The sequence below is a fragment of the Oligella sp. HMSC05A10 genome, from assembly GCF_001808335.1.
In the GTDB taxonomy this organism is placed as follows: domain Bacteria; phylum Pseudomonadota; class Gammaproteobacteria; order Burkholderiales; family Burkholderiaceae_B; genus Oligella; species Oligella urethralis.
In genome coordinates, this window is record NZ_KV792952.1 from 1 (window position 1) to 53,440 (window position 53,440).

At 47.8% G+C, this 53,440-nt stretch carries 55 protein-coding genes, 1 tRNA gene and 1 riboswitch; of the genes, 19 read left to right on the top strand and 37 right to left on the bottom strand.

The window, feature by feature from the left end:
• Positions 1–199: 199 nt before the first annotated feature.
• The 6 genes from HMPREF3144_RS09435 to petA form a co-directional block, all read right to left on the bottom strand.
• A tRNA-Thr gene (locus HMPREF3144_RS09435) sits at positions 200–275 on the bottom strand.
• Positions 276–377: 102 nt separating this feature from the next.
• Positions 378–782, bottom strand: a complete 405-nt coding sequence (locus HMPREF3144_RS09440; RefSeq protein WP_036561152.1) for a ClpXP protease specificity-enhancing factor — start codon at positions 780–782, stop codon at positions 378–380.
• 81 nt (positions 783–863) lie between these two features.
• Positions 864–1,475, bottom strand: coding sequence for a glutathione S-transferase N-terminal domain-containing protein (locus HMPREF3144_RS09445; RefSeq protein WP_048767903.1), 612 nt, complete (start codon positions 1,473–1,475; stop codon positions 864–866).
• Positions 1,476–1,577: 102 nt separating this feature from the next.
• Positions 1,578–2,429: a cytochrome c1 gene (locus HMPREF3144_RS09450; protein WP_070477615.1), complete on the bottom strand. Its 852-nt coding sequence runs from the start codon at positions 2,427–2,429 to the stop codon at positions 1,578–1,580.
• A gap of 15 nt (positions 2,430–2,444) precedes the next feature.
• On the bottom strand, positions 2,445–3,830 hold the full coding sequence (locus HMPREF3144_RS09455; RefSeq protein ID WP_018027108.1) for a cytochrome b: 1,386 nt from the start codon (positions 3,828–3,830) through the stop codon (positions 2,445–2,447).
• Positions 3,831–3,888: 58 nt separating this feature from the next.
• Positions 3,889–4,533 (bottom strand): ubiquinol-cytochrome c reductase iron-sulfur subunit, encoded by a 645-nt coding sequence (petA, locus tag HMPREF3144_RS09460; RefSeq protein WP_048767899.1) that lies wholly within the window; start codon positions 4,531–4,533, stop codon positions 3,889–3,891.
• Positions 4,534–4,708: 175 nt separating this feature from the next.
• Here petA and mscL point away from each other — a divergent pair, with 175 nt between their 5' ends.
• The gene (gene mscL, locus HMPREF3144_RS09465; RefSeq protein ID WP_018027110.1) at positions 4,709–5,203 is read left to right on the top strand and encodes a large conductance mechanosensitive channel protein MscL; all 495 of its coding nucleotides are present in this window, start codon (positions 4,709–4,711) and stop codon (positions 5,201–5,203) included.
• 75 nt (positions 5,204–5,278) lie between these two features.
• Here the strand turns inward: mscL and HMPREF3144_RS09470 are convergent, their stop codons facing one another.
• Positions 5,279–6,058 carry a Nif3-like dinuclear metal center hexameric protein gene (locus HMPREF3144_RS09470; protein ID WP_018027111.1) on the bottom strand — a complete coding sequence of 260 codons (780 nt, stop codon included), beginning with the start codon at positions 6,056–6,058 and terminating at the stop codon, positions 5,279–5,281.
• Between the two features lie 20 nt (positions 6,059–6,078).
• Between HMPREF3144_RS09470 and HMPREF3144_RS09475 the strand changes: the two genes are divergently transcribed.
• Complete coding sequence (locus HMPREF3144_RS09475) at positions 6,079–7,284, top strand: S1C family serine protease (protein WP_026156919.1); 1,206 nt, start codon at positions 6,079–6,081, stop codon at positions 7,282–7,284.
• A 6-nt stretch (positions 7,285–7,290) separates the two neighbouring features.
• Here HMPREF3144_RS09475 and tatC read toward each other — a convergent pair whose 3' ends face one another.
• From tatC to HMPREF3144_RS09570, 19 genes are all read right to left on the bottom strand, one after another.
• Positions 7,291–8,070, bottom strand: coding sequence for a twin-arginine translocase subunit TatC (gene tatC / locus HMPREF3144_RS09480; RefSeq protein WP_036559179.1), 780 nt, complete (start codon positions 8,068–8,070; stop codon positions 7,291–7,293).
• Complete coding sequence (gene tatB, locus HMPREF3144_RS09485; protein WP_070477617.1) at positions 8,063–9,079, bottom strand: Sec-independent protein translocase protein TatB; 1,017 nt, start codon at positions 9,077–9,079, stop codon at positions 8,063–8,065. The genes tatC and tatB overlap by 8 nt, the downstream gene beginning before the upstream one ends.
• Before the next feature lie 33 nt (positions 9,080–9,112).
• Complete coding sequence (gene tatA, locus HMPREF3144_RS09490) at positions 9,113–9,370, bottom strand: Sec-independent protein translocase subunit TatA (protein WP_070477618.1); 258 nt, start codon at positions 9,368–9,370, stop codon at positions 9,113–9,115.
• A 77-nt stretch (positions 9,371–9,447) separates the two neighbouring features.
• The gene (locus HMPREF3144_RS09495; RefSeq protein ID WP_018027116.1) at positions 9,448–9,798 is read right to left on the bottom strand and encodes a phosphoribosyl-ATP diphosphatase; all 351 of its coding nucleotides are present in this window, start codon (positions 9,796–9,798) and stop codon (positions 9,448–9,450) included.
• 16 nt (positions 9,799–9,814) lie between these two features.
• Positions 9,815–10,216 (bottom strand): phosphoribosyl-AMP cyclohydrolase, encoded by a 402-nt coding sequence (gene hisI / locus HMPREF3144_RS09500; protein WP_018027117.1) that lies wholly within the window; start codon positions 10,214–10,216, stop codon positions 9,815–9,817.
• Positions 10,217–11,020: an imidazole glycerol phosphate synthase subunit HisF gene (hisF, locus tag HMPREF3144_RS09505; protein WP_070477621.1), complete on the bottom strand. Its 804-nt coding sequence runs from the start codon at positions 11,018–11,020 to the stop codon at positions 10,217–10,219. It lies immediately after the preceding gene.
• Positions 11,020–11,772, bottom strand: a complete 753-nt coding sequence (hisA, locus tag HMPREF3144_RS09510; protein ID WP_018027119.1) for a 1-(5-phosphoribosyl)-5-[(5-phosphoribosylamino)methylideneamino]imidazole-4-carboxamide isomerase — start codon at positions 11,770–11,772, stop codon at positions 11,020–11,022. The genes hisF and hisA overlap by 1 nt, the downstream gene beginning before the upstream one ends.
• 198 nt (positions 11,773–11,970) lie before the next feature.
• A complete protein-coding gene (gene hisB, locus HMPREF3144_RS09515; RefSeq protein ID WP_018027120.1) occupies positions 11,971–12,558 on the bottom strand; it encodes an imidazoleglycerol-phosphate dehydratase HisB in 588 nt (195 codons plus the stop codon).
• A 20-nt stretch (positions 12,559–12,578) separates the two neighbouring features.
• A complete protein-coding gene (gene hisD / locus HMPREF3144_RS09520; protein WP_070477625.1) occupies positions 12,579–13,880 on the bottom strand; it encodes a histidinol dehydrogenase in 1,302 nt (433 codons plus the stop codon).
• A gap of 2 nt (positions 13,881–13,882) precedes the next feature.
• On the bottom strand, positions 13,883–14,536 hold the full coding sequence (hisG, locus tag HMPREF3144_RS09525; protein ID WP_018027122.1) for an ATP phosphoribosyltransferase: 654 nt from the start codon (positions 14,534–14,536) through the stop codon (positions 13,883–13,885).
• A gap of 2 nt (positions 14,537–14,538) precedes the next feature.
• Complete coding sequence (gene murA / locus HMPREF3144_RS09530; protein WP_018027123.1) at positions 14,539–15,798, bottom strand: UDP-N-acetylglucosamine 1-carboxyvinyltransferase; 1,260 nt, start codon at positions 15,796–15,798, stop codon at positions 14,539–14,541.
• Positions 15,791–16,033: a BolA family protein gene (locus tag HMPREF3144_RS09535; RefSeq protein WP_036559167.1), complete on the bottom strand. Its 243-nt coding sequence runs from the start codon at positions 16,031–16,033 to the stop codon at positions 15,791–15,793. Before HMPREF3144_RS09535 ends, murA begins: the two co-directional genes overlap by 8 nt.
• Before the next feature lie 21 nt (positions 16,034–16,054).
• A complete protein-coding gene (locus HMPREF3144_RS09540; protein ID WP_018027125.1) occupies positions 16,055–16,918 on the bottom strand; it encodes an ABC transporter permease in 864 nt (287 codons plus the stop codon).
• Positions 16,911–17,705: an ABC transporter ATP-binding protein gene (locus HMPREF3144_RS09545; protein WP_070477628.1), complete on the bottom strand. Its 795-nt coding sequence runs from the start codon at positions 17,703–17,705 to the stop codon at positions 16,911–16,913. The genes HMPREF3144_RS09540 and HMPREF3144_RS09545 overlap by 8 nt, the downstream gene beginning before the upstream one ends.
• Before the next feature lie 150 nt (positions 17,706–17,855).
• Entirely contained in the window at positions 17,856–18,467 is a 612-nt protein-coding gene (locus HMPREF3144_RS09550) for an MlaC/ttg2D family ABC transporter substrate-binding protein (protein ID WP_018027127.1), read from the bottom strand.
• A gap of 142 nt (positions 18,468–18,609) precedes the next feature.
• On the bottom strand, positions 18,610–19,593 hold the full coding sequence (locus HMPREF3144_RS09555) for an MlaA family lipoprotein (RefSeq protein WP_246823942.1): 984 nt from the start codon (positions 19,591–19,593) through the stop codon (positions 18,610–18,612).
• A 39-nt stretch (positions 19,594–19,632) separates the two neighbouring features.
• Positions 19,633–20,100 carry an outer membrane lipid asymmetry maintenance protein MlaD gene (gene mlaD, locus HMPREF3144_RS09560; RefSeq protein WP_018027129.1) on the bottom strand — a complete coding sequence of 156 codons (468 nt, stop codon included), beginning with the start codon at positions 20,098–20,100 and terminating at the stop codon, positions 19,633–19,635.
• Positions 20,101–20,115: 15 nt separating this feature from the next.
• Positions 20,116–20,889 carry a lipid asymmetry maintenance ABC transporter permease subunit MlaE gene (gene mlaE / locus HMPREF3144_RS09565; protein WP_018027130.1) on the bottom strand — a complete coding sequence of 258 codons (774 nt, stop codon included), beginning with the start codon at positions 20,887–20,889 and terminating at the stop codon, positions 20,116–20,118.
• Between the two features lie 2 nt (positions 20,890–20,891).
• Positions 20,892–21,824: an ABC transporter ATP-binding protein gene (locus HMPREF3144_RS09570; RefSeq protein ID WP_036559162.1), complete on the bottom strand. Its 933-nt coding sequence runs from the start codon at positions 21,822–21,824 to the stop codon at positions 20,892–20,894.
• A 134-nt stretch (positions 21,825–21,958) separates the two neighbouring features.
• Between HMPREF3144_RS09570 and dbpA the strand changes: the two genes are divergently transcribed.
• Positions 21,959–23,362: an ATP-dependent RNA helicase DbpA gene (dbpA, locus tag HMPREF3144_RS09575; RefSeq protein WP_070477630.1), complete on the top strand. Its 1,404-nt coding sequence runs from the start codon at positions 21,959–21,961 to the stop codon at positions 23,360–23,362.
• Between the two features lie 149 nt (positions 23,363–23,511).
• A complete protein-coding gene (rpoH, locus tag HMPREF3144_RS09580) occupies positions 23,512–24,405 on the top strand; it encodes an RNA polymerase sigma factor RpoH (protein WP_036559157.1) in 894 nt (297 codons plus the stop codon).
• Positions 24,406–24,647: 242 nt separating this feature from the next.
• On the opposite strand, the gene HMPREF3144_RS09585 is transcribed toward rpoH, so the two are convergent.
• Positions 24,648–25,391 (bottom strand): SCO family protein, encoded by a 744-nt coding sequence (locus tag HMPREF3144_RS09585; protein WP_070477631.1) that lies wholly within the window; start codon positions 25,389–25,391, stop codon positions 24,648–24,650.
• 38 nt (positions 25,392–25,429) lie between these two features.
• Between HMPREF3144_RS09585 and HMPREF3144_RS09590 the strand changes: the two genes are divergently transcribed.
• The 9 genes from HMPREF3144_RS09590 to HMPREF3144_RS09630 are packed head-to-tail and all read left to right on the top strand — an operon-like array spanning position 25,430 to position 34,818.
• Entirely contained in the window at positions 25,430–26,245 is an 816-nt protein-coding gene (locus tag HMPREF3144_RS09590; protein ID WP_048767878.1) for an NUDIX hydrolase, read from the top strand.
• Positions 26,246–26,281: 36 nt separating this feature from the next.
• Positions 26,282–27,121: a PhaM family polyhydroxyalkanoate granule multifunctional regulatory protein gene (locus HMPREF3144_RS11735; protein ID WP_070477633.1), complete on the top strand. Its 840-nt coding sequence runs from the start codon at positions 26,282–26,284 to the stop codon at positions 27,119–27,121.
• Positions 27,122–27,164: 43 nt separating this feature from the next.
• Complete coding sequence (glmU, locus tag HMPREF3144_RS09600; RefSeq protein ID WP_070477635.1) at positions 27,165–28,541, top strand: bifunctional UDP-N-acetylglucosamine diphosphorylase/glucosamine-1-phosphate N-acetyltransferase GlmU; 1,377 nt, start codon at positions 27,165–27,167, stop codon at positions 28,539–28,541.
• Positions 28,542–28,547: 6 nt separating this feature from the next.
• Complete coding sequence (locus tag HMPREF3144_RS09605) at positions 28,548–29,975, top strand: MFS transporter (protein WP_018027138.1); 1,428 nt, start codon at positions 28,548–28,550, stop codon at positions 29,973–29,975.
• Positions 29,976–29,979: 4 nt separating this feature from the next.
• Entirely contained in the window at positions 29,980–30,801 is an 822-nt protein-coding gene (locus HMPREF3144_RS09610; protein WP_070469636.1) for a glycosyltransferase family 2 protein, read from the top strand.
• Positions 30,782–31,912 (top strand): glycosyltransferase, encoded by a 1,131-nt coding sequence (locus HMPREF3144_RS09615; protein WP_070477637.1) that lies wholly within the window; start codon positions 30,782–30,784, stop codon positions 31,910–31,912. The genes HMPREF3144_RS09610 and HMPREF3144_RS09615 overlap by 20 nt, the downstream gene beginning before the upstream one ends.
• A gap of 6 nt (positions 31,913–31,918) precedes the next feature.
• Positions 31,919–32,467, top strand: coding sequence for a methylated-DNA--[protein]-cysteine S-methyltransferase (locus HMPREF3144_RS09620; protein ID WP_070477639.1), 549 nt, complete (start codon positions 31,919–31,921; stop codon positions 32,465–32,467).
• Complete coding sequence (locus tag HMPREF3144_RS09625; protein ID WP_070477641.1) at positions 32,464–33,921, top strand: anti-phage deoxyguanosine triphosphatase; 1,458 nt, start codon at positions 32,464–32,466, stop codon at positions 33,919–33,921. Before HMPREF3144_RS09620 ends, HMPREF3144_RS09625 begins: the two co-directional genes overlap by 4 nt.
• A gap of 12 nt (positions 33,922–33,933) precedes the next feature.
• Positions 33,934–34,818: a polysaccharide deacetylase family protein gene (locus HMPREF3144_RS09630; protein WP_070477643.1), complete on the top strand. Its 885-nt coding sequence runs from the start codon at positions 33,934–33,936 to the stop codon at positions 34,816–34,818.
• Positions 34,819–34,896: 78 nt separating this feature from the next.
• Here the strand turns inward: HMPREF3144_RS09630 and HMPREF3144_RS09635 are convergent, their stop codons facing one another.
• From HMPREF3144_RS09635 to HMPREF3144_RS09645, 3 genes are all read right to left on the bottom strand, one after another.
• Positions 34,897–36,081: an acetyl-CoA C-acyltransferase family protein gene (locus HMPREF3144_RS09635; RefSeq protein ID WP_018027144.1), complete on the bottom strand. Its 1,185-nt coding sequence runs from the start codon at positions 36,079–36,081 to the stop codon at positions 34,897–34,899.
• Positions 36,082–36,262: 181 nt separating this feature from the next.
• Positions 36,263–37,417, bottom strand: a complete 1,155-nt coding sequence (locus tag HMPREF3144_RS09640) for a baeRF3 domain-containing protein (protein WP_070477661.1) — start codon at positions 37,415–37,417, stop codon at positions 36,263–36,265.
• 81 nt (positions 37,418–37,498) lie between these two features.
• Positions 37,499–37,822 (bottom strand): HPF/RaiA family ribosome-associated protein, encoded by a 324-nt coding sequence (locus tag HMPREF3144_RS09645; RefSeq protein WP_070477645.1) that lies wholly within the window; start codon positions 37,820–37,822, stop codon positions 37,499–37,501.
• 316 nt (positions 37,823–38,138) lie between these two features.
• On the opposite strand from HMPREF3144_RS09645, the gene HMPREF3144_RS09650 reads away from it, so the two are divergent.
• The gene (locus tag HMPREF3144_RS09650; RefSeq protein ID WP_070477646.1) at positions 38,139–38,879 is read left to right on the top strand and encodes a DUF3108 domain-containing protein; all 741 of its coding nucleotides are present in this window, start codon (positions 38,139–38,141) and stop codon (positions 38,877–38,879) included.
• A 56-nt stretch (positions 38,880–38,935) separates the two neighbouring features.
• On the opposite strand, the gene HMPREF3144_RS09655 is transcribed toward HMPREF3144_RS09650, so the two are convergent.
• Positions 38,936–40,042, bottom strand: a complete 1,107-nt coding sequence (locus HMPREF3144_RS09655) for an extracellular solute-binding protein (RefSeq protein ID WP_070477648.1) — start codon at positions 40,040–40,042, stop codon at positions 38,936–38,938.
• Positions 40,043–40,214: 172 nt separating this feature from the next.
• On the bottom strand, positions 40,215–41,492 hold the full coding sequence (gene gltS / locus HMPREF3144_RS09660; RefSeq protein WP_070477650.1) for a sodium/glutamate symporter: 1,278 nt from the start codon (positions 41,490–41,492) through the stop codon (positions 40,215–40,217).
• 202 nt (positions 41,493–41,694) lie between these two features.
• On the opposite strand from gltS, the gene HMPREF3144_RS09665 reads away from it, so the two are divergent.
• Positions 41,695–42,513, top strand: coding sequence for a thioesterase family protein (locus tag HMPREF3144_RS09665; protein WP_070477652.1), 819 nt, complete (start codon positions 41,695–41,697; stop codon positions 42,511–42,513).
• On the opposite strand, the gene pdxA is transcribed toward HMPREF3144_RS09665, so the two are convergent.
• The 3 genes from pdxA to HMPREF3144_RS09680 form a co-directional block, all read right to left on the bottom strand.
• Positions 42,510–43,547, bottom strand: coding sequence for a 4-hydroxythreonine-4-phosphate dehydrogenase PdxA (gene pdxA, locus HMPREF3144_RS09670; RefSeq protein WP_070477654.1), 1,038 nt, complete (start codon positions 43,545–43,547; stop codon positions 42,510–42,512). The genes HMPREF3144_RS09665 and pdxA overlap by 4 nt on opposite strands.
• Positions 43,548–43,669: 122 nt before the next feature.
• Positions 43,670–44,221, bottom strand: a complete 552-nt coding sequence (tssE, locus tag HMPREF3144_RS09675; protein WP_026156964.1) for a type VI secretion system baseplate subunit TssE — start codon at positions 44,219–44,221, stop codon at positions 43,670–43,672.
• A gap of 79 nt (positions 44,222–44,300) precedes the next feature.
• Entirely contained in the window at positions 44,301–44,786 is a 486-nt protein-coding gene (locus tag HMPREF3144_RS09680) for an Hcp family type VI secretion system effector (RefSeq protein WP_018027399.1), read from the bottom strand.
• A gap of 295 nt (positions 44,787–45,081) precedes the next feature.
• Positions 45,082–45,190: riboswitch (TPP riboswitch) on the top strand.
• Positions 45,191–45,280: 90 nt separating this feature from the next.
• On the opposite strand from HMPREF3144_RS09680, the gene HMPREF3144_RS09685 reads away from it, so the two are divergent.
• The 4 genes from HMPREF3144_RS09685 (at position 45,281) to HMPREF3144_RS11910 (ending at position 49,455) form a co-directional block, all read left to right on the top strand.
• On the top strand, positions 45,281–46,033 hold the full coding sequence (locus HMPREF3144_RS09685; RefSeq protein WP_070477656.1) for an ABC transporter ATP-binding protein: 753 nt from the start codon (positions 45,281–45,283) through the stop codon (positions 46,031–46,033).
• Positions 46,026–46,778: an ABC transporter permease gene (locus HMPREF3144_RS09690; RefSeq protein ID WP_070469614.1), complete on the top strand. Its 753-nt coding sequence runs from the start codon at positions 46,026–46,028 to the stop codon at positions 46,776–46,778. The genes HMPREF3144_RS09685 and HMPREF3144_RS09690 overlap by 8 nt, the downstream gene beginning before the upstream one ends.
• A gap of 33 nt (positions 46,779–46,811) precedes the next feature.
• Entirely contained in the window at positions 46,812–47,768 is a 957-nt protein-coding gene (locus tag HMPREF3144_RS09695) for an ABC transporter substrate-binding protein (RefSeq protein WP_052043616.1), read from the top strand.
• A 163-nt stretch (positions 47,769–47,931) separates the two neighbouring features.
• Positions 47,932–49,455, top strand: a complete 1,524-nt coding sequence (locus tag HMPREF3144_RS11910; protein WP_070477657.1) for an IS1634 family transposase — start codon at positions 47,932–47,934, stop codon at positions 49,453–49,455.
• Positions 49,456–49,506: 51 nt separating this feature from the next.
• Here HMPREF3144_RS11910 and HMPREF3144_RS09705 read toward each other — a convergent pair whose 3' ends face one another.
• Complete coding sequence (locus HMPREF3144_RS09705) at positions 49,507–52,119, bottom strand: YadA-like family protein (protein WP_070477659.1); 2,613 nt, start codon at positions 52,117–52,119, stop codon at positions 49,507–49,509.
• 268 nt (positions 52,120–52,387) lie between these two features.
• Entirely contained in the window at positions 52,388–53,374 is a 987-nt protein-coding gene (locus HMPREF3144_RS09710; protein ID WP_036559105.1) for a diaminopimelate dehydrogenase, read from the bottom strand.
• Positions 53,375–53,440 lie beyond the last annotated feature (66 nt).

A 53,440-nucleotide genomic window follows, 5' to 3' on the forward strand; every position in this document is an offset into this window, starting at 1 on the left:
TATTTGAAAATAAATTTTAGTGTGTTGTTTTTATTTTACTTCGCTTTTACTCGCTATCACTAAATAGCGCGAAAGACAGCTATTATGCTGAAGTCTTTTCTTCTTGTCAAGTCTTTTATCGAAAAGCCAAAACATCCTAGTGAGTTACCACTCAAAAGCAAGGCTATTTTAAATAAAAGTGATTTGATAGAAAGAGAAGTGGTGCCGGCTACAAGAGTCGAACTCGTGACCTTCTGATTACAAATCAGCTGCTCTACCAACTGAGCTAAGCCGGCTGAAGATTGAAATTATAGACGATTTATATTTATTTGCAAGTACTTTTGTTGTTATTTTATAAAAAAGTCGAATTTAATGCTTTTTTTTGCAACAAAAATGACTTATTTGATAATTTGCAGTATTGAGGCTTTTTTGGTTTCAGGTTTTTCGGAAGCTGCGCCAGACTCAACTGTGTTATCAACTAAATCATAATCCTCCTCAAAGGGAAAGCCCATCCCCTCTTGTGTTTCTCGCGCAAAGAAACTCACCACGGTAGCCACCGGAAACATCACCTCTTGTGCTTGACCACCAAAGCGCGCACTAAATGAAACCCAGTGATTATCCACATGAAAATCCTTGGTTGCTACTGGACCCACATTAAAAGTGATATAGCCATCTTTAACAAAGGCCTTTGGCACTTGGCAGTTTTTATCGACGCGCACCACAATATGCGGTGTTAAACTTTGGTCATAACACCACTCATATAATGCACGAATCAAATAAGGCTTACTGGATGCCGGAAACATACAATCACTCCTTGCACTTAAATCACGCAAAATACCCGAACTTCAACAAACTGACAGCTCGGGTACTAAGCATCATAAAAACTAACGACGCATTACCTTTTCACTTGGGGTAAGCGCTTCAATAAAAGACGGTCTGGAGAAAATACGCTCAGCATACTTCTGAATTGGTGCTGCGCTGCGCGGCAACTCAATCCCATAGTGCTCTAAACGCCATAGTAGTGGCGCAATCGCTACATCAGGCATTGAAAAATCATCGCCTAACAAATAGTCATTTTTGCTCATCACCGGCGCCAATACAGTTAACTGATCGCGAATACGATTACGTGCCACTTCCACTTCCTTGGCATCTGGACTTAACTGGCGATCCTCGAGCACTAGCACGTGTGAAAAAAGCTCACGCTCAAAATTATGTAAAAACAACCGCGTACGTGCACGCATAATCGGTTCGGCTGGCATTAATTGTGGGTGAGGAAAGCGCTCATCAATATACTCGTTAATGATATTTGACTCATAAAGAATCAAATCACGCTCTTCCAAAATAGGTACTTTGCCATAAGGGTTCATCACTGTAATATCTTCCGGCATATTGAATAAATCAATATCACGGATTTCAAAGTCCATGCCCTTTTCATATAAAACAAAACGACAACGCTGAGAAAAGGGGCAAGTTGTTCCCGAGTGAAGAATCATCATATAAATTGGTCTCCGTTTAAACGAATTAAGGTCAGCGCCATAAGACACTGACCTCATTTGCATTACACAGTAGTGTAGGTACAAAAAACTGTCGGTGTTGAACTATTTTACATTTTTCCAGTATTGCTTGTTCAAGAACCAAGCGACAACAAAGAACAGTGATAAGAATAGCATTACCCAAGTACCGAGCACTTTACGGAAATGCTGATCCGGCTCAGCCATCCAACCCAAGAAAGCACTTAGGTCGGCCATGTTCTTATCAAAGGCCTCACGCTTAGACTCGTCTAAGTATGTAATTTCAGCAGAAGAACTTTCGCCACCTTTATAATCGCTAAGCACTTTTTCACTTACTAAGGTAGCAAAACCATCCTTGTCGAACTTAGTCACCGTTTCAACCCATTTGCGCGTATCGCCGTCCTCAACTGATTTGATATCAGTAATGGTGGCTTCAACCGGTCCCTGCATTCTCCATAATGGATTAGGCATTGCCGCATTTGGGAATACGATATTATTCCAACCCGTTTGGCTGCTTTGATCACGATAGAAGGTACGCAAATACGTATAGATGTAGTCCGTACCCGGCTGGCCTAAGTTAGCCGCTCGAGAACGAGCAATCACAGACAGATCGGGCGGGGTCACACCCATCCACTTTTTAGCATCCTGTGCCGGTAAGGCAATATGCATCATATCGCCCACACGCTCACCAGTAAATAATAGATTATCCTCAATCTGCTGCTCAGTGAGACCCAGATCCATCAACTTGTTATAGCGCACATAATTAGCGCTATGACAGTTCAAACAGTAATTAACAAATAGCTTAGCGCCATTTTGTAAGGCAGCTTTATCAGTTACCTTAACAGGCATCACATCCCAAGCTGGGCCTGTTGTTGCTGCTCCAGCTGAAGCAACAGCAGCAACTGTTAAAGCTAAAACGCTTAATATTTTTTTCAACATGATTCACCCTTGCTCTTAGTGTGGCTTGTAGGTAACACGCTCAGGCACTTCTTTGAACGTACCTAAACGACTCCAAATCGGCATAAAGAAGAAGAACGCTAAGTAAATAACTGTAGCCACTTGCGACGTCAAGTTTAATAAGTCTGACGGCGCTTTAGTACCGATGATACCTAAGATAATAAAGTTAATCATGAAGATGGCGTAAAGTAGCTTGTGCCAACCTGGACGATAACGAATCGACTTAACTGGCGATTTATCTAACCAAGGCAAGAAACCAAGCATCACCACTGTACCACCCATGACCACAACACCCCAGAACTTCGCATCAAACACACGAAGTAGCACAGCCACAGCAATTAAAATCACTGGCCATACAATCTTCCAAATGCCACGGGTATTTTTACTGAAGAATAAGCCAATCGCAAAGAGGATACAGAAAGCAACTAAAGCCCAAGTAAACTCATCCGTGGTGGCACGCAGCATCGAATAGAATGGCGTGAAATACCATACTGGCGCAATATGCGGCGGTGTCACATAAGGGTCAGCAGGGATAAAGTTATTAGCCTCTAGGAAGTAACCACCCATGGTCGGCGCAAAGAACATAATGGCCGCAAAGACTAATAAGAAACCAGCCACACCTAAAATATCATGCACCGTATAGTAAGGATGGAACGGAATGCCGTCTAGCGGACGACCGTTAGCATCTAGTTTTTCTTTAATCTCCACACCATCAGGGTTATTAGAACCCACTTCGTGTAAAGCAATGATGTGCGCCACGATCAAACCGATAAGCACTAATGGAATCGCAATCACGTGGAAAGCAAAGAAGCGGTTTAAGGTAGCATCAGACACCACGAAGTCACCGCGAATCCAAGTAGATAAGGCTTCACCTACAAAGGGCACAGCCGCAAAAAGGTTAACAATCACCTGAGCGCCCCAGTATGACATTTGACCCCAAGGCAGTAAATAACCAAAGAAGGCCTCAGCCATTAAGCAGAGGAAGATGGCAACCCCGAAAATCCAGACTAGCTCACGTGGCTTGCGGTAAGAACCATAGAGCATACCACGCAACATGTGCAAATACACCACCACAAAGAACATGGAGGCGCCGGTAGAGTGCATATAGCGAATCACCCAACCAAAGGGTACTTCACGCATGATGTACTCAACTGAAGCGAATGCCACATTACCATCTGGCTTATAGTGCATTACCAAGAAAATACCGGTCAAAATCTGAATAACCAGTACCAGCATGGCTAATGAACCGAAGAAGTACCAGAAGTTAAAATTCTTGGGGGCATAGTACTCCGTCATATGCTCCTTGACCATTTTGGTCATCGGGAATCGGCGATCTACCCAACCAAGAAGACCTGTTGTTTCAACAACTTTCTCGCTGGCCATGTAAGGCTCCTTTTTATCAAAAGCTAACAATCAAAAAACCCTGCAGGTTCCCAAGCGATTAGGCCGGAGAAACCATCCCAATCATGATGTTGAACTCGTCAACAAAGTAATAAGGAGGTACCAGTAGGTTATCAGGGGCCGGTTGGTTTTTAAACACACGACCGGCTAAGTCAAAGACCGAACCATGACAAGGACACAAATAGCCACCCAACCAATCGGCACTCATACCTTGAGAACTACCAGTGGCAAAGCGAGCGGAGGGAGAACAGCCTAAATGTGTGCAAATACCCACCATCACCATCCACTCAGGGTTAATTGAGCGGTGCTCATTTTTGGCAAAGTCAGGCGTAAAACCAGGACGATCGGACATCGGATCAACCAGTTCATCATTTAGCTTAGAGAGCGAAGCAAGCATCTCGGGCGTGCGGCGCAAAATCCATACCGGCTTACCCTGCCACTCAGCAGTAATCATCTGACCCGGGGCCACCGCTGAGATATTTACCTGAACCGGCGCACCGGCAGCCTTAGCTCTATCTGATGGCGACATTGATGCCACAAAAGGAATTACCGTAGCAACCCCTGCAACGCCACCGACCGCACAGGCGGTACCTAACCAAAAACGACGAGCGGGATCATCAGGCAACACACTGGGTGAGGCCTGCTCAACGACCATCTCTTTTGAAACTGTAGATTCTTGACTCATATCATTCCCTATTTCTGCCAAGGTCTAAAAAATAAACGATGTGTGGCACCAGAAACCTGCGCTACAATCGTACAAACATAATCTGAAAAATATACAATATTACTATACGCAATACTATTTAACCCCTTATTATATACTTTATAAACCTGTTACATCGATTAAAAGGAAATTTTTTATGAGCAAGGCCTCCAGTTTTATTCAAGAGTTCAAGGAATTTGCTGTTAAAGGCAATATGATCGACCTCGCCGTCGGGGTGATTATCGGTGCCGCTTTCGGCAAGATCATCGACTCATTAGTCAAGGATGTGATCATGCCGCTTATCAGCTTTATCATTGGCGGTTCGGCCGACTTCTCTAATATGTTCGTAGTGCTATCTCGCCCTGAGGGATACAGCGGCCCTGAAACCTACCAAGCGCTGACTGAGGCAGGCGCTAACGTCTTTGCTTATGGTAATTTTGTCACCATTTTAATCAACTTTATCTTACTGGCATTTGTGGTCTTTTTAATGGTAAAAGTCATTGCTAAAGCACGCGCTAGCTTTGAACACGAGAAAAAGGTCGAAGAGGCGGCTCCTGAAGCTGAACCAGCTGATGTTGCACTGCTCCGTGAAATCCGCGATTTACTACAAAAGCAGGAAGCACAGTCGCAAATTGACAACAAATTGCAGTAGTCGTTATTAGCGCTCATCATTGCATCAGCCCGAACCTAGCTTGTTCGGGCTAATTTTTTGCTAAGTAACGCCCCATCAAACTGGGTTTTCAATATTCACAAACTCTAACTGCAGCTGTGGAAAGCGTTCCTGCATCACCCGCATCAAACCCTGCACACCATAGCGCTCAGTCGCATGATGGCCGGCACCATAATAGGCCACACCATACTCTCTGGCCAGATGAAACACTGGCTCTGAGGCCTCACCAGTGATATAGGCATCGGCACCAGCTAAAACCGCCTCTTCAAACATACTTTGAGCGCCGCCGGTACACCAAGCAACGGTGCGAATCCTTTGCTCCGGGTCGCCAATAAAGAGCGGTGCGCGACCCAACGCCAGCTGAAGATGTTCGCTGAATTGCTGCGCAGTCATCTCGTCCTGTGGCGTCTGCCCCAACCAAATCAAATTATCCCTGCCCACGGTGTGTGGTTTATTATCCACATAGTCAACACGCAATCCCAAGACTTGCGCTAACATGGCATTATTACCCCATAATGGATGAGCATCAAGTGGTAGGTGATATGCAATCAGATTGATATCATGTTTGATAAGCTTAGCCAGTCGCTGATATTTTGCATTGATGATTCTGGTGTCTTCATTTTTCCAAAACCAGCCATGATGCACGATAATCGCATCTGCCTGCTTTTCAATCGCTTGTTCCACCAAATCCAGACTGGCAGTGACACCGAAAACCACCTTTTTGATCTCAGGTTTTCCCTGCACCTGCAGTCCATTTGGCGCATAATCCTGAAACAAATGGGGTTGCAGCTGAGTATCGAGCCAATGCATGAGCTCTTTGACTGTAATTTTATTCACGATCGATTCCTACGTTATTTATGTACCGCTATTGGTTGATTTTTACACAAGCCGTCACGATTGTCTTGGCACTGATATTTACGATTAGTACTATCAGGCCCGGATGGCTGGATCGACAAATAGAAATCCAAACTCAACCAACCGCCATGGTCAAGATACAACCCGAGGCGATTCCCAATCAAAACAGCTCCACTAAGTCTCAAAGCCCCATCACAACCACGGTGACGGTCTTTACCTCCTATGCGGATGCAGTGAAACTTGCCGCACCCTCAGTGGTTAATATTTATACCACTAAACGCGTTGCTTCGCCGCTACGCGAACTTAATGATATTCCCTCGCTACGCCCCTTTATTCAAGAGCAAAATGAGCGTCAGCGTCTAAGCGACCCAACCAGCCTAGGCTCAGGCGTGATCGCCTCAGAACAAGGCTATATCTTAACCAATTATCACGTCGTTGAAGCGGCGGATGCGATTGAGGTGCTGCTTCATGACGGGCAAAGAGCAGGCGCTAAATTTATTGGCGCCGATCCAGACACCGATCTGGCGGTACTACAAATTGATTTACCAACGATCCAACCCATCAAAAGCGATCCTAATCAAACGCTTAATGTCGGCGATGTGGTGTTAGCGATAGGCAACCCCTTTGGTGTTGGCCAAACCACCACCATGGGCATTATTTCTGCCTTGGATCGCTCAGGCCTCGGCATCAATACCTATGAAAACTTTATCCAAACCGATGCGGCAATTAACCCAGGCAACTCCGGTGGCGCCTTAATTAATGTGAATGGCAGTTTGATTGGTATTAATACGGCAATTTACGCAGAATCTGGCTCTGGTGGCTCTTTAGGCATTGGCTTTGCAACGCCGGCCAGTACGGCCTTAAAAATCATGGCCGAAATTATTGAAACGGGTAAGGTATCACGCGGCTGGCTAGGGGTTGAGCCTCAAGACGTGACCCCAGATCTAGCCAAAGCTTTTAATCTACCCCAAGTGCGTGGTGTGATTATTGCCTCGGTAGGTCAGCAAAGCCCTGCAGCGACCAGTGGTTTAGCGGTGGGCGATATTATTTTAAAAATCAATGACAAAGAGGCGATTAACACCCGCCAAATGCTGAATGAAGTGGCCGGACTAAAGCCCGGCACCCTGATTAAGCTAGAGGTCTTAAGAGGTGGTCGTAAACTTAGCTTTGATGTGACTTTAGCGCAGCGTCCAAAAAGCTTTGAGTAGCGCTGATTACGACTCCTCTGCTACCGCTTCGCTCTCCGGCTTTCGGACTTTGACAAAGCGGCATAAGAAAATGCCAAACTCATACAAAATACACAGTGGCAGCGCCATAAGTAACTGACTGATAACGTCCGGTGGCGTTATGATAGCGGCTAACACAAAGGCGCCGACAATCACATAACCACGAATGGCTTTTAGCTTTTCAACCGTGATAATACCAAATGAAGCTAATACCACAACCACCACCGGCACCTGAAAAGTCACACCAAAGGCCAAAAACATCGTCATCACAAAGCTGAGATACGCTGCAATATCAGGCGCAACAGCAATCGACTCTGGTGCAACCATCGCAATAAACTGAAAGATGGTATGAAACACGACGTAATAGCAAAACAGCATGCCCAAGAAAAAGAGCAAGGTACTGGACACAATTAAGGGGATGATTAGGCGCTTTTCATGCAAATACAGGCCTGGGGCAATAAAGGCCCACGCTTGATATAAAACCACCGGCAAAGCAATCACAAAGGCCACCAACAGAGTCACCTTGAGCGGCACCAAAAACGGCGTGATGACGCCAGTCGCAATCATGGTACGATTTTCTGGTAGGGTACTGATCATAGGTTGCGCCAAAAAATCATACACGGCACCAGTCCCAGGATAGATAGTCAGCACCACAAAAACCGCCAACACCGCCAACAACATACGGATGATGCGTGTGCGCAACTCAATTAAATGTGAGAAAAAACTTTGACCCGGATCGTCTGCCGCTGAACTTGCTTGTTTAGACATGTGAGCCACCCCTATCACTACTTGATGTGTTCTTATTGCCTGCTTCGTCGGCAGCGGCCTCCTCATGCTGCGCAAGGCTAACAGCAGCCGATTCAGCACCAGGCTTTTGCTCCCATAGCGCTAAGCCCGCTAAACTTTTATCAGCATTGATAGGACTCTCATGCTCCGCCACATAGGCATCCCAAGCGGCGTTATCTGCTTCAAGCGCCTCCGCATCTCGCTCAGGCGCTAGCGGTGGTTCGTAGCTTGGTCCATCATAAGCACTAGTCAGCTGCTGCCTACTAGCACTCACGCCAGATGCAGCGGACTCCCCACTTGCGGTTGATTCATCAGCATCAGGTATCCAGCGTTTACGCAATACATCCGCGCCGGCGGCTAGACTCTCGTCCTGCTCTTCGGGATAAATTAAGGCCTCCGCCACCGTCGAATCAACGGACTTCATACGCGGCGCTGGCGCCTGCTGATGCTGTGTGGCATCAGGCATTGTGCTCTTAGCCCCAGCCCCCGTCACAGTCTCGGCAGAAGCACTGGAAGCACCAACGCTTACCGCCGCTGCACCACGACTGACAGTGCTTGAGGCCACTGTCTTTGGCGCCTCCGTCAGCGGCACCGAAGCCGCTGTCTTCGCTGCTTCGTCTAATTTTAAGCTATCTAAATTTGGTAAAGGGTTTAATGAACCCTTTAGCTGCTGCTCCAGATCCTTTACCTCAGATTTAACCGTATCCAAGGGGTTTGTGATGCTTTTAATGGGATTGGTAATGGAGGTAATTTCACCCTCCACTGAAGACTTAGCTTTGGAGACGTTTGAAGCCACTTCGTCCTTAAACTTTTTAATATCATCAACGTGCATTTCACGCTCGATATCACTTTTAATATCGTTCACATAGCGTTGTGCACGGCCCATCAATAAACCAAGCGCCCTTGCCGTTTTCGGCAGGCGCTCAGGTCCAATCACGATTAGCGCAACCAGCGCAATAATAATTATCTCGGAAAAGCTAAGACCAAACATAGTAACTCGGCACGACTACCTACACCGAAGTGCTTAAGCAGATGGCTTATCCTTGTCCTTAATCTCGGTGAATTCGGCATCGCTAACCTGATTTACGGGCACTGCTTTAGCCTCTTCGGCTGCCGCTTTCTTGGTCACTGTGCTTTCTTCTTCGGCATCACCAAGACCCTTTTTAAAGCCTTTGACCGCCGTACCTAAATCCTCACCGACATTACGCAATTTCTTGGTACCAAAGACTAAAGCCACTACGACCAAAACGATTACCCAATGCCAAATACTTAATGAACCCATCATATTCTCCCAAAAATTTCTTTGCTAATAGTATAGCATTTGCAAGTTGATACCTTTATGACTAAAAGCAGTCCGACCTATTCAGGACGTGACGCTTTTTCAACTAAACCGGATAAGCCCTCACGCCGTGCCAATTCGGCTAGTACCTGTGCCGGTGAAACGCCATAATAGATCAAAGCAAGCAGACTATGGAACCATAAGTCGGCCGCTTCATAAATAATTTCTTCTTGATTGCCATCTTTGCAGGCCATAATCAGCTCAGCACCCTCTTCGGCAATCTTTTTCAAAAACGAGTTCTCACCCTTATGGTAGAGCTTGGCCACATATGAGGTGTCGGGATCGCCACCATTTGCCGGGAGACGGCTTATTAAGACCTGCTCTAAATGCGCTAACACCTGTTGCGCTTCAATTTGCTTTTGCTCTGACATTTACCACTCTAACTAATTACTCAGACTTGTACATAAGCGCTGGATCCATCAGCACAGGGTCTACCGCATCCCAATAGCGCTCACCCTCAGCAGATGTCTTTAAGACTCGAAAAAAACAACTCTCGCGACCGGTATGACAAGCCACACCGCCCTGTTGCTCGATCTTGAGTAGCAGCACATCAGCATCACAATCCAGAATAATCTCATGCACAATTTGTGTATTGCCTGAGCTTTCACCCTTACGCCACAGTTTTTTGCGAGAGCGGGACCAATAAACACCGCGTTTAGTGGTCACCGTCTCAACTAAGGCTTCATGGTTCATCCAAGCCACCATCAGCACACGATTTGTTTGCCAATCCTGCGCTATCACAGGGATAAGCCCCTGATCATTAAAGTTGACTTGAGTGATCCAGGTCATTTAGTCCATCCTAACTGCAATGCCTTGATCGCGCATAAACTGCTTGCACTCTTGCACCGTAAACTCGCCAAAGTGGAATACACTGGCTGCCAACACGGCACTAGCACCACCCTTTGTAACCCCATCAGCCATATGCTGGAGCGTACCCACACCACCAGAGGCGGTAACAGGAATGCTCACCGCATCGCTGATGGCGCGCGTTAATGCCAGATCAAAGCCGTCTTTGGTACCATCGCGATCCATACTAGTCACGAGAATCTCACCTGCACCCTTGGCCTCCATGGTTTTGGCCCATTCAACTGCGTCTAAACCAGTGCCCTGACGACCGCCGTGAGAAATAACCTCCCACCGTGGTGCTTCGCCCTCGGCATTCACCTGACGCGCATCAATCGCGATGACGATGCGTTCAGAACCAAAACGCTCGGCTGCCTCCCTAATCAGCTCGGGATTGGCAATGGCCGCACTACCGATGGATACCTTAGAGACGCCAATATCAAGCAGGCGCTGGATATCCTCCAGAGTACGCACACCGCCACCGACTGTCAGCGGGATATTGATAGCCGCTACGGTTTTTTCAATGACCGGAAAAATCATCTCACGATCGTCACTAGTCGCAGTAATGTCTAAAAAAGTCAGCTCATCGGCTCCCTGTTGACAATAGCTTTTCGCTATTTCAACCGGATCGCCGGCATCACGTAAGCCGACAAAATTTACACCCTTAACTACACGACCACCATTAACATCTAAGCACGGGATGATTCGCTTGTACACATTTGATTGCTGGTTTAATTGGTCGTTTTGCATTATTCCTCTATCTCTTCAAAATAGTCATCAACAAAATCGAGGGCTTCTTCAAAATCCAAAGTACCTTCGTAGATACTCCGGCCGAGGATCACACCCTCAACGCCTTCATCTGCCACCTGACAAAGTGCCTCAATGTCTCGCAAATCAGTCACTCCGCCGGAAGCGATGACCGGAATTCTGGTCGCATTGGCCAGACGTACGGTTGCTTCGATATTAACCCCGCTCAACATGCCGTCGCGGCCAATATCAGTATAGATAATCGACTCCACTCCGAAGTCTTCAAAACGCTTTGCCATATCGATCACATCATTTTTTGTGATCTTGGCCCAACCATCGGTGGCCACCTTACCATCTTTGGCATCTAAACCCACAATAATATGGCCGTGAAAGGCGCTGCACGCATCCTGTAAAAAACCCGGATCCTTGACGGCTGCAGTACCGATAATGACATAATCAATGCCGCTATCAAGATAATGCTCAATGGTTGCCATATCCCGAATACCGCCGCCAATTTGTACGGGGATTTCGCGATCAACGGCTTTTAAAATGGCATCAATAGCGGCTTTGTTTTTAGGGCGTCCGGCAAAAGCACCGTTTAGGTCAACCAGATGCAGGCGCTCCGCCCCCTTTTTAAGCCAAGCCTCAGCAACTGCGGCTGGGCTATCAGAGAAAATCGTGGTGTCGTCAAGATCACCCTGTCTGAGACGAACACATTGGCCGTCCTTTAGGTCGATGGCTGGGATGAGCAGCATGATATTATAGAATGATAGAGTAAATAGTTTAAATTTAAATCAAACGGCGATGGATAATATTTATCGCCCCGCAAATAGTATTTATACCTTATTTTGAGTGTTTTGCACTAGCAATTACAAGGATCAATACAATTAAATTTGATGCTTCCTCAAATTGTCGTCCAAAGCCCACGCAGACCCTGGACAACACAGGCAAGACTAGAGCACACCCTTGGTTGAAGGAATTACCCCGGCCATACGCGGATCCTCGGCTAAGGCCATGCGTAGCGCCCGTCCGAATGCCTTAAATACCGTCTCGGCTTGGTGATGTGAATTAATCCCTTTAAGATTATCAATATGCAAGGTCACTGCGGCATGATTCACAAAGCCCTGAAAAAACTCTTGGAACAAATCCACATCAAAGCGACCAATCAAAGCCCGCGTAAAAGGAATGTGGTAGTACAAGCCTGGGCGACCTGAAAAATCAATCACTACGCGTGACAGCGCCTCATCCAAAGGCACGTAGGAATGACCATAGCGGACAATGCCCTTTTTATCACCCACGGCTTTGGCAAAGGCTTGCCCCAGCGTGATACCGACATCCTCCACCGTGTGATGATCATCAATATGTGTATCACCATCACAGTAAACCTCTAAATCAATCAGACCGTGACGTGCGATTTGATCAAGCATATGATCGAGAAATGGCACGCCCGTATTAATATCCTGTTTACCCGTACCATCTAAATTAATGGCAACACGAATCTTCGTCTCTTGGGTATCACGACTAACTTCAGCAGTACGCATGACATCTTCCTTATAATAAATTAATTCTTATAGCGGTATTCGGCACTACGGGCATGCGCCTGTAGACCCTCACCATACGCTAAACTACTTGCAATCGGCCCTAGCGTCGCAGCGCCTGCTTGCGACACCCTAATAAGGCTAGAGCGCTTTTGGAAATCATACACGCCCAACGGCGATGAAAAACGAGCCGTACGTGAGGTGGGCAAGACATGATTAGGACCTGCACAATAGTCGCCTAAGGCTTCAGAGCTATAAGGTCCGATAAAGATCGCACCGGCATGGCGAATTTTATCGACCAAGGGCTGCGCATCTGCGACCGAAATCTCCAAATGCTCCGCAGCGACATAGTTAGCGATCTCACAGGCCTCATCCAAGTCTTTTACTAATATCAAGGCACCACGATTAGCTAAACTTGTCGCAATAATCTCACGCCGCGACATGTTGGGCAACTGACGTTGGATCGAAGCCTCTACCTCGTCTAAATAGGCGGCATCAGGGCATAATAAAATGGCTTGTGCCAATTCATCATGCTCAGCTTGCGAAAAGAGATCCATGGCAATCCAGTCAGCTGGCGTTTTACCATCACAAATAATTAAAATCTCACTAGGACCGGCAATCATATCAATACCGACCACACCAAAAACTCGACGCTTTGCCTCAGCCACGTAGGCATTACCCGGGCCGACAATTTTATCGACCTGAGCAATCGTTTCAGTACCATAAGCCAACGCCGCCACCGCTTGTGCACCACCAATGCAGAGCACGCGATCGACACCGGCCACCGCCGCTGCGGCTAGCACCAAAGGATTATGCTCACCGCCCGGAGTCGGGGTCACCATCACCACTTCCTGCACCCCGGCCACCTTGGCTGGCACCGCGTTCATCAAAACCGAAGAAGGATAAGCAGCCTTACCGCCAGGCACATAGAGCCCGACCCGATCCATGGGGCTGATTTTAACCCCTAGCACCGTACCATCCGCCTCCTCGTAATGCCAGCCCTCGCTTTTTTGATGCTCATGATAGCGACGAATACGCTCAGCTGCTTTTATCAATGCCTGACGCTGCTCCTCAGGCAGTCCCTCTAATGCGGCCTGACATTGCGCCTGAGAAATCTCCAACTCAGCCATGCTCTCGGCCAGTACGCCATCAAATTTGCGGCTATACTCAAGCACGGCCGCATCACCGCACGCCCGCACATCCGCTATAATTTCGCTGACCACCTGCTCGATTTGAGCGTCTTGCGTCTCGTCATAGGCTAATAACTGAGCTAACTGCTCGCCAAATCCTACACTACTAGCATCTAATCGATTAATTACTGACATAACTATTCCAAGGCAGCCTTTTCAAATGCATCAAGAAAGGGCTGCAAGCTTTTACTACGGGTTTTTAAGGCCGCTTGATTCACAATCAGACGTGATGAAACCGGCATCACATCTTCCACATCAATTAAATTATTCGCTCGCAGGGTACCACCCGTGGAAACCACATCCACAATGGCGTCAGCCAAGCCAGTCAAAGGCGCCAGTTCCATGGAGCCATATAACTTGATTATATCAACGTGTACACCCTTTTTAGCGAAGTGCTCGCGCGTGATATTGACATACTTGGTGGCGACCCTTAGGCGACTCCCTTGGCGCACCGCCTTTTCATAATCAAAATCCTGACGCACCGCCACCGCCAAACGACATTTCGCAATATTTAAGTCAATCGGCTGATAAAGACCACCCGCATGATCCTGACTATATTCATACAGCACGTCCAAACCGGCCACACCAAAATCCGCCGCACCGAACTGCACATAGGTTGGCACATCAGAAGCGCGCACAATCAAAATCTGCAAATTCGGATCGCTAGTGGCTAAAATCAATTTGCGCGAGGTACTCGGGTTTTCTGCCACCTCAATCCCAACACTGGCCAATAATGGCAAGGTGTCATCAAAAATACGTCCTTTGGAAAGGGCAAGCGTCAGCTTATCCATGCTTAATCTATCCTTTGAATTGTTGCGCCCACGGCGCTCAGCTTTTGTTCCATATTGACATAGCCGCGATCGAGGTGATAGATACGATCGACAATTGTCTCGCCCTCTGCGACTAAACCAGCAATCACCAAACTAGCCGAAGCCCGTAGATCGGTTGCCATCACCATGGCTCCGGATAGGTGCTCAACACCGTTAACCACGGCGGTGGGACCATCAAGCAAAATATCCGCATTTAAGCGCAGCAGCTCAGAAACATGCATAAAGCGATTTTCGAAAATATTTTCTACAATCACAGCAGTCCCCTCAGCAACACAATTCATTGCCATCATTTGCGCCTGCATATCCGTAGGGAATCCTGGATGCTCGGCGGTACGAAAACTGACGGCTTTAGGCCGTTGCTTCATGGTTGCATGAATCGTATCCGCCCCAATCTCAAGCGCAAGCCCCGCTTCGCTCAGCTTATCCAGCGTGGCACCCATGGTGTCGGGATTCACATTGCGCAACAACAGCTCACCCCCGGTCGCCGCCACCGCACATAAGAATGTCCCGGCCTCAATACGATCCGAAATAATGGCATAGTCGGTGCCATGGAGCTGCTCAACCCCTTCGATCACGATTCTATCCGTGCCGTGGCCACTGATTTTCGCCCCCATGGCAATCAGAATATTGGCCAAATCAACCACTTCCGGTTCCCGTGCGGCATTTTCTAAAATCGTTGTACCTTTTGCCAATACAGCGCTCATTAAAAACTGCTCAGTACCACCAACCGTCACCATATCAGTACGAATTGAGCCGCCAACCAAGCCTGTCGCACCAGCCTCGCCATAAACATAGCCATGCTCCACCGCTAATTGAGCGCCCAACTCCTTGAGCCCCTTAAGGTGTTGATCCACAGGGCGTGAACCGATGGCGCAACCACCAGGCAAGCTGACCTTAGCACGCCCAATCCGTGCTAGCAACGGCCCTAGCACAAGAATTGAGGCACGCATGGTGCTAACCAATTCATACGGCGCCTCATGCGATGTGACTTCAAGCGTCTGCAACTTCAGTACATCCTCAGCCAACCACTCCGCCACCACACCGAGCTGCTGCAACACCGCAATCATCGTTTCCACATCCTTGAGACGCGGAATATTACGTAAAATAACCGGCTCTGCGGTTAATAAGGTTGTACATAAAATAGGCAAGGCGGCGTTTTTAGCGCCAGAGATCATCACCTCACCGTGCAAAGGCTGACCGCCGATAATTCTTAATTTAGCCATGTTGAGAAAACTCTGCCGGGGTTAAGGTCTTCATTGAAAGCGCATGAATTTCCTCCTTCATGCGATCACCCAAGGCGGCATAAACTAACTGGTGACGCTGAATTAAGCGCTTGCCCTCAAAGGCTTTGCTAACAATGACCGCTTCAAAATGCGAGCCATCACCGACCACATGCACATGCTCACAGGCTAAATTACTCTCGATATACGTTTTAATCTGCTCTGGTGTAGGTAACATCTTGATATAACCCTTTAAAAATTAATTTCTTAGCTTATAACCACTGACAATTAAACGCAAAGCGATCAGTGAAACAATCACAAAAAACACACTAACCACCGCCAAACTTAACCAGGGGGAGGTGTCTGCCACCCCAAAGAAGCCATAGCGCATGCCGTCAATCATATAAAAGATCGGATTCCAATGGGATACGGCTTGCCAAAACGGCGGTAATGAGTGAATTGAATAAAACACACCGGACAAAAAACTCGCCGGCATAATTAAAAAGTTTTGGAATAGGGCTAATTGGTCAAACTTCTCCGACCATAGGCCCGCAATCAATCCCAAGGTAGACATAATACCGCAAGCTAATACAGCAAAGACTAAAACCCACAGTATATTGTAAGGTAGCACCACCCTAAAAATCAGCGCAAAGAGCCACAAGCTCAGTCCCACCATCAAACCACGGATAACCCCACCCAGCACATAAGCACCATACAGCTCATAGGCAGATAACGGTGGCAATAAAATAAACACCAGATTACCGGTGATCCGACTTTGCACGAGCGACGATGAGGCATTAGCAAATGCATTTTGCTGCATACTCATCATAATTAAGCCCGGAATCAGAAATGATACATAGTCAATGCTAATATCCGAGCCTGCGTAGCTTTGTACCCGTCCTTGCAAGACATGGGAAAAAACCAGTAAATAAAGCACGGAGGTTAACACCGGCGCCAGGATGGTTTGTAGAGCCACACGCCAGAAGCGCATCACCTCTTTGGCTAAGAGCGTAGGAAATCCAGAACGATAGTCTTTATGCTGGCGCAGTCGTTGATAGGCACTACTTCCTAACGCGCTGTTCTCTACGGTCGACGACACTTGACGATCACTAGTCCTAGTCATGAGACACCTCCAGCGAGGAATCATACATAGCGCGAGAAAATGCGGCCTCAAGATTCGCACCACCATAATGCGCCATAATCGCTTCTGTTGTATCTAAGGCGATTAAATTACCACGTTTTAAAAAGGCCAAGCGATGGCACATGGACTCGGCCTCTTCGAGATAATGCGTCGTTAAAAGTACAGTATGACCCTTTTTGTTTAGTCTTGAAATAAAATCCCAAAGCCCACGTCGTAAATCCACATCCACGCCAGCGGTAGGTTCATCCAAAATAATCACCGGCGGACAGTGCACCAAGGCTTGCGCAACTAAAACACGCCGCTTCATACCACCTGATAGGGAGCGCATATTTGCCTCGGCCTTATCGCTTAAGCCTAAATTAGCAAGCACCTCATCAATCCAGTCGTCATTATGGCGAATGCCAAAATAGCCAGACTGCAAACGTAAGGTCTCACGCACGGTAAAAAAGGGGTCATACACCAGCTCTTGTGGCACCACGCCCAAGGCTCGGCGTGCCTGTCTATATTGCTCCTGCACGTCAAAGCCCATCACCTTGGCGGTTCCAGCACTGGCTCGCACCAAACCCGACAGCACCGAAATCAGGGTAGTTTTACCGGCGCCATTAGGACCCAACAAACCAAAAAACTCCCCCTCTTTTACCTCAAAGGACACATCATTGAGCGCCTGAAAGCCGCCAGCCTCCACATCACGCCCCATGAGACGGCGCCACATTGAGCTTTCCTTAGGGTATATCTTGGAGACATGCTCAAATTGAATTGCAATAGACATAGATTTATTAACGTTAAGATTCTTATAAAGCAAGAAGTGAGACTAAGCTATTTTAGCCTAATCTCACTTTTAATCAGTTGACAATCCTTAAGCCTGACTCAAGGATGTCTGAACGACGGTAGCTACCCTAAACGCTTAGCACAGCAATCACTAGCGTTGTAGACTCTTAATCAAGCCATCGATACCATTGCGACTGATTTCACCTGCAAACTGGTTACGGTAATTTTGAATCAACCAAATGCCCTCGATATTCATATCATAAACTTTCCACGAGCTACCGGCTTTTTCCAAACGGTAATCAACCGCTACCGGGGTATTACTCACACCAGTTAAGGTGGTACGCACGACCACATCGGCGGCATTAGGATCACCACGGAATGGCAACACATTCAGCTTGGTACTATCAGTCACGTCCTTTAAGGCACCACTATAGGTACGCACTAAGGTATTTTTAAAGCCCTCAACCAAGGCCGCTTTCTGCTGCTCAGTGGCTTGACGCCAAGGTTGACCGGTGGCTAAGCGGGTGGTTTTTTCCATATTGACATAAGGCACAATGTACTTATCCACCAAGCGATTGGTCGCCCCTACGTCACCGCTACGCGCAGCTTGGTCTTGTAATAAAGCGCTTAAGGCTTGATTAGCGACTTTCTCAACAAAGGCGTTAGGACTTTCAGCTCGGGCCTGAGCGCTAGCAAAAACACCTAAACTGATCAATGCTGCTAAAGCACCACGATTGACGACCTTTCCGGCTGTTAATTTCATAAAACTCTCCATAATCATTTGAGCTATCCATTGATTGGACTCGATTTTTTACAAGAGTGATAGCTCTGTCAGGCTAATGTACAGCATTTAATGCTGTACATTATTTAGTCTTTGTGTAGATATGTAACCCAATCGCTAACTACTAAGCCTCTGGATCCTCATACTGTGGCAAGTCAGCGCTAGTATCTGGCGTTGATGCTGTCGCTGTTGCATCAGCCTCAGGATCCTCGTACTGAGGTAGAGCGGAGGCACTCGCAGCCGTATCAGCGCCGTCCGGGTCATCGTAGCTTGGCAAGCCATCATAGCCTAAATCATCCGTGGTTGGACGATACTGATCCATGGTCGGCTGCATAAACATATCCTCACCCGGACCATAACGATGATCGTCCTCCTTAGTCCATGCGGGTACCTTCGTGCCATCGGTGATTTCAGGAGCCATTTTTTGAGCCACCAGGGCGCGACGATTCTGCAAATAGGCATCACGCACAAAACTGTACTTATCAATGGCAATACTATCTGCCAATTCATCCGCATCTAATAAACTAGCACGGCTATCAATCACACCAAGTCCCACAGCAGGATTACGCAGCCTAACATTATCAATACTCCATGGGGATAAATAAGCCTCGGTTTTTGCTAAAGAATCCACTGCCAAACCAGCCGCATCACGGAAATTGCTTGGACCAAAGCCAGGCAATACCACATAATCCCCTTCACCTACACCCCAAACCGCCAAGGTGGTACCGAAATCATTGCGAATTTTATGTGCGCCGTTCATTGAGGCAACATCAATACAGCCCCCTAAGCCCACGGTACTATTAAAAAGTACGCGCCCAAAGGTGTTAACCGCATCCAAGCCGCGTCCCTGTAACATACTGTTGAAACCGGACCAAACATCGCCCAAGTTACCAAAAATATTACTGACACAAGTTCTGACTGGATTCGGCACCAACACCTCGTAGGTACGCGCCACCGGTTTAAGAACAGCACCATCCAAGGCCTCATTTACCTCAAACATAGTGCGGTTATAGCTCTCAAAAGGATCATTTGGATCCGGTTGGGGCACAGACACGCATGCCGATAAAGCAAGCCCTAAAGCGCCTACCGTTAGTAGTTTTTTAGTCATCGCGAGCATCATATTCTCAATCAAAATTATTGTTAGTATTTATTCGGCCGAACCCTGTTTATCAGCCGTGGAGAACAAGAACTTACTAATTAAATCCTCAATCACCACTGCACTTTGAGTGTAAGTAATCACCCCACCCTGTGCTAAATTCTCATCATCGGCTCCGGGCGTTAAGTCAATATACTGCTCACCGATAAGGCCTTGGGTCTTAATCGAAGCGGAAGTATCCGTCGGAAACTGATACTGCTTTTCTATATCCATTTCAACAATCGCACGAAACATTTGATTATCAAAGGCGATATTTTTAACGCGACCTACCACCACACCGTTGCTCTTGACTGCCGAGCGCTTTTTGAGCGAGCCGATATTATCAAAATGGGCACTGACAGTGTAGTTAGGCTGCATACTAAAGGTGCTGAGATTACCGGCACGTAAGGCTAAAAACACCAATGCCAACACGCCTAACAGCACAAAAATGCCAACCACAAACTCAATACGTTTATTCATTTCTAAACCTTTGCTTTAAAACATCACGGCGGTCAATAAGAAATCTAGACCCAAAACCGTTAAAGAACTGATAACCACGGTACGTGTTGTGGCTTGCGAAACGCCCTCGGGCGTGGCTCTACACGTCCAACCTTGATGTAGGGCAATCAACATACACGCCACCCCGAACGCCATGCTTTTTACCACGCCATTTAGCACATCATCAAACACATCAACGCCTGCTTGCATTTGAGACCAGAAAGCGCCGTCATCAACACCTAGCGACACCACGCCAACAAACCAACCGCCCATCACGCCGACCGCTGAGAAAATAGCCGCCAAAATCGGCATTGCGATCACACCACCCCAAAAGCGCGGCACTAATACTCGCTCAACCGGATTAATCCCCATCACATCAATGGCATCCAACTGCTCACCGGCCTTCATCAAACCGATTTCGGCCGTAATCGAGGTGCCCGCACGCCCAGCAAACAATAAGGCCGTCACCACTGGGCCAAGTTCACGCAACAAAGATAAGGCAACCATCAAACCCAAGGCCTGCTCAGAACCGAACATCGAGAGAATACTGTAGCCTTGGAAACCCAACACGAAGCCCACAAACAGACCGGATACCGCAATAATCAGTAAGGAATAGACCCCAATAAACAGAATCTGCTCAACCAATAGTCGCGGCCGCTTAAAAATCAAGGCTGAACGCAACACAATCTGCACTAGCAGAATAAAGATATTACCCAGGTGACCAATACCATTAATCACATAGCCACCAATTGATGCAATCCATGAATACATAACTATCGCCCCCTGCGCTTAGACTTCGCTTGGCGAGCAATTTGCAGCTGCTTTTCTGCAAACCAACTTTCATAATCAGGCGTCGTCGGGTACTCAAAGCGTGTGCTACCCTCGGGCGACAGACCATGAATAAAGTTTTGTACCCGCTGATCCGACATGGCACGAATCTGTGCTGGTGTACCCTCCGCAATAATGCCACCTTGATGAAGCATATACACATAATCCACGATGCGGAAAGACTCCTCAATATCATGGGTAATTAAGAGACCAGCGGTGCCTAATTGCTTAGTAATGCCGCGTAGCATATCCGCCGTTTGATTCATGGAAACAGGATCTAGACCCGCAAAAGGCTCATCATACAGCAATAACTCTGGCTCCATCACAATGGCGCGAGCCAAGGCAATACGTCTTGCCATGCCCCCAGACACCTCGGAAATATTTAAATGAGCCGCAGTCTTAAGACCCACCGCAGCGAGCTTATCCAGCACGCGCTCCACAATCTGCGATTCATCCAGCGTGGTTAATTCACGTAAAGGATAAGCCACATTTTCAAAAGTATTTAGATCCGTAAACAGCGCGCCCTGCTGAAACAGCACACCCATATTTTTACGTAATAGGCTCAGCTCCTTGGGGCTGATCGCATTCAGCACCTGGCCAAAGAGCCTAACCTCCCCGGCCTTAGCACGAATCTGCCCGGTCACGCCACGCATAATGGTTGACTTACCGGAGCCGGAACCGCCGATTAAGGCGATTAACTGCCCCTTGTGAATCGAAAGATTCACCCCGCTGAGAATAATACGCTTACCATAACCCAAACTGACATCGTTAAACTCAACGACTTTTTCAGAGGATAAATAATCGGCTGCTTTGGTTGCGGCGCCTGCATGACTTAGCGTAGCGTCCGTAGGTGAACCGTCAGAGCTTTGAATTGACATTAACTAGCTTTATAAACTATTAGGTAGATCAATTGATTTTAAATAATCAAATTTTTTCTTGCAATAACTATAACATCAATTACGCCATCTCGTTACAATAGCAACATCACTTATCATCATTTACTGCTTAGGCAATGATCAAAAACGACAATTCCGCACCCGCTTCCACCTCTTCCTTTAACAGCCTCAATTTATCGGAGGCGCAATTAGCCAATCTACAACAACTGGGTTATGAGCAAATGACAGCGATCCAAGCGCTAGCCTTACCACTTGCCTTAAGCGCCCAGGATTTGATTGTGCAGGCGCATACCGGCAGTGGCAAAACCCTGGTCTTTGCCTTAGCCATACTACAAACACTGGATTTGAGCCGTATAGAGGCACAGGCCTTAGTGCTTTGCCCTACGCGTGAGCTAGCCACACAAGTGGCAGAGGTAATTCGTAAGGTAGGTAGAAGCCACCCCTCATTAAAAGTCAGCCTTATCTGCGGTGGCGCTTCGATTAGCCGTCAACAAGCATCCTTAGCTCAAGGCACCCATATCATTGTGGGGACACCGGGGCGTATTGAGGACCTTATCAATCGTGGCGCCTTGCCATTAGGCAGTGTAAAAACGCTGGTCTTCGATGAGGCTGACAAAATGATGGATATGGGCTTTTATGAAAGTCTCAGTACAATTAGCAATGCCTGCCCTTTAAAGCGCCAGACCTTAATGTTTTCTGCGACATACAGCCCGGCGTTATTGGAGCGCACTGAGGGCTTTTTAATCAATCCACACATGATTCAGGCCATAGATGAGCCAAAGCCTGAGATCCAGCAGGAATTTTATTTAGTCAACGCCAATGAGCGAGGCCAAGCGCTTATCAGCTTACTTAATCACCATCTCCCGCTGGCCACACTAGCCTTTTGTAATACCCGTGATGAGTGTGAGCTATTGCAACGCCAATTACAACGCGCCGGTATTATCAGCCATGTACTGCACGGACAAATGGAGCAACGTGAGCGCGAGGATGTATTAATCCAGTTTGCCAATCACAGCTGCAGCGTGTTGGTCGCCACCGATGTTGCAGCGCGCGGCTTGGATATCCATGCCTTAGATTTAGTGGTTAACGCACATATCTCACCGAATGCCGACACCCATCTGCACCGCATTGGACGCACCGGCCGTCAGGGCGCAACAGGGCACGCCATTACCTTCGTCACTGAGGACGAACTTTTCCGTAAAAAAAGAATCGAAGAAGTCAGCGCACAACGCTTTGATTTACTCGCTGCGCCTCCGGCGTGGCAGGGTCGACAACACTTAAAAGCGCCGATGCAAACCATCACAATCCGTGGGGGTAAAAAAGACAAATTACGTGCCGGTGATATCCTAGGATCACTGACTAAAACGCTTGGGCTAGAAGCAGAGCAAGTCGGCAAAATCACGATTCATGACTTTGTTAGCTTTGTGGCGATCGCACGGGATATTGCCCCGCAAGTAGCACAACGCTGGCAGCAAACAACCATCAAGGGCAAGCGTCGCAAAATCAGCTTACTCCCTTGATAACTTACATAAATTAACACCTTACACAGCAAGCAATCAGGGAACTAAAGACTATCTTTGCAGTCAAATTAGCACTCAGACCGATAGAGTGCTAAAATAGCATACAGCGTACTTTATCGGCGCCTATCTATTAAAGGACATATATTACTATGACAAATCAAGCACTTGCTTTACATAATCGCGCATTAGCCACCCTTGGCTCGGGTGCTATTGGCAGTATTGAGTCATATATCAGTAGTGTGAATCAGATTCCTATGTTGACGCCCGAAGAGGAGCGAGAGTATGCGGAGCGTCTACAGTACCAAGATGATATACAGGCAGCCCAAGCCTTAGTGTTATCACATTTACGTTTAGTGGTGTCAATTGCACGCCAGTACTTAGGCTATGGCCTACCGCATGCCGATCTTATCCAAGAGGGTAATATTGGCTTGATGAAGGCGGTTAAGCGCTTTGACGTTAATCGTGGTGTACGTTTAGTCTCTTTTGCCGTACATTGGATTAAGGCAGAAATTCACGAGTACGTGATCCGTAACTGGCGCATGGTACGCATTGCGACCACCAAGGCGCAGCGTAAGCTATTCTTTAATCTTCGCAGCCTACGCTTAGACAGTTCTACCCTGGCGCCCGAGGAGATTCAAGGCATTGCTGACAAGCTTAATGTCAAACCTGACGAAGTGGTTGAGATGGAGATCCGCTTAAGCGGTCGTGATATGTCATTGGATCCAGGCCCTAGCTCACGTGCCGATGAGGATGAGTTTACGCCTATCGATTATCTATCCGATGAGGGTGAAAGTAGCCCTTATGAGATCATCGCTAGACGCGAGCATGAGGAATTGCAGACGCATGGTCTTGCGGCTGCTTTGGAGTCCTTGGACCCACGTTCACGTCGCATCGTGGAAGCGCGTTGGTTACAGGACGACGGTGGTTTAACACTACATCAACTAGCCGATGAGTTCGGCGTATCCGCTGAGCGTATTCGCCAGATTGAAGCCGCTGCGATGAAGAAAATGCGTAGCTTCCTTGGCGAAGATGCGATGAACTAATCCACACAGCGTAAGCTCACCATTAGTTACATTTTAGGGGTGAGTTTTTGGAACTAACAGGAGATTCTCTGGACTAACACCTGTGAGCAATGGAAACGTAGTTATTACCCCGCTCATCATTCGTCCATTTTTCTCCTCTTTCCCTTCCCCTTAAGGACGAATGTTTAGACACTTCCGGTCCCCTTGCCGGAGGTGTTTTTTTTGCGCTGATATTGTTAACCCCCTTTGAATCAATCAAAGTCTCACTCAAGGAGAAGCTTTTTCAAATCAGCAGCCATCTTGTCTGGTGGCGTGCCCTCGCTAAATAAAAGCACGGATTCTGCGGCTTTATCCAACACAAACACATAGGCACTATGCTCCATCGTATAAAAACCCGCTGGTCCTGGCACCTGATGATAAAACACATTAAAGGATTTGGCGATTTGTTGTAATTGTTGAGGCTCGGCAATTAAGGCCTTAAAGCTGGGATCAAAATGCGATAAATACTCTCTTAAGCGCTGAGGCGTATCACGCGCCGGATCCACCGTCACAAAGTAAAACTGCACCGCTTCTGCCTCTGTCGGCGCTAATAAGTTAAGTGCCTGTTGGATCTGCACCAGGGTATTAGGACATACATCCGGACAATGGGTAAAGCCAAAATAAACGAGCGAGAGTTTACCCTTAAAATCATCAAATTTGAAGTCATTCCCACGTTCATCACGAGCCTCTAGACCGCGACCAAAATGACTGCCCCGAATACTACTGCCATTAAAATCGCTATGAGTCAAATTAAACAGATGCTGCCATTGTGCCGCAACCGGCCTCATCGCCAGTAAGGAAAAGGCGACGCTTAGACTAATAAGCAAGGGTAAAAAATAAGCCACAAAACGCATCCTAGCTGCCTCCGATTGTTGATTGAAACGACGCCAAGCGCTTGAGATATGCTTCGTCACACCCGGACACAGTTCAAACACTAAGGCTTGATATATACTTGGAGATAATGTCATTATTTTAATATCCTAGTATACAGAGGAAGAGTAAGTCATTGAAGCTTGAAAAAATGCAAGCGCTCTATCAGCAGTTAAGCCAGCAGGTTCAAGAGGTGCCCGTGAGCGGCTCAAGACCCTTGATTATTGCCGGTAAAATTGCCGGTTTTATCCATCCCGCCGCCATTAGTGCATTACAAACTAAGCACTACCTTAAGCAGGATGCGTTGGCGGTTTATCTGGCTGAAGCAGGTATTGCTCGGAACGAGTTAAATGCGCTCTTAGTTGATGTAGCCTATTGTTTACGTGATGCAGGCTTAACCAGAGCTTGGCGCAATGAATTGCTAAATGTATACGCCGAGGGCTCCGTGATTGCACAGATTGAGCGTGCTGCCATGCGCCCCCTTGGCCTCTTAACCATGGCGATTCATTTAAATGGCTGGACCCCTGAGGGAGATATTTATCTGCAATTACGCGCCGCCAGTAAGGCCTTCGATCCTAATCGCTGGGACACCTTAGTCGGTGGTTTATTAAATGCCGAAGACAGCCCACCCGAGGGCTTAATCCGTGAATCACAGGAAGAAGCCGGGCTCGCCACCACTCATCTCAAGCAACGCACACCGATTCGTACGATTTTGCGGATGCGTCGACGCCTTCCCGAGGGCTATCAATTAGAAGATATTTTAGTCAGTGATTGCATTATTCCGCCTGACGCGACCCTTGAAAATCAGGATGGTGAGGTAGAGCGCATTGAGACCTTTAGACCGAGCGAAGTGATACAAATGATTGAGGATAAAGACATCACCATTGAAGCCGCCATTGTTCTTTTAGATAGCTTGATTAACCAGCATATTCGTCATTTAATGCAGCAATAATCCAACCAACAAAAGCCGTAGCCTAAGGAGAAAGAGATGAGCAAAGAACCTTTTAACTTTAACTTCCCCTTTGTTAATATGATGCCTGAGGAGATGGGCGATCCGAATTTGCTTTTCAATAGCATGAAGATGATGAGTCAAGCCTGGCAGAAATTTGCCAATCTCGCTCCCCAAGCGACTAGCATGGCACTCGATCCTAATGAGCTCGATAAGCGCATTGAGGAACTAAAAGCGGTGGAGTCTTGGCTTAAATTAAATCTGTCCATGCTCTCTAGTAGCATTCACAGCTTAGAAATACAAAAGGCCAATCTGCAAAACTTCAACAGTTTTATGGGCATGATGAGCGAGCCGCTAAGAGCTTCGCAAGCCGCCACAACAACACCAGCATCCGGGGACAGCGCTTCCTCCCCTGCTCCTGAACAGCCACCGACTGAAGCGGATAAACAGAGCTCACAGCATGCCGCTACCGGTGCCGACGAGCAGCAACCAGATGCCCAAAGCGATACGCTTGAATCAAGCATTGCCAATACTGGCGCGCTGATGCAAGAGCAGGCCCTAAACTGGTTTAATCTTCTAGGCGATCAATTTAAAAATATCGTTGCTTCAGTGGCTGCCGCTACCCCGGCGGACGTTGTCGCAAAAGCCGAGGCTGAGAGCAAAACACAGCCCGTTGCCAGCAAAAAAACGGCAGCCAAAAAGGCGGCGAGCAAAAAGACAACAACAAAAAAGGCGGTAACTAAGAAAACAGCGACTAAAAAAGCAAGCAAAACCCCTGCTAAAACTGCCGCTCAGCGCAATACCCCCAGCGCCACAAAAAAAGCCACAAAACGTGCGGCTAGCAAGCAGGCGAGCGCAAAAACATCAAGCAACGAGTAAACTACTTTACTAACCCATTTTTTAACTATAAACAATTTAGACCATGAAACTAACTATCGTAATTTTGGCTGCCGGTATGGGTAAGCGTATGCAATCTGATTTACCGAAGGTACTCCATAAGTTAGCCGGTAAGCCCATGTTGGCCCATGTGATTGAAAGCGCAAAGCAATTAAAGCCGGCGCAGATTGCCGTAGTCGTCGGTCATGGTGCCGACACGGTAAAAGCCGCCTTTGATAAACAAAAAGATTTAGCTTTTGCCTTGCAGCAGCCCCAACAAGGAACAGCGCATGCGGTACAACAGGCTGAGCCACTTTTTGTGGGCGATGCGGAGAGCGATAAAACCTTAATTCTTTATGGTGATGTGCCCTTGGTGCAGGCAGAGACCTTAAGCCGCTTGATTGAGGCCGCTGGCGATGGGGTTGCGGTATTAACCGAGTTTTTAGACGATCCTAGCGGTTATGGTCGTATTATTCGTGATGCCCAAGGCAATGTCAGCCGTATCGTGGAGCATAAGGACGCTAGCGAAGAGGAATTGCAGACTAAGGAAGTCAATACTGGTATTCTTTGTGCGCCGACCAAGCAATTAAAAACATGGCTTAGCAAAATCGATAATAACAATGCCCAAGGTGAATACTATCTTACCGATGTGATCGGCTTAGCGGTTGGTGATGGTGTGACCGTCAGCGCGGCGCAGCCGGCAGCCTCATGGGAAACACTGGGGGTGAATAGCCGTATCCAACAGGTTGAATTAGAACGTGCTTGGCAAGAAGAACAGGCACGCCGCCTATTGGCGCAGGGCGTCACCTTAGCAGACAACAAACGCATTGATATTCGCGGCACCTTAAGCTGCGGTCGTGATGTGTTTATTGATGTAGGTTGTGTATTTGAAGGCGAGGTTGAACTAGCAGATGGCGTACATATCGGTCCATACTGTATTTTAAAAAATGTCAAAGTCGCCAAGGAGGCTAAGATTGAGGCCTATAGCCACCTTGAGCAAGCTGACTTGGCGGAGCAATGCAAGGTCGGTCCATATGCACGCTTACGTCCAGGCGCGCAACTAGGTAAGGGCAGCCAAGTGGGTAACTTTGTTGAAATTAAAAACACGGAATTAGGCGCCTTTAGTAAAGCAAGCCATCTGAGCTACTTAGGTGATGCCGTGATCGGTCAGCGTGTTAATATCGGCGCCGGCACCATCACATGTAATTACGACGGTGCCAATAAATTTACCACCGTCATCGGTGATGATGCCTTTATTGGTTCTGACACCCAGCTCATTGCCCCAGTCACCGTGGGCGAGGGCGCCACTATCGGTGCTGGCACCTCGCTACGCCAAGACGCACCAGCAAATCAATTAACCTTGACGCAAAGCAGACAAATTAATGTCCCCCATTGGCAACGTCCGGTTAAGAAGAAGCATTAATCACCTATGCCTAAACTCAACGCTAAGCCCAGTAGCATCAGCCAACCACAACGACAGTCGCCTGCACTCAAGCCGGCCCAAGGCAGTGCAGGCCTGCCGAAGCCACGACGCTATTGGGCGGTAGCCGCGATCCTATTAGCCATCACCATCAGTGTGATGGACGCCAGTATTGCCAACCTGGCCTTGCCGACAATTTCCAAAGAGCTCGGCATTCCCCCTCACCTCACGGTGTGGATTGTGAACGCCTATTTAGTCACCTTAATCGCCACCACCATACCGCTATCGGCCGTGGGCGAACGCATCGGCTTTATCCGGATGTTTCGCTGTGGCATCCTCATTTTTATGTGCGGCAGCACACTCTGTGCCTTAGCCACAAACCTCCCCATGCTGGTAACTGGACGCGTGGTCAATGGTTTGGGCGGTGCTGTGATGATGAGTATTTTCGGCGCCATGATGCGCCATATTTATCCACCCCGAGAAATTGCTAATGGCATCAGTTTAAACGCCATGATGGTTGGGGTATCGGCCATTTTAAGTCCAGCGCTGGGGGCCTTTATCATCTCCATTGCATCATGGCATTGGATTTTTATCTTCCCCATCCCCATTTGCTTGATTTCATTGATATTTTCACACTATCTACCAAGGGTAGATGCGCTTAACAAGCCCTATGATTTTCACAGTGCACTATTAAATATCATCACCTTTGCCTGCTTTATCACTGGCTTAAATCTGCTCACTAATCAAACCCTAATTAGCATGGCGCTACTCAGTATTGCGACCATCAGCGGCACCCTTTTATGGCGACGTTCGCAGCGACAAGCCGCCCCGCTTTTCCCGGTAGATTTGCTAAAAATTCCTACCTTTAAATATGCTGTAATCGTCTCAGCCTTAAGCTTTGGCACGGCCTCCTCCGCCATGCTGTCACTGCCTTTTTTCTATGAAAATATCATTGGCCTACCCACCAAAACCGTGGGGCTACTCTTTATGGCGTGGCCTATAGGCTCTACCCTGATGGCACGTCCATCAGCCCGACTCTCGGCCATCTACCCGGCTTCTATCCTTGCTGCCATTGGCTCCTGCATCATGCTCGCTAGCCTGCTGCTGCTAACATTCATCCCCCATAGCGCTTGGTTAGGCTGGTATGCCCTTTGCATGTTCTGTTGCGGTTTAGGCTTTGGCTTTATTCAAACGCCAAATAATAAAACCATTTTATTATCCACCCCACTGAATCGCAGTGGCGCCACTGGTGCCATGCAATCCGGGGCACGTATGTTCGGTCAAAGTACGGGCGCCGCCTTGGTTGCGGTATCATTTCATTTATCGGCCGAGCGGGGCGTGTTTTTGGCGCTGAGCATCAGCGTACTATCCATTGCCATCGCATCCTTAATTAATTTAATACGGTTTTTTCGCGGTCAAGACATAGAGATTCTTTAAAGAGATGGTTTCAACTCCTACACCTACAGAAACAGCACCAGCCAAAGCCAGCTTAGCCGTGGCCTTGATTGTAAAAAATGAAGCACGCTTACTAGCACAATGCCTAGAAAGCATTGCCCACTTGGCTGATGAAATCGTGATTTTAGACTCCGGCAGCACAGATGAGACGGAGACTATTGCACGTCGCTATACCGATAAATTTTATGTTAACGCCGACTGGCCCGGCTTCGGTCCGCAAAGACAGCTTGCGCAACGCTATGTCAGCGCTGACTGGGTGCTATGGCTGGACGCAGACGAAGTGGTGAGCGAGGAGCTAGCCGAGAGCATTCGTCAAGCCATCGCCGAGGATAATCGACAAACTATTTACAAAATCAGTCGCTTAAACTGGGCCTTTGGTCAATTTATACGTCACGGCAGCTGGAATCCAGACTATGTGGCTCGCCTCTATCCCACCGCCTTAACCAACTACAATGACAATCTACTCCATGAAAGCGTGATCATCCCCAAAGGTATCAAAGTCACCGCACTCAAGGGACGACTGCTTCACTACACGTACAATACCTTAGCGGAGCATCTACAAAAATCCCTGAAATACGCAGAAATATGGGCAGAGCAACGCGCCCTTGCTGGTAAAACATCAAGCATTACTAAAGCCATCTTTAAAGCCTTTGGTCGCTTTGCCAGAGACTATCTGCTAAAACTTGGCTTTCTGGATGGTCTTGCCGGCTTGATGATTGTGATTGTCACCATGCAAGGCACCTTTAACCGATATGCACTCTTGCACTATAAATCCAAAGAAAAAAACAATGAACATCCTACAGATTAATATGGAAAAGGGTTGGCGTGGTGGTGAGAGCCAAACCCTGTTGTGCATGGAGCAATTTAGACAGGCCGGTCATGAGGTTGAACTATTAGCACGACGCCACAGCGAGTTGGCGCAACGTGCAAGCGCTAAAGGCTTTAAAGTACATACGCAAAAAAGCGCAGCGCTGGCTGTACTCTTTTTTTTATTAGGCCGTGCCGCTAAATACGATATCATCCATTGCCAAACAGCCAATAGCCTCACTTGGCCTGCCCTCTTTAAAGGCCTATTTAAAGCGAAGTTGGTTTATACGCGACGCACCGCCTTTCCGATTAAAGCGCATAAAGAAAAGTCCACTCGCCTAAAATGGCGTAACACCGATTTATTTGTCGCTAATACCCAAGCTGGCATGGCTGAAGCCTTGCGCATCAAAGCGCTGGCTGCAGATGCAGTGCAAACCATTGCGGAGCTTAAGCCGCAAGCGCATGGTAAAGGTCCTACAGCTATCGTGATTCCCAGCGCCACGATACCACAGAGCTTTGATGCCGCACGTTTTAGCGACATTATCGAGCAACACCATTTACAGGGTAAAAAAATCATTGCCGTGATTGCGGCCTTAACAGAAGAAAAAGAGCCTTTGCTAGAAATTGAGGCAATTCATCAGTTATTTCAACGCCGACAAGATATTGCTGTCCTTCATTTCGGCACCGGCAAGCTACTCCCAAGCTGCCAACAAAAAGTGCAGGCCTTAGGTTTAGCGCCGAACTATGTGTTTATGGGCTTTCAACATCAAGTCGAACAACTGTTTCAGGGCTTCGATTGCTATTTACTCACCAGTCGCCATGAAGGCGCTAATAACGGCATTATCAATGCCTTTTTTAATGAGGTTCCTGTCGTTTCCACCGCCTGTGGTGGACCGAACGAACTGATCGGTCAACATAATGAGCGCGGTTACCTCTGCCCCGTTGGCGACGCCAAAACACTGGCTGAGGCACTTTATTTAGCCCTTGAGCAAAGCCCTGAAAACGCCGCACGCATCCAGGCTGCCAAAGACTATGCACTACAAAATCACACGGTCGAAACAATGGCTAAACACTACTTAACGGCCTTTGAGGCACTACTCGGGAGGTCTTAAGCTAGCATGACTCAACTTCACCCCCTAGTCATTCACTACAGCACCACCCAGAGCGATATCGGCGTGATTCTGCTGGCCACCCTCAAGCAGCAGATCTATAGTGTGATCCTTGACGATAGCGAAGAAGCATGTCTAGCGGCCTTAACAATACAAACATCCAAGGATTTTCCTAGGGCCAAACTGCAAGCGACCTCCCCACACCCTACTCTCACCCTGATTAGCAACTTTATCGCTGCACCTAGTCATCAGCGCTATCAGTCATTACAGCGCATAGATTTATACTGCCAGGGCACAGATTTTCAGCAGCGAGTCTGGCAAGCCTTAAGCCGTATTCCGCTAGGACAAACCGTGTCTTACGCCACCTTAGCTCAACAACTAGGCTGCCCCAAGGCCGTGCGTGCGGTGGCACAGGCGTGTGCGGCGAATCGGCATGCTATCATCATTCCATGCCACCGTGTTTTACGCAGTGACGGCAGCATCTCAGGTTATCGCTGGGGCGTTGCTCGTAAACAGCAGTTACTCGCCCTTGAAGCCACCACTAAGGAAGCATCATGAGTACTACCAAAGACTCGTTTAAGAACAGCGCCGTTTGGGAGCAACGCTTTAACACCCAGGACTCTGCCAACCGCTCCGAGAGAGAGGTTAGAACGCCTTGGGAGCGAGATTATGCACGGCTAATCCACTCTTCAGCCTTTAGACGTATGCAGTCTAAAACACAGGTACTCGGCCTAGGTGAAAGTGATTTTTATCGCACCCGCCTCACCCATTCATTGGAAGTAGCACAAATCGGTGTCGGCATTGTGCGCTGGCTTGAACAAAAACTCGAACGCAACGAGTTTCTCGTGAGTAAGGTGGAGCAACACCATAGCAGTCAATTAAAACAGCTACTACCTGATTATGAATTGATGAATGCGATTTGCCTGGCCCACGATCTTGGTCACCCACCCTTTGGTCATGGTGGTGAGGTGGCCTTAAATATCTGTATGCGTGACTATGGAGGCTTTGAGGGCAATGGCCAAAGCCTACGTATCCTCTCCCGCCTGGATAAATACACCAAAGCCAATGGCATGAATCCGACCCGTCGGCTGCTATTAGGCATACTGAAATACCCACTACCCTATAGCGAACTGTGTGTGCCTGAGGCCTATGGCCCTCTTGCCACACCAGTTTGGCAAAGCAAAGCCAAAGAGCAACTACCGCCTAAATGCTACTTAGATAGTGAAAAAGAGATTGTAGACTGGATTTTAGAACCACTCACGGCGCTCGAGAAAGAAGCCTTTACCGCAACCAAAGCCCGCTCAGACACAGATAGCACGCCCAAGCACCGTAAAACCCGCTTTAAATCCTTTGATACCTCGATTATGGAATTGGCGGATGATATCTCCTATGGTTTGCATGATTTAGAGGATGCGATTTCCCTAGGTTTAATCAGTCAACAGCATTGGCAGCAGCATTTTAAAACGCATCTGCACTTATTCGAGGCCCTATGCAGCGGCAGCAACCAAGGCAAAAGCCCTCAACAAATGGCCAAGGAAGTAGAGGCTCAGCTATTTTCCGAGCAAAGCTACGAGCGTAAACGACAAATTGGACGCTTGGTGCATCACTGCATTACCAGTATCTTTATTGACTCCAGCGGTATTGAGCATGCCACTCAGCCATTGATTAGGTATAACGCCTATCTCGGCGTTGAGCAAAGCGATTTACTGGCGCATATTACGACACTGGTCTTTGACAAAGTCATTCGTAGCGCCAATGTACAACAATTGGAATTTAAGGGTCAAAAAATCGTGATTGAGATCTTCCAAACCCTCAAGGCCGACCCGCTGCGCTTACTCCCGGACGGCACCCGCGAACGCTATCGTCAAGCGCTAACTCAGCACCCTCAGGATACTGCGCTACATATGCGCATCATTTGTGATTTTGTGGCTGGCATGACGGATGAGTATGCCGCACGCTTTTATGAACGCATTTACCACCCGCATGAGGGCTCGGTATTTGATCGGATGTAGGGTTTAAAGAACATGAGCTTAACTCGCAAACAAGCAACGAGCGTACCGGTGCTGATGTATCACCACGTGACCCCAAGTGGCGGTTCACTTAGCTGTAGCGTGAAAAACTTTGAATCGCAAATGCGCTTTTTAGCCAAGCATGGCTACACCAGCCTCCGGGGCGAGCAGTTTGCTGCTTTTTTAGAGGGCAAGGCCGTACCTAAACGCTCCGTGCTTCTCACCTTTGATGATGGCTATTTGAATAATTATCAATATGCGCACCCCATTCTTCAACGCTACGGCATGCATGCCATGCTATTTTTAATTACGCAATATATACACGATGGACCACTACGCCCGACCATGCTCAATGGCGCTGATCAAGCGTATAGCCCAGGGCACTATGAATGTAAAAAGCTGATCGCTGAGGGTAGAGCCAATGAGGTGATGCTACGTTGGGAAGAGGTGCGCGCCATGCAAGCGGCGGATAGCTTTGAGTTTCACAGTCATACCCACACGCACAATCGTTGGGATCTAGCCGCCGACAACGCGAATAAAAACCGTCATATTCGTGAGGATCTACTGCAATCACAACACGAGTTCCAAACCCATCTGGGCGCCGTCAGCGATCATCTATGCTGGCCTCAAGGCTACTTTGATAAAGACTATGTTGCTATTGCCAAGGCATTAGGCTTTAACTATCTCTATACCACCGACGCCTACGGCATGAATCAGGCACATGGTGCAGCTGACCATATTTATCGAATTGCCGTCCGTAATCGCCCAGGGCTATGGCTGGGGCAACGCTTATGGTTAGCAAGCCATCCGCGACTAGGACCGCTATATAATCAAGCAAAACTAAAGAAAAAACAGCGTCGTGAGCAAAAACGCTTAGCACGCCAGGGTGAGGCTTCTTAAGTCGATCACTAGACTTGAGGCAAGTAAGCAAAAGGCCACCCGCAATGGGTGGCCTTAAGCGCTTAAGCAAGGAAAAAATTACTCGACGCGCTCAAAAATAGCGGAGATACCCTGACCACCACCAATACACATCGTCACTAAGGCGTATTTACCGCCGATACGATGTAATTCATGTAATGCCTTGGTCGTAATAATGGCACCGGTCGCACCGATAGGGTGACCCAAACCAACGCCACTACCGTTAGGATTAACCTTAGCAGGGTCTAAGCCTAAAGACTTGGACACGGCTAAGGCTTGTGCTGCGAAGGCCTCGTTTGCCTCAATCACGTCCATATCCTCCACGCTAAGGCCTGCTTTTTTCAACACTTTTTCAGAGGCTGGTACCGGACCAATACCCATGATTTCAGGATCCACCCCAGCGTGAGCATACGCCACTAAACGGGCTAAAGGCTTGGCGCCGTGCTTTTTCACTGCCTCTTCGCTCATTAATACTACGGCGGCTGCACCGTCATTAATACCGGAGGCATTACCCGCAGTCACGGTACCATTTTCTTTAACAAACACCGGACGTAGCTTAGCTAAACCCTCTGCCGTCACGTCACCGCGCGCATGTTCGTCGGTATCGAATACGACCTCACCCTTGCGCGTTTTGAGCGTGATAGGCACGATTTGCTCTTTGAAATAACCGTTCTCAATAGCGTGACGGGCACGACGGTGAGACTCAACCGCTAAGGCGTCCTGCTCTTCGCGTGTGATATTGTACTTCTTGGCAACGTTTTCAGCGGTCACACCCATATGAATCACTTCGAAGGGGTCAGTTAAGGCACCGGTCATCATATCCACAACCTTATTGTCACCCATACGCGCACCCCAACGTAAGCTAGGCGTGATATAAGGACCACGGCTCATCACCTCAATACCACCGCCGATTGCCACATCCGCATCGCCCAGTTTAATCGCCTGAGCAGCTGAAACAATGGCTTGTAGACCGGAGCCACATAAACGGTTAACGTTCATGGCGGGGGCGTCCTTGGTCACACCCGCATTCACAGAAGCTAATCGAGATAAATACTGGTCTCTAGGCTCCGTGTTAATCACATGACCAATCACCACGTGATTCACATCATCCCCCGTGATACCCGCTTTTTCAATTGCGGCTTTGATCACGGCAGCGCCTAACTCATGTGGTGGCATATCCTTTAAACTACCACCGAAACCACCAATGGCGGAGCGCATTGCTGACACTACATAGACTTCTGACATACCAATCTCCTCAGAAAGTTAATACAAAATAATTTAGTCCGGGCAAACATACTCAATGGCTGAATAAAAACCACCCAGCATAAAACTAAACTATCAAATTTATATTACACGATTAAGAACAAAATACCCCACTTAAATAAGCGGGGTAATGAATTTGTATTAACTTATTTGTCGCCAAGCTCTAAAAGCGATAAATCGAAGCAATACCGGTATCCGTCGGCATATACTGACTTGGGATAATTTTCACATCGCCACCGCGACGTAGCACCATTTCAGCCAAATCATCTAACACATCATCGGCATTGGGGTCGGAAAAGTCCGCCACTAGCTCAACCTTACGGGCTTCACGATCAATTTTGCCGGCAAGCTTTTTCTCGGCATCAACTAACAAAGTATCCACCCGACCATCTAGAATTGCCGCCAAGGTGCGATCAAGGTCGCCATTGGCAAGACCTGTGCCGTGCGCTTGTTGAAAACGACTAATTTCCTCCTGCACCCGTTTGGCCGCTACTGGTTCCACGATCGCCCACGCTTTTTCAAGCAATTGCTCTTCACTTAAAGCGCTCGGATCAACATGAATCTCTTGCTCCAAAACATATGGGTTTGCATTGTGCTTGCGGAAAGCGCCCAGGTTTTCAGGCAGCCCCACTAGCACCACAGGCAGTTTGGCATTTTTGCTGATATTGTTATGCAAAGCACGTGCCACCACTCCTAAAAAGCGCTCTTTATCCGCCTGTACAGCGTCTTTACGACCACCTTGATAGCGCAAGGCCTGACGCTGACGATAGGATGGACCTAAGCCATAGGAGGAGCTCGGTATCACTGGTGCCGTTTCGTCGTAGGTATCATCAATATGCTCAGGGAAGCCCTCAGCAAAAATCACCTGATCCAGACCCTCACGTGTGCCCTCATACATCTCAATATCGGTACGGGTAATGCAAAGCACCTGGAAGCGGTCTTGCGTCTGCGTGATGCGTAGCAAAGGCTTTAAGTGAAAGGAATCAGACACAACAGCAAAGGCTTCGGGCTGACGCTGCAAGGTAAATACCTCAAAATGAGTTTCATCCGCCAAAATTGCTAAGCCATCTAAGACCTGACGCTGCCAAAAATCATGATTATCAGCCAACTGCTGAAAAGGTTGCATCAGCGACTCGATCTCACTTTTAGCATATTTCTCTGCCAAGGATTGCTCTAATGTCTTGAGCAAGTTTTTGTAGCGAATCAGATCCTGCTGATTTTCAGGGTGGCTCCGGTGTGTCGGTTGGTACAAAGATAAGCAAGGTCCCTCGTGCCTTTCTAAAAAATAACTCAGGCTTTGAAGATTAACTTGTTGCATCGTACTCTCCTTATTATGTAATTTGTGAAAAACCTCAATCAAGGCCGTGATATCAGCTACCACTAGTTATCCGCTGATTACCTATGAGCGGCGGTCCTGCGACTTGGAAATCACTTTGCTAAGACCTTGTACTAGCTTACGCGTGGCCTCAAGAATAGCAATCTGAATATCCTCTGAGCGATGCTCAGCCACCACTGGCTTCATTGTCGCTACCCGAGCCTCAACCAAGCAACGCTTATCAGTAGCACCGGCACGTGTTTCACTATTGACATCCGACAGATGATATTCAACGCGAGTTAGATGTGCTGCTTGATGCTTTAACTCCTTCGCCGCGATCGCCTCAATGCGTTGAACTAATGCCTCGCTACGTGTGGTGTGCCTGTCAGTATTAACTAAAATTTGCATAGAACCTCCTTGAACTACTGCGTTTTATTATTACTCTATTATTACTAAAGATTGAGCATTAAGCCAATCCGTAGCGCATGATTTACTCCTTTGGATCGACTATATTTTGATCAATAACAATTAACGCTGAGGCAAATAGTAGCTAATTTCTCAAGGACTTAACGCAACGCTCGGCACGATCATAACGTCGCTTGCGGTTAATATGGTACTTACAAAGTTTTGCAAAGACTTAAGTTTTGAGTCGATTATTTAAGCCTCAACTAAACACCATCTGCTACATTACAAAACATCCATGAATCACATGAAGCGATCGTATATGACTATGTTTAAGCCAGTAAAGCATTTCATCCACCAAAGCTTATGCCTACCCCTATTAACACTCAGTATGGTGATGCCAGCCAGTGCCGCTGCACCCTATCAGGCAATTGATTATGTCGATGCAGAGTTTGCCGTGTCCTATAACCAGGCCGCTGCAGGCGGTACAGCCAAGCTAACAATTCGTCAGCAGCAACATCACTACGATGTGAATTTCAACATCCAGCATAGCCTCTTAAAGGCAAGGCAGCGGGCGCATTTCAGTGCTGAGGGTTGCGACATCACGCCCCAGTCCTACAGCGCCAGCACGGAAGCGGCATTTAAAGGCAAGAGTCAGGAAAATTTAAGCTTTAACTGGGCGGATAAAATCGCTACTCGTCAACATAATAAAGACGGCGATACCAGCTTTCAGCTCACACAAGCTTACTATGACCCGATGAGCTTATACTTCAAAGCCCGTTGCGATTTGATGGCGGGTAAACAGCAACTCAGCTACCCTCTTATTTATAAAGGCAAAGAAAGTACCCACCGCTACCAGGTGGTTGGTACCGAAAAGGTCAATACGGGTATGGGTGAATTTGAGGCCTTGGTGGTAGAACGTCAGCGCCGCAATAAAAACCGTCGCACCACCTTTTATGTGGCGCCAGCGCTGGACTATTTAATTGTTAAGATCGAGCATCGTGAAAGTAGCCTCGCTACCGTCAGCATGACCTTAAAACGTATGGACTATCAACTCCAATAAAAAAACGCTCCCAACCACTAAGATTGAAAGCGCTTTAAAACTAAATTAAAAATCGCCTAGCGACCCGCTTTGAGCTCAGCCCAGAGACGTGTTTGTAATCGCAGCAACTCCATGGACTGGGGTTGCATCAAAAACAGTGTATCACGCACTTCCTGCGGCGGATAAAGCATTGGGTCGTTAGCAATTTCAGGCTTGACGAACTTTTTGGACTCCAAATTGGCATTGGCAAAGAACATCTCATTGGTTATCTCTGCATGCACTTCGGGTGTTTCCATGTAGTTAATAAAGGCCATGGCATTATCAAAATTAGGGGCGTTTTTAGCCACTGCCATCATATCCATCCAAATCAATGCGCCACCGCGCGGGATCACGTAGGCAATTTCATAAGGACGATTCGCCTCTTTGGCACGGTCAGCGGCAATATAAATATCACCATCGCCCGCATAGACCAGGCACACATCATTTTGCGCCAGCTCCTCAATATGGGCGGCAGGGCTAAAATGCTTAATGTAAGGACGAATCGATTTTAAGACCTCAAAGGCCGCTAAATAATCATCCGGGTCTTGAGAGGCCGGATCCTTGCCCATGTAGTTAAGTACCGCAGGGAAAATCAAACCCGCTTCATCGTACAGCGAGATGCCACAGCTGGCGAATTTTTTGGCCTTTTCTGGATCAAATAAATTACCCCAATCCATTAGGTCCACATCCTCACCTGCAACTTCCTTGGCGCGGGTCACGTTATAGCCCAAGCCCAAGGTCCCCATGGCCCAAGGCACTAAGTATTCATTGCCCGGATCGACCTCCTCCAAGATCTTCATAATCTCAGGATCCAAGTACTTTAAATTAGGTAGTTGAGACTTATCGAGCTTTTCTAAAAGACCCGCTTCAATCTGGCGCTTCGCGTAGTAACTACTGGGAATCACCACATCATAACCGGAATTACCAATCAGCAATTTGGTTTGTAAGACGTCATTATTATCAAAGGTATCAAAATTTACCTTGATGCCGGTACTGCGTTCAAAGCCTGGAATCGTATCCTCTGCCACGTACTCCGCCCAGTGATAAATATTTACCACCCCCTTATCCTGAGCCGCTACGCCGTAATTCACCGCAAATAAGGCGCCTGCCATGGCAATGCCTTTTATTAATTTATTAAACTTCATCGTATCCCCCCTTAATCAAGATGGACCAAACTACTTATAAAAATAAAAGACAATGCTGTCTTAAAAAACGGATCGATTTTATTTCATTTTCCTATCATAAAGGCTGCAATAGTGCGATTTTTAATAAAAAATATCAGCCCACTGGCGTACTAGGACGTAGTGGGCTCAGACGCTACTGTAGAAACGGCAATTGCGTAAAGATTTGCAGCACAGTGGCGTTAATTAAATCCACAAAAAACGCACCCACGATGGGCACTAGCAAAAATGCCTTATAGGAAGGACCGTAGCGGTCGGTCACGGCCTGCATATTCGCCACCGCCGTGGGCGTAGCACCCATCCCGAAACCGCAATGACCTGCCGCTAAAATCACCGCATCATAGTCCTTGCCCATGACCCGATAGGTGATCAAAATCGCATAGCACATCATTAGTAATACTTGCACCGCTAAGATCACCAATACGGGCAAGGCCAAATCCACTAACTCCCACAACCGCAATGAAAGCAAAGCCATTGCCAAGAATAAAGAAAGTGAGGCGTTACCAAAGACATCAATGGCCCGATCAAACATATCGAAGCTAAAGACATGAGTCAGGATATTACGTAGAATCACACCGCACATTAAGGCCCAAACAAAGGTCGGCAATTCAAACGCCGTGCCCTTGGCCACATTCGTCATCACATCGGCAAAAGCCAAACAAGCCGCAAAGAGCGCCAAGGTCTCAATGGCTGAGGAAGCGGTGATACGACGAATCTGATCCGGTTTATCAAAGAGCGCATCATCATAGCCATCATCATCCTCATCGTGACGCGTATTGTAAAGCGAGGTCTTTTTAGCTTGCTGCTCCAACGGGGTCAACTCCGCTGGTTCAGGTAGGCGCTCGCGCTGCATTCTTTTTAAAAGAAACTTAGCCACTGGGCCACCAATCATACCGCCAGCAACCAAACCAAAGGTAGCGGTAGCGACTCCCAGGGTAGTCGCACCGACAATGCCGTATTGATCCTCTAAAATCGGTCCCCAGGCCGCTGCCGTACCATGCCCGCCGGTTAAGGTAACGGAACCAGTGACCAGACCCATCAAGGGATCCAGCCCAACCAAAGAGGCCATGGCGACGCCCACCACATCCTGCACAATAATCAGACCTGACACCGTAAAACTAAAAATCACCAGGGGCATACCGCCCACTTTGAGACGCTTGAAATCAGCACTTAAGCCGATGGAAGCAAAGAACATCAACATAAAGGCGGTTTGCAGCGCCCCATCGAACTTAAAGGAGATGCCAAAGAAGTACTTCAGCAGCATCACAATACAACTCGCTAACAATCCGCCTGCGACTGGCTCGGGAATATTATAAGACTCCAAAAACTTAATGCGACGGGTCAACATACGACCTAAAAGCAGCACTAAGGTGGCCAAAATTAAAGTGTAATAGCCATTTAGTACAATTTCCATCATATACCTCTTTGTTATTCACGCTATGCCACAGTTTAAAACACTCTCGGCAAAATACGAAATTTAAATTTAAACTGCTGTCTTATCCTGCTCATACTTTACCTAGGGTTACCTAGCATTTGTGCTAATGTTAAATCAGAACGATTTACCCTATGCTTTAATACATAGCCATTTATTCATCTTTATAGTTTTAGTTTAGCGCATGAGTTCTTATTACAAACTGCTTAACCGCACAATTCAGGACGATGGCACGGTGGTTGCCAACTATCAACCGACTATCCACAGTCAGGGTGCATGGAATGCACATGAGCAGCATATGGCCCCTGCTTCCGGTGTGATGAGTTATGAGTTAGAGCTATTTCAGCCGCGTGACGATATGATTTACGGTCGTTTAGGCTTTGATATTTTGGGTTTGATCCCGCTTAAAGACTTCACCATCACGACGCATAATATTCGCCCCGGCAAAACCATTGAGCTGATTGAGAGCAGCTTAAGCTGTGAGGGCAAGGTCGCCATTGTACTCCGCGCTTGGCGGGTGATGAAAAATGACACGAGCACGGTAGCAAGTGTGGAGGATGAACCAATCACCCCACGCAATGAGATGGTCGAGTGGACGGCACTCAAAGGGGTCTGGGCCGGCGGCTATATTGCCTCCATTAGCGATCATATCCGCAGCAACCGTGAGCGCCGTCCAGGATGTGCGCAAGTCTGGTTGAGCAATGAGCTCGCCATGGTAGAAGGTGTTGCAACCAGTCCCTTTGTGAAGTTAATGGGTATGGTTGACACCAGTAACGGGGTGGCAGTGTCGCAGCAGGTACCATTTAGTCATATGTTTCCTAATGTTGATCTGCAAATCCACCTATACCGTCTACCCCAAGGTCAATGGCTAGGTCTGAATACTCGCCAACAATATGGCGCCCAGGGCGTGGGTCTCACTACCTCGATTCTATACGATGAGGTAGGTCCCTTTGGTCATAGCGAGCAGATCCTCACCGTGCGCCCTATGCCTATTAAGGCTTAGCGACGGGCAGCCTCCCACACGGCAGCCCAACCAAGCGACAACTCGGCGGCACGTTCGGCCGCCATCACCAAACTATCTTCACGGGCAATGGTTTGACCGGCAATATCAAAAGCAGTGCCATGATCCACGGACACTCGCACTACCGGCAAACCGACCGTGATATTTACCCCCTGATCACCATACACCGCCTTAAAAGGTGCGTGACCCTGATCGTGATAACACATCACTAAAAAACGCCAACGTTGATCGCGCACGGCTTGAGGCCAAATCACATCCCCTGGGATGGGACCGTGTAAATTAATCCCTTGCGCTCGACCTCGCTCAATCGCAGGCAGAATAATGCGCGACTCCTCGGTGCCGAACAGATTATTTTCTCCCGCATGTGGATTTAAACCGGCCACCGCAATGGCTTCACCCTCACGCCCCAAGGCTTTAGAAAAGGCATGCACCAACGCAAAGATAGCATCAAAACGCACTGCTGTGCAGTCCTCCACTGCCTGCTTCATGGATACATGGGTGGTGGCATGAAACACAAATAACTCACCGCTAGATAGCACCAGTGAAAAATCCTCCACCCCGAACTCATGCGCTAGCAGCTCGGTATGCCCTGGCCAATGATACCCCCCCAGATGCATCGCCTCTTTATTTAAGGGGGCGGTGACAATGCCGTCCACCTCACCGGCACGAGCTAAGGCACAGGCCTTTATCACAAACTGCGCAGCAGCTGCACCGGCACGTGCATCTACGGTAGCCAGCTGCACCTCGGCTAAGCTTGTCCCCACCTGTATCACCTCAATACTATCGGGCGCATTAATAATCTCTGTGGGGCTTTGCACCTCACGCACCACCGCCGCATCAAAACCGATTTGCTGTGCTGCTTTTTGCAAAGCAGCGACATCCCCTATCACCACAAAACGCGCTTTAAGCCGCAGATGAGGGTGCTTTAGCAGCATTTTTGCAGTGACTTCGGGACCGATACCGGCGACATCACCTAAGGTGACCGCCAGGATGGGTAAGCGCTTTTGAGTAGACACGATGGCTGTTCCTTGTAGCAAAAAATCAAAGGTATCGTTATTTTACACCTGCGCTATTAAAAACAAAAATGCCCATGGTTATCATCAACCATGGGCTTCTCAACTGGCTCATCGTGTCCTGATCAAAGCTCTGCTTGCTTAATATGCATATGCCCGCTTTCCAAATCCAAACTGGTACGCAACAAAAATTCGCGTGGGTAGGGGTTACACCACATCATGCCCTTAATAATCAAGGTCAATACATTATGATGCTCAAGGTGATTAGCCTCATTAATAAACTTGACACTTAAGGTATCTCGCTGCAGGCGGGGTTCAAAATTCACAATGCAGTCATAAATTGCATTTTGTAGACTAATGTGATCGATTTCTGACATGCGGCGACCTGCCAGTGGAGCGACCCCAAAATTAATGGTGGATTTTTTGACCTCATCTAGGCCCTCCAGATCCACTATCGACTCAAGATTGACAGTGTTTAATAACCACGCCAAATCCCGTAGAATAGCAGCACGCAGCACCTCATAATCCACCTGCACGCCAGTATTTACTTCATTTTTTTTGTGGGGTGCATGATCGGTTAAGCGATCAAATAAGGCCGGTTGTAAACGATCTTTAACGGCTTGCTGCTGACGTCGTTCGCTAGCCGTTTTTTTGCGTTCCTGATATTCAATTACCATGGCTCTTTAAAGAAATGACGCCAAGGTCATCTGCCCTTAGCGCCTAAAACTACTCAATCAAGCAAAACACGCTTGGCAATTAGGCCACCGTTTTGTTTTGTTTGATATCGTAAGCAACCACAGACTCAGCGCCTTTACCGCCGCGGTCAGTTTGCTCCCAGTACTGCTGCTTGATTTTAGCAGCTTGGAAAGCGTAGCTTACCATCATTGCGTCACCTTCTTGATCACCAGTGTACTGAACAGAAGTCACTAATACATCTTCTAAAGTGATGCGAGAGTATTCAACTTGCTCACCGCCGGCTTTACATACAGAAAGCTCTACTTTAGCCAAGTGCTTACCAGTTGCACAATGCTTTAAAACAGCAGGCGCAGCACGATCGATGCGAGCAAACACGTGTAAATCGTTAAAGCTGGCTTTACCGGTACCGCCACCACCGCCAGTTGACATTGAACCAGGCTGAGTAGCGCCCCAAGAGAAAGACTCGATATCACTCCAGTCTTTGTGCTGAGAATCTTTAGATTCACCGTTAGCGCCTTCAATTTTCATAAACATAGCAACTGCCATTTCACTCTCCTTAAGAAATGAGATAATTAAATTTAAGATAAAAAGCTACTTACTGCACATGATAGATACGCAAATCAACTGCTTAATGAATTCCATAAATTAAGCCAGCTCCCACGAAATCCAATAAAATTCTAACGTTCAAAAATGACATTTAGATGACTGAATTATGTCAATTTGATGATTTTTGTCATATTACAATTAACAAAGAGTGGCCTCGATAAAAGCAGGTCTATGCTCGCTCTGACCGCATCGAAGTGGCTGGTTAGACAATCCCACTGTAATACGGTAGACTGATGACATCTTGTCGGGGTGCCTGTGCCAAGCGTTATTGCGCTACAGGCTGAGATAACACCCGTGAACCTGATCCAGTTCGTACTGGCGGAGGAAATAAGATGCAATACCATCGCTCTAGTCACCAGCGCCTTTCCTCCCCCATGTGCTGATATGTATCACGATAAAAATAACCTCACTAGGGCATAGGAGCGTCTCTTTATATGTCACCAGGAATTCGTTTGCAGGAGATTGGCCTGAGTTATGCCGATAAACCGCTGTTTACGCAATTAAATGCGCATTTCAAGGGTGGTTGTTGGCATAGTATTCTTGGTCGTTCAGGCGTCGGCAAAAGTAGTCTTTTAAAAAGCATGGCGGGTTTGTTGAGTGACACCACGCTTGAGGGTTCAGTCAGCGCTGACGATCATCAGCCACTACAGGGAAGAATTGCCTGGATGGCTCAGGGCGACTCGCTGCTACCATGGCTTAATGTTCAAAACAATGTACTGCTCGGTGTGCGCTTACGCAAAGAGCGCTCAAAACAAGCCCTCGCTCGTGCCCAAGCGCTGCTCAGACAGGTTGGTTTAGGCGGCTTAGGTGAGCGCATGCCCCATCAATTATCGGGTGGGCAGCGCCAACGTGTAGCCTTGGCTCGAACCCTGATGGAGGATAAGCCCGTGGTACTGATGGATGAGCCCTTTTCTGCGTTAGATGCCATCACGAAGCTACAGCTACAAGACCTAGCCGCCGAACTGTTGCAAGATAGAACGGTGGTCTTGATTACCCATGATCCTCTGGAGGCCTTGCGTTTGAGCGATGAGGTGTGGGCAATGACTGGACGACCGGTCAGCTTGGATAGCCTGTTCACTATTGATATACCTGCGCCACGCGCTTTAGAGGATGCTCGCATCCTAGCGTGGCAAGGTGAGTTATTAAACTTCCTGCAGCACGATCTTGAGGAGCCTACCCATGAGTAAGCATCGAATCTCACCTGGGCTGCGCTTGTTGTTGGTAACGCTCAGTCTGTTTTTATTTTGGCAAATAATTGTCTGGGTCACCAAGACGCCGCACTTTATTTTGCCAGGACCCATTCGTGTATTTAAGGTGTTGTGGGCTCAGCGCAGCTTAATTGCTGAACATTCCCTAGTGACTTTAGCAGAAATTCTCCTAGGTATGGCCTTGGGTTGCTTGCTTGGTTTTCTGAGTGCGATGCTGCTACAGTGGTCCCGCACCCTCAGTTCATGGTTGCTGCCTATCTTGATTGTGAGTCAAGCCATTCCAGTGTTTGCCCTTGCTCCCATTTTAATGTTGTGGTTTGGTTACGGTATGCTTTCAAAGGTCGTGATGGCGGCGCTGATTATCTTCTTCCCGGTCACTTCTGCCTGTTATGACGGCTTACGACGCACCTCAGGTGATTGGCTAGCGTTGGCACATACCATGGGTGCCAGTAAATCGCAGCTGCTCTGGCAAATTCGCTTGCCTGCCGCCATGCCTTCATTGGCTTCCGGTCTACGGGTAGCAGCCGCTACTGCACCTATCGGCGCAGTGATTGGCGAGTGGGTGGGTTCCAGCCAAGGCTTAGGCTATTTAATGCTACACGCCAATGCCCGTATGCAGGTGGACACGGTTTTTGCTGCCTTGATCGTGCTGGCGAGTTTATCTTTACTATTGTATTTCAGTGTGGACTACCTATTGCGTCGACTGATTTATTGGACGACTTAAGACGTTTTTAATCATACTTTTAGGAGGGGATTGATGAAATCTTTATTTTCACGTAAAAAATTGCTCGCTGCAGGTGCTTTGAGCCTGCTAATGAGTACGCAAGCCTTGGCGGAAGACAAGCTGACTTTGTTGCTTGACTGGTTTGTAAACCCAGATCATGCGCCGATTATTATTGCGGAGAAAAAAGGTTATTTTAAGGATCAGGATTTAAAGGTGGATATTCAGGAGCCCGCCGATCCGTCCATGCCCCCTAAACTCGTGGCAGCGGGCAAGGCCGATATGGCGGTGACCTATCAGCCGCAATTACATATGCAGATCGATGAGGGTTTGCCGCTTACTCGTGTTACTACTCTGATTGCAACGCCTTTAAATACCTTGGTGACACTTAAAAGCAGTAACATCAGCTCGATTGCCGATCTTAAGGGTAAAAAAATCGGTTTTTCCGTTAGTGGCTTTGAAGATGTATTGTTGAGCGTGATGTTGCAGCATCACGGCCTGACAATGGATGATGTTGAGCTAGTCAATGTGAACTGGTCACTCTCGCCCTCATTGATTACCGGTAAGGTGGACGCTGTGATTGGCTCATACAGAAACTTTGAATTAAATCAGCTCGATATCGAAAATCATCCTGGTCACGCTTTTTATGTGGAAGAAGAAGGTGTCCCGACCTATGAGGAGCTAATTATCGTAGTAAATAATAAGGACCGTGATCATGATAAGTATCGCCGCTTTAATCTTGCCTTAGAGCAAGCTGTACAATTTATTGTGAATCACCCTGATGAGGCGTGGACCTTGTTTAAAGACTACAAACCTGCCGAGTTGGATGATGAGTTAAATCGTCGGGCATGGAAGGATACCCTAACACGCTTCGCTTTACGCCCAGGGGCGCTGAGCGAGCGCAGCTATGAGGCCTTTGCTAAGTTTATGCAGGAGCAGAAGCTGATTAAGCAGGTGCCCACTGCTGTTGCAGACTATGCGATTGAGCCTTAAATTTGGCGTGATTTAAACTAGGCAAAGCGTCTAGAATAAATCGAGATAAGGTGTATGAGTATGAGGCTGATACACCTTTTTTGTGGGACAGCCAACCCTTCCCTTATCACTCAATGAATTCGCTTAACATCCTAGTAACTCTGGGTATCGCACAAGGTTTAACATGTTTATTCGTGAGAAGAAAAATAAATCAGGCTCCGTTAGTATTCAAATACTCAGCAAAGAAAATGGAAGGAAGCGACTGCTTAAAACCATCGGTTGCGCTAGCGACCGCTTAGAAATTGATGCCTTGAAAATAAAAGCGCAGGAGACGCTGGAGGAGCTGAGTGCTCAATCTTCATCAAGCCACAACGAAGAAGATCAGCAATTTATCAATACCATCGCCTCCCTGAGCAATCGAAATATCCAAACCATTGGTCCTGAGCTTATCTTTGGTCGTATCTATGATGACATCGGTTTTCATCAGATTAAGGATGAGCAATTTCGTCATCTGGTGATAGCTCGACTTGCCTTTCCCTTAAGCAAGCTAAAAACCATTGACTACCTTCGACGCTATCAAGGCAGCAAGTTAAGGATTGAGGTGCTATATCGCTACTTGGATGGTCTAGCAAATAAACACAAGCCACGCCTTGAGCAGATTGCTTTAGCGCATGCCTTGCGGATGCATGATGCTGTGCTTAATACGGTCTTTTACAAAATCACACGCTTACATTACGTGAGTGAGGATGAAGATGATTTAGCTCGTATCAGCTCTCTCAACATCACTAAAGCTCAACATCCAACCATTTATTTAGGTCTATTAGTGAGTGCCAATGGCTATCCCATTAGCTATGACATCCTGAAGGGTAGGAGCTTTGAAGGCACTTGTTTAACCACCTGGTTGGAGGCGCTAAGCAGCAAATTCAATATTGGCAAGCCCATCGTGATGGCAGCCAGTGGTCTGCTCTCGCAAGGGCAGATTAAGGCCTTAGAAGACAAAGGGTATGACTATCTAGTAGGCGCTAACTTAGCGAGCAAAACAAGCGAAAAAAATAACATGGCTAAGCTGAGCTGGGAGGATGGTGAGTCTAGAAGCTTTGACCTCCCCGCTCAACAACGCCTAGTTGTACACTATAGCGCAGAACGGGCGCAGCGGGATGCGGCAAATCGTCGCAAAGGACTCAAGCGACTGCAACAAGGTATTCTCACTGGCGCCTTAACAGAGAAAAATAGTAATCAGCGAGGCTATAACAAGTACCTCAAACCTCATGTCGATGGCTCCATTGAGATTGACTGGCAACGCTATGAAGCAGATGCTGCGTGGGAGGGTTTGCGAGCTTATCTCACGAACTCGAGCTTAAAGGATGAGGAATTACTAAGCCAGTATGGACAACTGCAGCAGATTCAAAAAGCCTTCCGTCTATCCAACACCGATCTTAGAGTCGCTCCTATCCACCATCGTTTGGAGAACAGAATCTGCGCTCATCTCGGCATTGCCTTTAGCGCCTACACAATCCATCAACGCTTAGACACAGCGTTGCGACAAGCAGGCTCAACCCTCTCGCTCGACAAGGCGGCAGAGTTAACCCAGACGATGTACCAGGTTGTGCTTGACTTAGCTGCTAGCAAACATAGTCAGACGATATTACTAGGTATGGATGCGCAACAACAAGCGTTACGGAATATCTGCGAGAAACACTTCAAGTGATCGCTCCTGCCGCCCACCAGGAGCGCAGGAGCTAAGCTTAATTTCAATGCCTTACCATTGATAGCCGGCGCCAATCGTACCGCCCGCCCCACCACGTGCGGAAGTGTTGGCACTGCCTTTTAGGACCCACTTACCGTTCGCACTGACCGTGGACACCCCAATCGCCATGCCGGACTCACCTCGCCATACACCACCGGCAATCGCTACCATACTCTTACCCGGCAAGTAGGCTTGAGGTAAACCAGCTGCCGCCATCGCAGCCGCAATACCGGCATTGGCACGGTTATTATTACGTTGAATATCGTCTCGATTTGCGTCAATCTGTTGCTGTAGCTTGTGATTGGCCGCTGACAATTGTTCAACGTTAACCGCATCCGTTCCAGCAACACCAGGGGCGACGTTTGTTATGCGGTTATTATTCATATTAATACCGTCTTTATTAATCACCGGGCCACCGTTATTAACGCTGATGCTATCGGCATTCACGGTGCTTGCGGTGAGACTATTCAGCGTCACGTCTTGCTTTAAGCTAATCTCGATTTTGCCCGAATTATCGGTTCCTGTTTGAGCTACCGAAATATTACTATCGCCAACAAAGGTGACTTTACCGTTAGAGCCAATCTTTGAGGTATTGCCATTTGCGTCGGTAACGCTCCAAGGTGCGCTTGTATTGTTCCCAGCGTTTCCAATCTTCGTGTCTAGCGCATTTAATGCGGCGTTAACGCTGTTATAAGTGTTACCGTCCACATTCAATTGGGTGATTAACTTGCCGCCTTCAAACTTGGATTCACCGCCCATGCCAGCAGCAACGCTTTTAGCAAATTCATCAATATTTGGACTTGAACCACCACTATCTACTGATGCCTTAAGTTGTTTGAGCTGAGCTACGTTCACCGCATCTGTATCATTCAGACCAGCTGCCACACCAGTGATCTGGCGGGTGATGTTATTGGCTACATCACCTACACTGACCGCTGCGGCGGTTGAAGTCCAGGCGATATTCGTAGCTTTGTCATTGCCTGCGTACGGAGTTTGAGTCGACTGGTCCCAACCGGTAATACTTTTGTCTGTATTAGCCACGGAAGCTATACCCAAGGCAACGCTACCTTCTATCTCAGCTTTGGCGCCAACTCCCACTGCGGTAGCTTTGTTGGCCACAACGCTATTGTTACCGATGGACACTGCTTCACTGATATTCTCGAGTGTGATGTTATTGCCCATTAGAATGCTGTCTGACACCGTCGTCAACTCCTGCTCATTACCCGTTACAAAGGAGTTTTGAACATCGTTCAGCTTATTCTTCACCCCAGCAACAAACACACGTTTAGTGTTCTTAACCTCATTTTCAAAACCTTGTACGGACGAAAGTTCGGTATTTGTCACACTACTGTGCATACCCGTCAGGAAAAGGTTTTTGCCATTGTCGACAGTATTGCCGGCACCGATAACTCCAACTTGGCCAAGTTGGGTTTTGCTATCACGCAGCTTATCCCCAATGCTAGAGGCCGCAGTAGGCTCAAACGCACCTACGTCTATCTGGCCGTTATAAGAATTCTCGACTTTGTTGCCGTAACCGCTGATGATTACACCATTGCTTTCCTGCACCTCATTGGCCGCACCAGACACAATGACCGCAATACTGTTGTACTTCTTGGTATTTGTGGTCTTATTCATGTTACCCACAGTATTATAGGAACCAGTTATCTGGGAAAAAGCGCCCTGGGCAGCCCAATCCCCCCTGCCGAAAAATCCCCCCGTCTTAGCGTGTTGATTAATCAACAGATCGTTGTTGCTACCAATCACAGTGGAATATAACGCATGCGTATTTGATTTTGCGCCGATCAGGGTCGAACCACGTCTGGAAGCACCTTTCTGGTTGCTATGGTTAGCAGGCTTGGTGGGTGTACCAATATTTATCGCTTCATGGCCGGCATACGATTCATTTCCGATGGCGATCGAACCTTCCACACCATCACCGACCTGTGCCTTGGTACCTATGGCGATGGCATTCTTATTGTTTCCCTTGTACCACATCGACGCAGTATTACCGATGGCAATATTACTTTCCCCGTTTGCTTTGGCTTCATAACCGATAGCAACCCCTCTTTTCCCGGCTTGCGTCGCAGATAGGCCTGTATTGCGCCCTGTACCAATTGCAACGCCCTCTGCTTCCGCTTTAGTGTTGTAACCTACCGCAATACTGCGAGGCGCACTAGCGATGGTGCTATGACCTACCGCTATGCTGTTGACGCCACCAGCATTAGTCGTTGTACCTCCTAGCGCAATGGCATTTTGGCCAAGATTGCTGGTCGCCCAGGTCTTTGCATTTTGAATCGCTTCAGCTATGTCGGCTGCCGTAATACCGTTAATCGTCGCAAAACCGCCATCACCATTAGGTATCTGACATGAATAACTTTTTCCTCCATCTGGAATCGTACAAGTAATGCCCGTCTTACTGCTGATGGACGCAGCGCCATCAACCATATAATCAGCGCTAGCCGTCATCGGCAAACCACTCATCACCACCAAGGCAACACTGGTCAATGTGCTTCGTGACGACGAACCTGGGCGTTTAGCTTTTGATTTTGCGACTTCCGAGACCGCCACATAGGGGGGGGGGGTACTCGCTTGCTCGCTCCACACAGTTTTATAAAGATAATTCATATACAACACCTTTTTAATTTAAGCTTTGTTGAGAGTGCTTATACTACATAACTTGAGAAAATACGTGCTCAGATTCAATCCTGGTTTAGTTCTCAAAAACTAACAGCCTCCGCCCCTTAAACCCTATTTCAGACGCTTAAAATCCAAGCTTCTTGTTGCTAAGCATGTATTCATAACTTAGTCGATACTATGCTGCTTAGTTAAAAATCAACGAAGCGGCATCGGTATATACGCATTGTACTATGATTTCAACCCCATCACGCTACCACTACAGCATCTCTTTACGCAATTGCTCTGGTGATTTCATCGACAGCAAGCCGGGGGCCACGTCAAACACGGTTTTAGCACCGTATTGACCCTGCTGATTCATACGATAAGCAGCCCGCGCATAAGCTACGAGTACACTGGAAGTAAAACCGGGGTTATCATCCAACTGCAAACCATACTCAATCACTTGATTATGCTCAGGGCACGTATTACCGCTACGGATCACAAAGCCACCATGCGGCATTCGCTGATGCTCACGTGCTAAGGTTTCCTCATCAATAAAGTGAACGGTGGTGTCATACTCATCAAAGTAGTTAGGCATGGTTTTAATCGTCTGCTCAACCACGGCGGCATCCGCCCCCGCTTGCAGCACCACATAGCACTCACGTGTGTGCTTATCGCGCGTGCTAAGCGTTGGGCGAGTACCTGTACGCACGGCACCCATGGCTTTGGCTGAAGGCAAGGTATACTGCACCCCCGCCTTTACCCCCTCAACGCGACGTATAGCATCCGAGTGACCTTGGCTTAAACCCTTGCCCCAGAAGGTGTAGGTCTCCCCATCAGGCAGCACCGCTTCAGCATATAAACGATTAAGTGAGAATAAACCAGGATCCCAGCCCACGCTGATGAGTGCCGTTTTTTTGGCAGGGGCCGCAGCAGCATCAACACTGGCATAAAACTCAGGAATTCTAGCGTGGGTATCAAAACTATCAACTGTATTAAATAATGCGGCCAAGGCCGGCGTCTGTTGCGGCAAATCGTCTTTAGAACCACCACATAGAATTAACACATCGATTTTATCTTGAAAGCTCTTTAGGTCATCCATGGCAAAGACCTTGGTCTGCTCATTGAGCGTCACCAACTGCTCTGGTGGCCGGCGGCTAAACACACCAACAAGACTCATATCAGGATTGTGCTGAATGGCGGTCTCTACACCACGACCAAGATTACCATAGCCGACGATACCGATTCGAATAAGTTGGGACACGATTTAACTCCAAATTGAGGTGAATAAACAAGTTGACTTCCTCCCCTCCCTAAAGGGATGGGATTC

Coding starts and splice junctions, on each gene's coding strand:
- HMPREF3144_RS09680 (WP_018027399.1), bottom strand. CDS start 44,786: ATGGCAGTTGCTATGTTTATGAAAATTGAAGGCGCTAACGGTGAATCT.
- tatA (WP_070477618.1), bottom strand. CDS start 9,370: ATGGGTTCATTAAGTATTTGGCATTGGGTAATCGTTTTGGTCGTAGTG.
- glmU (WP_070477635.1), top strand. CDS start 27,165: ATGAAACTAACTATCGTAATTTTGGCTGCCGGTATGGGTAAGCGTATG.
- HMPREF3144_RS09690 (WP_070469614.1), top strand. CDS start 46,026: ATGAGTAAGCATCGAATCTCACCTGGGCTGCGCTTGTTGTTGGTAACG.
- HMPREF3144_RS09535 (WP_036559167.1), bottom strand. CDS start 16,033: ATGTTACCTACACCAGAGCAGATTAAAACGTATATCGAGAGTAATTTA.
- HMPREF3144_RS09610 (WP_070469636.1), top strand. CDS start 29,980: ATGGTTTCAACTCCTACACCTACAGAAACAGCACCAGCCAAAGCCAGC.
- tssE (WP_026156964.1), bottom strand. CDS start 44,221: ATGGTAATTGAATATCAGGAACGCAAAAAAACGGCTAGCGAACGACGT.
- murA (WP_018027123.1), bottom strand. CDS start 15,798: ATGGCTAAATTAAGAATTATCGGCGGTCAGCCTTTGCACGGTGAGGTG.
- HMPREF3144_RS09605 (WP_018027138.1), top strand. CDS start 28,548: ATGCCTAAACTCAACGCTAAGCCCAGTAGCATCAGCCAACCACAACGA.
- HMPREF3144_RS09640 (WP_070477661.1), bottom strand. CDS start 37,417: ATGCAACAAGTTAATCTTCAAAGCCTGAGTTATTTTTTAGAAAGGCAC.
- dbpA (WP_070477630.1), top strand. CDS start 21,959: ATGATCAAAAACGACAATTCCGCACCCGCTTCCACCTCTTCCTTTAAC.
- HMPREF3144_RS09625 (WP_070477641.1), top strand. CDS start 32,464: ATGAGTACTACCAAAGACTCGTTTAAGAACAGCGCCGTTTGGGAGCAA.
- HMPREF3144_RS09585 (WP_070477631.1), bottom strand. CDS start 25,391: ATGACATTATCTCCAAGTATATATCAAGCCTTAGTGTTTGAACTGTGT.
- rpoH (WP_036559157.1), top strand. CDS start 23,512: ATGACAAATCAAGCACTTGCTTTACATAATCGCGCATTAGCCACCCTT.
- HMPREF3144_RS09455 (WP_018027108.1), bottom strand. CDS start 3,830: ATGGCCAGCGAGAAAGTTGTTGAAACAACAGGTCTTCTTGGTTGGGTA.
- hisD (WP_070477625.1), bottom strand. CDS start 13,880: ATGTCAGTAATTAATCGATTAGATGCTAGTAGTGTAGGATTTGGCGAG.
- hisF (WP_070477621.1), bottom strand. CDS start 11,020: ATGCAAAACGACCAATTAAACCAGCAATCAAATGTGTACAAGCGAATC.
- mlaE (WP_018027130.1), bottom strand. CDS start 20,889: ATGTATTCATGGATTGCATCAATTGGTGGCTATGTGATTAATGGTATT.
- HMPREF3144_RS09450 (WP_070477615.1), bottom strand. CDS start 2,429: ATGTTGAAAAAAATATTAAGCGTTTTAGCTTTAACAGTTGCTGCTGTT.
- HMPREF3144_RS09495 (WP_018027116.1), bottom strand. CDS start 9,798: ATGTCAGAGCAAAAGCAAATTGAAGCGCAACAGGTGTTAGCGCATTTA.
- HMPREF3144_RS09685 (WP_070477656.1), top strand. CDS start 45,281: ATGTCACCAGGAATTCGTTTGCAGGAGATTGGCCTGAGTTATGCCGAT.
- HMPREF3144_RS09655 (WP_070477648.1), bottom strand. CDS start 40,042: ATGAAGTTTAATAAATTAATAAAAGGCATTGCCATGGCAGGCGCCTTA.
- HMPREF3144_RS09555 (WP_246823942.1), bottom strand. CDS start 19,593: ATGACTAAAAAACTACTAACGGTAGGCGCTTTAGGGCTTGCTTTATCG.
- mscL (WP_018027110.1), top strand. CDS start 4,709: ATGAGCAAGGCCTCCAGTTTTATTCAAGAGTTCAAGGAATTTGCTGTT.
- HMPREF3144_RS09445 (WP_048767903.1), bottom strand. CDS start 1,475: ATGATGATTCTTCACTCGGGAACAACTTGCCCCTTTTCTCAGCGTTGT.
- HMPREF3144_RS09545 (WP_070477628.1), bottom strand. CDS start 17,705: ATGTCTATTGCAATTCAATTTGAGCATGTCTCCAAGATATACCCTAAG.
- HMPREF3144_RS11735 (WP_070477633.1), top strand. CDS start 26,282: ATGAGCAAAGAACCTTTTAACTTTAACTTCCCCTTTGTTAATATGATG.
- HMPREF3144_RS09705 (WP_070477659.1), bottom strand. CDS start 52,119: ATGAATTATCTTTATAAAACTGTGTGGAGCGAGCAAGCGAGTACCCCC.
- HMPREF3144_RS09615 (WP_070477637.1), top strand. CDS start 30,782: ATGAACATCCTACAGATTAATATGGAAAAGGGTTGGCGTGGTGGTGAG.
- HMPREF3144_RS09665 (WP_070477652.1), top strand. CDS start 41,695: ATGAGTTCTTATTACAAACTGCTTAACCGCACAATTCAGGACGATGGC.
- petA (WP_048767899.1), bottom strand. CDS start 4,533: ATGAGTCAAGAATCTACAGTTTCAAAAGAGATGGTCGTTGAGCAGGCC.
- tatC (WP_036559179.1), bottom strand. CDS start 8,070: ATGTCTAAACAAGCAAGTTCAGCGGCAGACGATCCGGGTCAAAGTTTT.
- tatB (WP_070477617.1), bottom strand. CDS start 9,079: ATGTTTGGTCTTAGCTTTTCCGAGATAATTATTATTGCGCTGGTTGCG.
- HMPREF3144_RS09630 (WP_070477643.1), top strand. CDS start 33,934: ATGAGCTTAACTCGCAAACAAGCAACGAGCGTACCGGTGCTGATGTAT.
- gltS (WP_070477650.1), bottom strand. CDS start 41,492: ATGGAAATTGTACTAAATGGCTATTACACTTTAATTTTGGCCACCTTA.
- HMPREF3144_RS09620 (WP_070477639.1), top strand. CDS start 31,919: ATGACTCAACTTCACCCCCTAGTCATTCACTACAGCACCACCCAGAGC.
- HMPREF3144_RS09695 (WP_052043616.1), top strand. CDS start 46,812: ATGAAATCTTTATTTTCACGTAAAAAATTGCTCGCTGCAGGTGCTTTG.
- HMPREF3144_RS09650 (WP_070477646.1), top strand. CDS start 38,139: ATGACTATGTTTAAGCCAGTAAAGCATTTCATCCACCAAAGCTTATGC.
- HMPREF3144_RS11910 (WP_070477657.1), top strand. CDS start 47,932: ATGTTTATTCGTGAGAAGAAAAATAAATCAGGCTCCGTTAGTATTCAA.
- hisA (WP_018027119.1), bottom strand. CDS start 11,772: ATGCTGCTCATCCCAGCCATCGACCTAAAGGACGGCCAATGTGTTCGT.
- HMPREF3144_RS09645 (WP_070477645.1), bottom strand. CDS start 37,822: ATGCAAATTTTAGTTAATACTGACAGGCACACCACACGTAGCGAGGCA.
- HMPREF3144_RS09475 (WP_026156919.1), top strand. CDS start 6,079: ATGTACCGCTATTGGTTGATTTTTACACAAGCCGTCACGATTGTCTTG.
- HMPREF3144_RS09550 (WP_018027127.1), bottom strand. CDS start 18,467: ATGAAATTAACAGCCGGAAAGGTCGTCAATCGTGGTGCTTTAGCAGCA.
- HMPREF3144_RS09570 (WP_036559162.1), bottom strand. CDS start 21,824: ATGTCAATTCAAAGCTCTGACGGTTCACCTACGGACGCTACGCTAAGT.
- hisG (WP_018027122.1), bottom strand. CDS start 14,536: ATGGATAAGCTGACGCTTGCCCTTTCCAAAGGACGTATTTTTGATGAC.
- hisB (WP_018027120.1), bottom strand. CDS start 12,558: ATGCGTACTGCTGAAGTTAGTCGTGATACCCAAGAGACGAAGATTCGT.
- mlaD (WP_018027129.1), bottom strand. CDS start 20,100: ATGAATAAACGTATTGAGTTTGTGGTTGGCATTTTTGTGCTGTTAGGC.
- HMPREF3144_RS09635 (WP_018027144.1), bottom strand. CDS start 36,081: ATGTCAGAAGTCTATGTAGTGTCAGCAATGCGCTCCGCCATTGGTGGT.
- HMPREF3144_RS09440 (WP_036561152.1), bottom strand. CDS start 782: ATGTTTCCGGCATCCAGTAAGCCTTATTTGATTCGTGCATTATATGAG.
- hisI (WP_018027117.1), bottom strand. CDS start 10,216: ATGACCTGGATCACTCAAGTCAACTTTAATGATCAGGGGCTTATCCCT.
- HMPREF3144_RS09540 (WP_018027125.1), bottom strand. CDS start 16,918: ATGACTAGGACTAGTGATCGTCAAGTGTCGTCGACCGTAGAGAACAGC.